Raw genomic sequence first — 57671 nt, 5'->3', positions numbered from 1 at the left:
TTTCTGCTATTAGGGATATAGCCTCTGGTGTAGATCAGCCGCCTCATTGGAGTGCTCTTGCTGCTGTAGTTGCTGGTATTATTGTGAAGGAGCTACTCTTGCCAGGCAAAGAACGAATGGTGAGCCTAATTGCCTCGCTAGCCGGCGTAGTAGGAGTTGGTGGAGCATTGGCAGGCCAGGTGCTGTCGGAGCCGCAACTGTATTATTTTGACCCGGCTGGTGCACTGGTCATCGCTATCATTGTCCTGTATAATGGCTATCGGATTATAATAGATGCTCTGCGTAAAGATCGGGCAAGGGAGTCTCGGAGTGAGGATGCTGAGGAGCTGATGCAGCTTATTCAGCGAGTCGAAGGTGTGATAACCGTAGAATCGCTCCAGGCTAAGGAACAAGGGCATTATGTCGTAGCAGAAATCGTGATCAGTGTTAATCCGCGTATTACTGTTCTTGAAGGCAATGAGATCGCTAAGCGGGTAAAGCAACTGCTGCTGAAGCGGTTCGGTCATGTGACAGAGGTTACGATTTATGTAGAACCGTATAATCCGGGCTATCCTTACAAATCAAATCATGATCCCAATCAAGAATATATGCCTACGATGCTGCAATAGGAGCATAGCGGCAACAATGAAACAATGATCATGCTTAATGAGTTCGGGAAGGGGTTGGAATCGGCGTGATACAAGCCAAGACACGCTGGACTTTAGCACCTTGGAGCAAGGAAGAGGAAGAACAGGCTAATGTCTTATCTATGGCATTAGCCTTGCCTCCTCTGGTGGCAAAGCTGTTGGTGCAGCGGGGATATAATGAGGTCGCGGCTGCAGAGGCTTTTCTGCGCGGCGGCACAGAGCTGCTGCACGATCCGCTGCTGCTCAAGGGAATGAAGGAAGCGGTTGCCCGAATTGAGGCTGCTGGAGCCGCAGGAGAAAAGATAAGAATCTATGGTGACTATGATGCCGATGGCGTGTCGAGCACCTCATTGCTTATTCATGTCTTCCGCGCGTTAGGCTATCAGTTCGATTATTATATCCCCCACCGTGCTTTAGAGGGGTACGGGCTGAATAAGAGAGCGATGGATTCAGCTGCTGCTGATGGCATTAAGCTTATCGTTACGGTTGATACGGGAATTAGCGCCTATGAAGAGGTAAGCTATGCGAAGCAGTTGGGCATTGATGTGGTCGTAACCGATCATCACGAGCCTCCTGAGCATTTGCCGGAAGCCTGCGCGATCGTTAATCCGAAGCAGTCGGCCTGTCCTTATCCTTTCAAAGGCCTAGCGGGAGTTGGAGTTGCCTTCAAGCTGGCTCATGCTCTAATGGGACGGCCGCCGATGGAATGGACGGATATTGTCTGTCTAGGTACGATTGCCGATTTAATGCCGCTGCACGGGGAGAATCGGATGCTCGTTCGCAGCGGCTTGGCGAGATTGCGGAACACCGATAATATTGGCTTTCGTGCATTGGCAGAAGCGGGTGGGTTCGAGCTTGAGCAGGTAACCGCATCGACGGTGGCCTTCGGTATGGCGCCTCGCATTAATGCAGCTGGCAGGCTGGACCATGCGAAGCGGGCTGTGGAATTGCTCACGACAGCCCATTATGATGATGCTATTCTTGCAGCTTCCTCTTTGGATGTATTGAACAAAGAACGGCAACGGATTGTAGAGGGAATCGTGAAGGATGCTGACCAACAGTGGCAGGACAAATGCAAGGCGGCAGAAGCTCTGTCGCAGCCTGCTCCGCCTGTCATTGTGCTCTCAGGAGAGGGCTGGAATGTCGGTGTTATCGGCATTGTGGCTTCCAAGCTATTAGAACGATACTACAAGCCGGTTGTTATTCTAGGCATTGATGCAGAGAATGGAATGTGCAAAGGCTCTGCGAGATCGATCGACGGGTATGACCTACATGCGGCATTGACCGAATGTGAAGCATTGCTGGAGCATTACGGCGGCCATCAGGCTGCCGCGGGAATGAGCATGCATCGGGAGCAGCTGCCTGCCTTCGAGCAAAAGCTTGGCATGCTGGCTATGGAATGGTTGACGGAGCAGGATTGGATTCCAAAAACACCAATAGATCTAGTCTGCTCGGTGAATGAAGCCAACGTGGATACCATTACCCAATTGTCCCAGCTTGAGCCTTTTGGAGCGGGAAATCCTTCCCCCCGGCTGCTGTTCGAGCGTACAGAGCTCGCAGACCGCCGTACAATGGGCAAAGAATCGAAGCATCTCAAGCTGTCCCTGCGAAGCGGGCGCACCTCGCTCGATGCCGTAGGGTTCGGCTGGGGAGAAATAGCCGAGAGGCTGCAGAGCGGCGTGTCGATTGATCTAATCGGTGAGCTGAACATCAATGAGTGGAATGGGCAGCGCAAGCCGCAATTGCATATTCATGATTTGTATTATGCCGGGGAACGCGCTTTATTCCCGGAACGAGAGCATTTCGGACAGGTGTACCAGTTACTTCGTCAATTGCAGCGTGTACAACGAGAGGGAGCAGCCGCACTCTTATCCGAGAAAAGCGGCTGGCCGGAAGCTACCATTCAAACGATGCTGCATGTATTTGGAGAGCTTGGCTTTATTCAGGAAGACGGCCCTCATATCGCGATTGTAGAATCGCCCCAGAAACGGGATCTCGGTTCCTCCGAGCATTATAGAATAGCGAAGCTTCAAGCTGAACAACAGCGTGGGCCGCATGTAATTTATGGACAATGAGCTTGCAGTATAGAGAGGATTGAAGAACAATGAGTGAAGCACAGCTAAATTTCAAAGACTATATTCGTATTATCCATGATTTCCCACAGCCAGGTATCCGCTTCAAGGATATTACGACTTTATTGAACAATGGGCCTGCCTACCGTGCAGCGATAGAGGAAATGCGCAAGCTGGTTCAGCATATGGAAATTGATGTTATCGCGGGACCTGAAGCACGCGGCTTCGTTATTGGAGCACCCCTTGCCCTTGCGCTTGGCGTAGGATTCGTGCCTATACGCAAGAGCGGCAAGCTGCCAGGAGAGACCATCCAGGCGAACTATGATCTGGAATATGGCAATGATAGCCTTGCGATGCATAAGGATGCGATTCTGCCTGGACAGAAAGTGCTGATTGCTGATGACCTTCTGGCAACGGGGGGCACGATTGCGACATCCATCGATCTTGTCAACCAGCTTGGCGGCAAGGTAGTGGGCGCTGCATTCCTAATTGAGCTTTCTTATTTGACAGGGCGTCAAAAGCTTGATGGCATTGATGTTGTATCTTTAATGACTTATTAATTCATGACTTTCTAAAAGCAGGCCCGGGACAATTCCGGGTCTGCTTTTTTGTGTGCAAGGGCTGATGAGACGCTATTAGCAGGAGTATTTACTCTATTTTTGGGGATGAGGAATAAATTACACGAGAAAACGACAGCCTTTGAGCAGAAAATTGAGGGTCTGTAGGTTGACGCAGTGACGTTCTTAAAGGCATAATATTAAGAAACTCGGAAAAAGCGTGAAGTTGAGTCGAACGGGGCTCTTTTCGGAAAGGGACGTTTCATGGGCATTGAGCAGTTACTCGAAAAGGCATCAGCTTATATGAAAGAACAAGACTTAGTTCGCATCAGGGAAGCCTATGATTTTGCGGAACAAGCTCATCATGGACAAGTACGCAAATCAGGAGAGCCTTACATTCTGCATCCTGTTGCGGTTGCCGATATATTGGTTGATATGCAAATGGACGTGCTGTCCATTATTACAGCACTGCTTCATGATGTTGTCGAAGATACGACTGTCGATCTAGAGGCGGTGCGTGCGAAATTCGGCGAAACATGCGCAATGCTTGTCGATGGATTAACGAAGCTGGAGAAAATCCAATTCCGATCAAAAGAAGAGCATCAGAATGAGAATTATCGAAAAATGTTCGTCGCTATGGCACAGGATATTCGTGTTATCCTCATTAAGCTGGCCGATCGACTTCATAATATAAGGACCTTGAAGTTTCAATCTGAGGAAGCGCAGCGAAGAATAGCGTATGAGACGCTTGAAATTTTTTGTCCTATTGCTCATCGACTTGGTATTTCTGCGATCAAGTGGGAGATGGAGGATATTGCGCTTAGGTATTTGAACCCGCAGCAATATTATCGGATTGCCAATCTCATGAAGAAAAAGCGGGCCGAGCGTGAGATGTTTATCTCGGATGTTGTTGACCGCATTAAGGAAAAGCTTGGGGAAATGGGCATTGAAGGCGATATTTCCGGACGTCCTAAGCATATATACAGCATCTACAAAAAGATGACCTCCAAGAATAAGCAATTTAATGAAATCTATGATTTGATGGCGATTCGAATCATCGTCGACAATATTAAGGACTGCTATGCGACGTTAGGCATCATTCATACGCTGTGGAAGCCGATGCCTGGTCGATTCAAGGATTATATTGCTATGCCTAAGGCCAATATGTACCAGTCTCTTCATACGACGGTTATTGGGCCAAATGGTGAGCCAACAGAAGTGCAGATCCGCACCTGGGATATGCACCGGACTTCGGAATACGGCATCGCGGCGCATTGGACGTACAAAGAAGGCTCCGTTGTGCCTAGCAATAATTTTGAGGACAAGATGTCCTGGTTCCGCGAAATATTGGAGCTTCAGAACGAAGCTCGTGATGCTTCCGAATTCATGGAATCCTTGAAGATGGACTTTTTCTCTGATCTCGTATTTGTGTTTACGCCAAGTGGTGAAGTGATTGAACTGCCAGCGGGATCCGTTCCTCTTGATTTTGCGTATCGAATTCATACCGAGGTAGGCAATCGGACGATTGGCGCGAAGGTAAACGGTCGTATTGTACCGCTTGATCATAAGCTGAAGACGGGCGATATCATCGAGATTCTAACCTCGAAGCATTCTTATGGGCCAAGCCAGGATTGGGTCAAAATTGCGCAATCCTCTCATGCCAGAAGCAAGATCAGGCAATGGTTCAAGAAAGAAATGCGGGAAGAAAACGTTGCGAAGGGCCGCGATTTGCTGGAGCGTGAGCTGAAGCGACTTGGATTGGAGCCTTCGGCTTGGCTGACAGAAGACAAGCTGCAGGAGGTAGCGGGTAAGTTCTCCTTCAACGATAGTGAGGACATGATGTCTGCTATTGGCTTCGGCGGTATAACGGCTGCCCAAATCTGCACGCGATTGACAGAGAAGCTGCGCAAGGAAGCGGAAAAGGCGAGCTTGATCGAGCTGACGAGCGAGCCTAAGGAGATCAAATCACCGAGTCACGGCAAGAATCGTCCAACCCATGGTGTGACGGTTCGCGGCATTGATAATCTGCTTGTTCGATTCGCTCGCTGCTGCAACCCCGTGCCTGGGGATATGATCATTGGCTACATTACCCGTGGTCGCGGTGTGTCCGTCCATCGGATGGACTGCCAGAACATTCCTTTCGGTGCGGATAGTGAAGAAGCGGAGCGCGTTATCGAGGTGGAGTGGGAATCCTCTGTTGAAGCCAATTATAGTGTGGATATCGAGATTACCGGACATGACCGTGGCGGGCTTCTGAATGAAGTGCTTCAAGCGGTATCGGAGAGCAAGACGAATATATCTGCCGTAACAGGCCGTTCGGTTAAAAATAAGATGGTTATGATTCATATGACGGTATTAATTCGTAATATCGAACATTTGTCATCGGTTGTAGAGAAAATTAAGCGGATCAGGGATATTTATTCCGTGCAGCGCTTGATGAATAGTTAAAGGAGTATAGGCTGTGAAGGTAGTCGTACAACGTAGCAAACAAGCACAAGTAACAGTAGATGGAGAAATAACAGGCTCTATCGAGCGCGGCTTGGTCCTGCTTGTTGGCTTAACGCATGAGGATTCAGCAGAGGATGTTCGCTGGATGGCGGATAAGATCGCTGGACTGCGAATTTTTGAAGACGAGAGCGAGAAGATGAATCTGTCGGTACGGGATATCGGGGGACAGATTCTCTCCGTCTCACAGTTCACGCTATATGGCGATTGCCGTAAAGGCAGACGTCCAAATTTCATGGCGGCGGCAAGACCCGAGCAAGCAGAGCCGCTCTATGATCAATTTAATGATAATCTGCGTTCGTTAGGGCTGACTGTAGGAACAGGCCGATTCGGTGAGATGATGGACGTATCGCTAGTCAATTGGGGTCCGGTGACGCTCATTCTGGATAGTAAAGCCTAGACGATTAGAATACGTGATCCGGGCAACAATAGGGATAGCTTGTCGTGAGCTTGCAGCCTGCTAATAGCTGTAAGCTTCGCTGCCGCAATCTGCTGTTGAAGGAGCATCGTATATGCATCAATCTCGCAAAGAGCAAGGTGTAGAGCAGGCCGTTAAGGGGCTGCTTCATACGGACCGCAGGGAAGCATTAGTCCTATCGTGGATAGAGGAAGATATGGAAGCTGCTGAAGAGTGGGCAGGCTTCCCGAACGCAGGCAGGCGAGATCAGCCGGAGCATTTCTAATGATAAAGCCAAGCCTTCCGAAGTTGCTCGGATGGCTTGGCTTTATTATTTATTCGGGAGCTTATAGAAATGAACCGCTTTCTATTTTGTAATCGGATTGTAATCAATCCATAACGTTTCCTTAATATCAATCGCCTATAATAAATCTCGACCCCCTTTTTAAACATATATTTTCTATTTGGACCTACAACGACTGACGTTTGTAGGTTTTTTTCTGTCTATAAGGCTTTTATATAAACAAAGAGACAAGCCAAGGGGCTGCACATAATGTAATGAATGCCGTTAGAAGCATAGCAATTCCAGCAGAAGAGCCGGTAATTGCGCCATATTCAAGCGCTTTGCTTATCCCTGCGGAGTGAGCACTAGTGCCAAACAAGACACCGCGGGCTATCGGATTGCTTATCCGGAAGCGCTTGACGATAAGCGGGCCGACAATCATGCCGAGCAATCCCGTTATCATGGTAGCTACTGCTGTAATAGTGGGCATCCCGCCAAGCATAGTCGAGATTGGTATGGCGATGGCAGTAGTCGCCGATCGCGGAGCGAGCGACTCCATCATTTGCTGATCGAGCCCGAATAGCCGAGCGAATCCGACCGATGTAATAATCGCTGCAACTGCACCACAGCATACGCTGGCGGCGATAAGCAATACGTTTTTTTTCAATACATCGAGATGCTTGTAGAGCATAACCGCTAGTGCAATTGTGGCGGGCTCAATCATGTCGGTCAAATAGCCAGCACCTTTATTGTATTCGGTGTACCTTGTCCCGCTGCCTTCAAGCAGAAGGATGACAATAATAGGCGAAACGAGCAGCGGCGTAAGCCATAATCGGGGATATAGGCGATAAATACGTTTGGCCACCCAGTAAATGATAACCGTGATGCATAACCAGAACCAGATGCTCATTCGTGCTCAGCCTCCTTATTAGCGGATGCCCGCTTTGACAATACTTCTGCGACTGTGCCTGAACAGAGCATGACGGTCACAGCGCTGCCGAGAATGACAATTAGAATCTGAAGGCCGCTGGACATTACCAAATCTTTATAATTAATAATTCCGACTGTTGAGGGAATGAAGAAAAGCAGCATTTCGGCGAGCAGCCACGCGGCTCCAATCTCCACCCACTCAATGCGAATAATGCGCGTCTTCAGAAGACTGAACAGAATAGCGATGCCTATTACACTGCTCGGAATTGGAATATGAAGAAATTCCACAATAGAGTCGGCTATTTTGGACAAAATAATAAAAAATAAAACCTGAAAAATCGTGCGCAGCAATGAAGTCATGTGTAAGTTAGGCCCCTTTCTTCCGCCTATTAGTGTACAGTACAAGTATCCATAGGTAAAATGAATATACAGAATGATTTACATTCCTTTTGGTTATGTACTGACGTGAAAGGTTGGCAGGGTACTATGGAAATACGCCATATGCAATACATTAATGAAATTGTTCGCCAGAACAGCTTCACCAAAGCGGCGGAAGCGCTGCATATTACTCAGCCAAGCATTAGCAAGATGATTAAAAACCTGGAAAGCGAGCTGGGTGTGGAATTGTTCAGCCGAGAGGGGAAGCAGGTGAAGCTGACAGATGCGGGGGAGACGGTATTGCGCTACGCTCAGCCGATTCTGCAGCTGTTCGACAGCTTGATGGAAGAGATGGATGATCTGTCTTATTTGTATCAAGGGAATGTACGGTTCGGACTCCCGCCAATGGCAGGCGCTAGCTTTTTCCCCGCTGTTATGAAGCAATTTCAGGAGCACTATCCAGGCATATCGGTAGAGATGGTGGAGAGCGGGGCCAAAAAAATCGAGGAGTGCGTAGGTAACGGAACGCTGGATGTGGGAGTGGTGTTGACACCCGTTAACCTGTCTGTCTTCGATACCTTTCCCATCATACAAGAGCGCTTGAATGTCATTATGCATCCTGAGCATCGACTTGCAAGGATGGACAGAATTGAGCTTGTGCAACTGTCGAGAGAGTCTTTTATTCTATTCAGCCAAGACTTTGCCCTTCATGATCGTATCATCAAGGATTGTGAGTCGAAGGGATTCTCGCCGCATATCGTCTATCAGAGCTCGCAGTGGGATTTCATTAAGGAGATGGTTGCTGCTGATCTAGGCATTGCGATGCTTCCGGAGACGATCTGCAAGTCGCTTGACCCGGGAAGGGTGCATGCAGTTCCGCTTGTAGACCCTATTATTCCATGGGAGCTTGCGATGGTATGGCGGAAGGATGGTTACCTGTCTCTGGCTGCAAAAACTTGGGTTGCATTTACGAAAGAAATGTTCAGCTCAGTTATTGACTTTAATGAACCAGACGAGTAAAATTAGTTCTCAGTATACAAAAAACGATTCATTGATGGAACAAAGTAATCCCGTACACGTACGCAGAGAGAGGCGCCTTAGGCTGCAAGCGTCTTTACGATGACAGGATGAAACAGACCTTCCGGAGAACAGACGGCGAACATATAGCGGATTGGTTCATTCAATCAGGCTCAGTAGTCGTACTGCGTGTAACGGGCGTTAACCGTTGTGAGCGGATTTTAGCAATCCGGAATTTGGGTGGCACCACGGGAGATATACTCTCGTCCCTGACGACGAATTTTATTGTCGTTAGGGACGGGAGTTTTTTGCGTTTAAGATGAGGATGACAAGGGTCCAGGAGGGATTAAGATGGCTTTTCAGAAACCGCCGGGTACGCAAGATATTTTGCCTGGAGCTGTAGAACGCTGGCAGTTCGTGGAACAGAAAGCGCGCGATATTTGTCGCCGGTTTAACTTCCGCGAAATTAGAACGCCGATTTTCGAATCGACAGAGCTTTTCCAGCGTGGGGTAGGCGAAACGACGGATATCGTAGAGAAAGAAATGTACACGTTCACTGATCGTGGAAACCGCAGCATTACACTTCGTCCAGAAGGCACGGCAGGCGTAATGAGATCGTATGTAGAAAATAAGCTGTACGGTGAGCCTGATGTGTCGAAGCTGTATTATATCGGCCCAATGTTCCGCTATGAGCGGCAGCAGGCGGGACGATATCGGCAGTTCCATCAATTCGGTGTAGAGGCGGTTGGTTCCGTTGATCCTGCTATTGATGCGGAAGTGATTGCACTGGGTTATTCTTTTTATACCGAAGTAGGGGTAAAAGGAGTAAGCATCGAGCTCAATTCAGTGGGTACGCCAGAGGTTCGGGCAGCGTTCCGCGAGCGGCTTCTAGGGTTCCTTGAGCCTAAGCGCGATCTGCTGTGCAAGGATTGCCAATCCCGGATGACACGCAATCCGCTTCGGGTACTGGATTGTAAAGTCGACCAGCAGCACTTCGAAGGGGCGCCTTCCATATTGGATAGCCTAGATGAAGAGTGCGAGACACACTTTGAGAAGGTGAAAACTTACCTTACCGATATGGGCATTCCTTTCGTTATCAATCCAAGATTGGTGCGCGGGCTCGATTATTATACGCATACCGCCTTCGAGTATAAAGCTGAAGGTATTGGGGCGATTGATACAATCGGAGGCGGAGGCCGCTATAACGGCTTGGTGTCGGAGCTTGGCGGACCGGATCAAGCAGGAATTGGCTTTGGCCTAGGGGTAGAGCGTACGATCATCCTGCTGGAGCAGCAGGAGACAGAAGAGGCGCATGCTCATCAAGTGGATGTCTATGTGGTTAGCTTGGGAGAAGCAGCGGAGCGGGAAGCGACGAAGCTCGTCTATGAGCTTCGAGTGGCAGGTATTCGGGCTGAACGTGATTATCTGGGACGCAAGCTGAAGGCGCAGATGAAATCTGCTGATCGTCTTCAAGCTCGTTATACAGCTATTCTTGGCGATGATGAACTGGCTCGTGGAGAAATCGCGCTTAAGGATATGACAACCGGGGAGCAGCGCATGGTCGCTCTTGCGCAGCTGGCTGTTGAAATAAACTAATTGAGAATAAGAAGAGGAGCTTGATTATTATGATGCTAAAAACACATCAATGCGGCACATTAACAAAAGCGGATATCGGACAGACGGTTACCTTGAATGGCTGGGTACAACGTCGTCGTGACCTTGGCGGCGTATTGTTCATCGATTTGCGTGACCGTACGGGTATCGTACAAACGGTTTTCAACCCGGATTTCTCGGGAGAAGCACTTGCGGTTGCTGACCGTGCACGTAATGAGTTCGTGCTTGCAGTACGCGGTACGGTAGTGGAGAGAGATTCAGAAACAGTTAACGCTAACCTGGCAACAGGTGAAATTGAAATTCAAGTAACGGAGATCGAAGTGATGAATGCGGCGAAAACGCCTCCGTTCCCTATCGAAGATGGCGTAGAAGTAGACGAATCCCTTCGTCTGAAATATCGCTACCTCGACCTTCGTCGTCCAGAAATGCAAAAAACATTGCTGCTTCGTTCAAAAGCGGCGAAAATATTCCGTGACTTTCTTGACGGAGAAGGCTTTATCGACGTAGAAACACCAATTCTGACGAAAAGCACTCCGGAAGGCGCCCGTGATTATTTGGTGCCAAGCCGCGTTCATGAAGGCGAGTTCTTCGCACTGCCGCAATCGCCTCAAATTTTCAAACAACTGTTGATGGTTGGCGGCATTGAGCGCTACTATCAAATCGCTCGCTGCTTCCGCGATGAGGATCTTCGTGCGGACCGTCAACCGGAATTTACGCAAGTCGACATTGAAACTTCTTTCTTGTCGCAGGATCAATTGCTCGGCATGATGGAGCAATTGGCAGCGAAGCTGTTCCGTGAGACAGTTGGCGTTGAGCTTGCAACACCATTCCAACGCATCACTTATGCAGATGCTATTAACAAATATGGCTCTGACAAACCAGATCTTCGCTTCGGCATGGAGATTGAAGATATTACGGATATTGTATCGACGAGCGAAGTGAAGGTATTCGCAAGTGTTGCAGCTAACGGCGGTGTCGTGAAGGCATTCAATGCTAAAGGCTGTGCACACTGGAGCCGCAAAGAGCTAGATGATCTGCAGCCATTCGCAGCTCGTTATGGCGGTAAAGGCCTAGCATGGATTACTGTTAAAGAAGGCGAATGGAAAGGGCCTATCGTGAAGTTCTTGAAGCCTGAAGAAATCGCTGCTCTGACAGAGCGTCTACAGGTTGAAGAGGGAGACTTGCTCACATTCTCCGCGGATAAGAAAAAAGTCGTTGCTGACGTGCTTGGCAACCTGCGACTTAAAGTCGGCCGTGAGCTTGGCTTGATCGATGAATCTAAATTCAAATTTGTATGGGTTGTAGACTTCCCGCTGCTTGGTTGGGATGAGGATGCAAAACGTTATGTGGCTGAACATCATCCGTTCACTCGTCCGAAGGATGAGGATCTGCACTTGTTCGAGACTGACCCAGGTCAAATCCGTGCACAAGCTTACGATATCGTATTGAACGGTTATGAAGTAGGCGGCGGCTCGATGCGGATCTACAAACGTGAAGTACAAGAGCAAATGTTCAAAGCGCTGGGCTTCTCAATGGAAGAAGCGCATGAGAAATTCGGCTTCTTGCTGGATGCCTTCGATTATGGAACGCCTCCGCATGGCGGTATTGCATTCGGCTTCGACCGTCTGGTTATGCTGCTCACTGGTCGTACGAACCTGCGCGAGACAATTGCATTCCCGAAAACGGCAAGCGCTACGGATCTGCTATGCGATGCGCCTTCAGAAGTAGAGCTGTCGCAGCTTGAGCAATTGCATATCCGTACCGTTCTGAAGCCGAAGCCAGAAGCGGCTGCAGTTGCATCTGCAAACAGCACGCCAGCGGAATAAGAAGGAGGCGGCTATTCTAAGATGCTGCATCAATTCTCAAGAACAGAGCTTGCTATTGGCCCGGAAGGTCTAGAGCTGATGAAAGGGAGTACGGTAGCTGTGCTTGGCATAGGCGGTGTCGGAGCTATTGCGGCAGAGGCGCTTGCCCGTACTGGCGTAGGCCGTATTATCCTGATTGACAAGGATGTTGTCGATATTACGAATGTGAATCGTCAGATTCATGCGCTCACCACAACAGTTGGACAGCCCAAGGCAGATTTAATGCGCGACCGGATTAAACTAATTAATCCGGATTGCGAAGCCATCTCGCTTCGGATGTTCTATACAGAAGAAACTTATGAACAGCTATTCGCTTATCCACTGGATTATGTAGTGGATGCGTCGGATACGATTTCTTACAAAATTCATTTGATTAAACAGTGTTTGGAGCGAAATATTCCGATCATCTCGAGCATGGGAGCTGCGAACAAGATGGACCCTACGAAATTTTCAGTAGTGGACATCTCTAAGACGCATACAGATCCAATCGCTCGTGTTGTACGGACGAAGCTGCGCAAGGATGGCATCAAGAAAGGCGTTAAGGTGGTCTTCTCTACGGAGCTGCCGAATAAGCCTCGTGAGGATGTTACTCAGCGAATCGTACCAGACAATGCGCCCGAAATTCGTAAAGCACAGCAGCCACCGGCGAGCAATGCTTTTGTACCACCGGTAGCAGGTCTAATTATGGTTAGTGTAGTTGTGAAGGATTTGCTTGCCAAAGGCGGCATAGTCGTCTAATACAAAAGAACGGGTTGGCCCTTTGAGGAGCCAACCCGTTCTTTTGTATTGCTGTGTTTAGGACTTCGTCGATGCCGAGGTCTGATGCTGCTCAACAAGCGCTTTGAGTTCAACAATCAGGTTATCCAGCTGTGAATAGCCTTTTACAAGGTGATTGATTTTTGTATCCTGCATTTCCATGCTCGCACATACTTCTTCGACAGAAGCCATATTCTCTTCTGTTATAGCTGCCATACTGGACATATCTTCAGCAATGGAGCCGTATTGATCATGGAGCTGACGGGATGAGTCTCCCACGGTATGGGATTGCTCCTTCACTTGCTCGGTATTGTTAGTGATGCTGACGATAATTTTCTCAACCTGCTTGGAGGCATCGAAGCTCAATGCAACTGCCTGTTGGCCAAGGTTGACTTGTTCGCTTACCGACTTGATTTGTGTATGGATCGTGCCAAGAATATTATTAATTTCACTTGCCGCTATGCTAGCATGGTCAGCCAGCTTGCGCACTTCACCGGCTACGACAGCAAAGCCTCGGCCGTGCTCGCCAGCTCTGGCAGCTTCAATGGCAGCATTAAGCGACAAGAGATTGGTCTGCTCCGAAATATCGCTAATCGAGCTGACAATCGAGCCAACCTGTTCATTCTGCTCTAACAGCTGCTTCATCATTCCAACTGTCTGCAGGATGATCGTCTGGACTCGTTCCACTTCTTCCGTCAGTGTATAAATGAGCCTGCTTCCATCTTCTGTGAGAAGGGCTGTGTCAGTAGAATAGGATTGCAGCTGGGTAGCGCCCTCCAGCAAGCGTGTTACCGCATCTTCAATCGTAAGCGCGGAATCACTGACGTTCAGAACCATGCTCGTTTGTTTTTCAATAGCAGCGGACATTTCGCCGAAGGTAGATGTTACCTCACGTGAGATTTTGCCTGTCGTTTCTACGGTGCTCTTCTGTTCATTGCTGAATTCCCCAAGCAGCAGAATGGAAGATTTAAGCTTGTCTACTAGCCGCTCAGCGAGCTCTTTGGAATGAATCGCTTCACGCCGCTCCGTCGTTACCTCTTTTTGAAGCTTCTGGCTGAATTTCGCCGAGAAGCTAAGCGCAGCGGTCGCGAAGCCTAAGTATAAGTACAAATACAATAAGGATTCACCTGGGAAGAGAATTTGCTGCAAAGTAGAATCCATAAATACATAAGTGCTGACAGCCATGCCTAATACGCCGGTAAAAATAATCGGCTTGTAGTCAGCATATAGGGTGATGATGGCGAGATTAACATAAACAAGGAAATAGGTACTGATGAGCGGCTTAGGATCGCCAACAATAAGAAGCAGTGCTAATAGAGTAAGAATGAAGGAGATGAGGTACATGATGTATGATACCCCGATTTCCTTATAGGTCATAAATGTAGCGGTACCGCAGCATACAATTCCCACACCAGCCAAAAGTAAAATGATGTCTGTGCTTAGTCCTGCTCCAATATCAACAATGATGCCAAGTGATAGCATAGCCCATAAAATCTTGACGAATAATCGATTGCGTTTATTCAGAATGTGTCGTTCTGTATTCATCTGCTCTCTACCTTCTTATTTAGTCTTTTGTTATGTTGCATAATGGTCTTAGCTAAACGGTAAGGAAGTAATTCCGGCGGCTTCGGGTACCTTCTGTTGCTCTTCAGGAAGAACAAGCCACTGGTATTTCGATTTGTTGTTGTAAATAAGCTCCATATCAAATAGGACTGGAATGACATAGTCACCTTTATAAAAGGTTTTTTCGCCGATCTTCTCCAGCTTGAGATGGAAAGTAACGCGCAACGCTCGAAACAATAAAGGCTCCATTAAGGATACAAGATACTTAATTTGGTGCTTTTCTGCACAATAAACTACTGCGGATAACAGATCAGACAGGGGTGAACCTCTGTATTCTCGCATTACCGCTATTTTGTCTATCTCCGCTACTCTAGTTGGATCAGCAGCTATCTTAGGATGTTGCGCGAAGGGTGCGACGGAATCAATCGTGCTAATACCTGGTTCATAAGGTTTAATCTCAGCTGTTCCTACATATTCTCCACTTGAAGAAATCGCTACGTACCTCCCAAGCACCTGTTCAGAGAATTCAAGCTCATAGCCTTTCTCTTGCCACACGGCTGTCCAGATGCTATCGAACATCGTTAACCCCCATTCATTCTCGATTGACTTAAACATAATGAATACACTCCTTTGTTTTTCCTCTCTCTTTCTTTGGATTGGTTTTTTTTTCTATATATGGCTCTCCCTCTCTATTTATAAATTACAGGAAAAAAATACCTAAGTAAATATATCGGCAAGTTGCATTCGTTTTTGAAGAGTCAATCCCAACTATTTAACTAGGGATTTGTTGTAAAATTGTAAATGTAAGCGTGTAGGTCAATCAAACTGGCGAACATCTGTACGAATATGCTATTATCGACATATCGCAAGCAGAAGGTAGTGAATGCATAATGGATTTATTCTCTTATCAAGAGGAAGAGATGCCGCAGGCGAGACTTCTTGCTGACCGTATGCGGCCGGAGACGCTGGAGGATTATATCGGGCAAGAAGCTATCATCGGTCCGGGCAAGCTGCTTCGCAGAGCAATTGAAGGCGATCAGCTGTCTTCTATTCTATTATATGGGCCGCCAGGCTGCGGAAAAACGACCTTGGCGCATATTATATCGAAGTGTACAGCGGGCAACTTCATTAAATTGAATGCTGTTGATGCATCAGTCAAAGATGTACGTGAGGTTATTGATCAGGCACGAACCAATAAATTGCTTTATGGCAAAAAGACGATTTTATTTCTGGATGAGGTTCATAGGTTCAATACTTCTCGTCAGGATGCGCTGCTGCCAGCCGTGGAGCAAGGCATTATTATTTTCATCGGGGCGACGACGGAGAATCCCTTTCATCATGTGAATGGGGCACTGCTCTCTCGTTCGACATTATTTCAACTAGAGCCGCTGACAGAAATACATGCTTTGGAAGCGATGAAGCGGGCGCTTCATAACAAGGAGCGCGGGCTTGGCTTCATGGAGCTTCATGCAGATGAAGAGGCATTATTGCACATTGCCGCAATGGCAGGCGGGGATATCCGCCGGGCGCTGAACGCCCTGGAGCTGGCAGCCGTAACGACGCCATCAGAGCCGGATGGCTCTGTGCGAATCACGCTGGAGGTCGCTCAGGAGTCGATACGCAAGCCTACGATACGAGCTGACCTATCTACGCAGTATGATGTACTGTCTGCCTTTCATAAGAGCGTGAGAGGGTCAAGCGACGCGGCGCTGTTCTGGTTTTTGCATGCGGTAGAGCGGCTTGGCATGGACCCTATGACCTTCCTTCGCCGCTTGATTGTTGCTTGCAGCGAGGATATTGGCTTAGCCAATCCGCAAGCGATGGTTCAGGCGGTTACAGCGATGGATGCGTACCATAAGATTGGCTGGCCAGAAGCCAAATATAATATTTCGCAGGCGATATTATTCGCTGTGGAGAGTCCCAAATCGAATGCTACTGCAATAGCAATTGGGAAGGCGACAGCAGCGATGGAAGCAGCGGGGGATGTAGAGGTTCCGCTCCATCTGCGGGATACACATTACAAGGGAGCTCAGCAGCTCGGTCATGAAGGCTACAAATATCCGCATGATTATCCGGGCCATTATGTTCAGCAGCAATACTTGCCCGATACGCTCAAGCGGGCTTCCTTCTATAAGGCGACCGAGCAAGGGATGGAGAATAAGATCAGCCAAAATCAACAGCTTCGGAAAAAGTCGAAATAACGCTGCGGATGACATTAGAATAGAAGGGGCATTCCTCCTCAGAAAATTTGACCTTTCACCCTAAGCGAAGTAGGTGCTTGTCCATCCGTTTTTCAGCAATAGAGGAACGACGTTCCTCTAATCTGCTGTGTTGGTTAGCATTGTAGTAAATAACGTACCTGTGATCCGTTATATTCAGGATTTAGGAGTTTTTTCTCTGGTTTTTCAGAAATAAAGGAACGGTGATCCGTTAATCTGCTATGTTTGCTAGTATTGCATTAAATAGCGGAACACCGTTCCGCTAGGCTCGTGATAACTAGCTGGTGTTTAATTCTGGTACTCCATTGTGGATCAAAGTGAAAGACATTTCTTAGATTATAGGGTTGAACCGTTTGATGAATGGATGCCAAAAAGTCTCAAAATAAAGAACCTCCCATCCAGTTTCAACTGGAATGAGAGGTTCTTTGTGCATTGGTTGCGGCATTAAATTTGTGCGGTTAATCCGAACATCAAGGCCAGATAGCCGAAGATTGGGGCTAGGAGAGCCATAGCGAAGGCCGGCTTCAATCTATCGCTTTTATACATAGTAATGAAGCCAACAATCATAATGCCCGTCGCAGCCAGCAGCAGAATGCTCTCGAAATTTATGGTGTACTGCAGGACCATATCCGGGCTGAAGCTGCCTTTATAAATTCCAGTAAATAGCGGTGAAGGCGATACGCTCTGCAACGTCTCTTGTACATTATGCGGAGGGGACTGCTGTCCCAATATGCCGGTAACGATAAATAAGAGCAGGGCAATCACGCCTTCGGCCTTCATCCATGGTGCGGGATTGAAGCCATCCTTCTTCACACTCATTTTTTTATAACCGAAGCCGTTGGTATAAGCGAATAACAGCAATGGGAGTAAGAGCAAATGCTTAATTAACAATAGCTGTCCATACGGCAGCATCCAGGCATTCACATAATGCGGTGTTGTAAAGCTCATGAGTATTAAGCCAGCAATTATCGTGATCAGTACACAGCCGATAGCAAGCGGAGAGAACCATTTGAGAAAAGGCTTCCAATTCTCCGCCTCCTTGCTGAACCAGCCTGCAATTAATAATACGCCGATCCATACCGTCACAGCTAAAAAGTGTGCAGAATGAACAATAATACCCTTGATACCGTAAAGGGAAGCGGCGTGGCTCGCAAAGCCGAGCCAAACGATCAGCAGAAAAGTAATGAATAATGCGACTTTAGGCATATGTTTGTCGTTTCGGAATGATCGCAGAGCAAGCAGGAGCACTAAACCAACCGAGCTGATTGCTGTCCATAGCCATGCTTTTCCCATCTTGAGATCGAATAGAATGCTTTTCACCATTTGGATGTAAGAAGTGTCGAAATCTTTGGCGAATAGCAGCGCAGTTTTGTGAATGGGTGCATAAGACAGCACAGGAATTGCAATCGCGCATGCTAATAGTAACGCATTAGGCACATGGATTTGCGGCCTTCTAGTTTCTGGAACAAGTCGAAGAAGAAAGGTTCCTGCAAGAACGGCGAAGCAGACATAGAGGAGAGCCTCGCTAATATAAATCATTTATTTACGCCTCCGTGCCAGAACGATAAAGGCAACAATAAGTACAGCTGCGATAATGGCATAAGCGTAAACGGGCAAACCATTATTGTCAGGAGATGAAGGTTGTACCGGAGCCTCAGGTGTTGGACTTGCTTCTGGCGTCGCTGTTGCTGCTGGTTCTTCCGAAGGAATCGGAGTTGGAGTTGGCGTCGCTGTTGGTGCAGCTTCCTCTGCCTCAACGGTAAAGGCATAGTCTCCTTTAATCGAATGCCCATCGGCCCCGATGATGGTCCATTTGACTGTATAAATGCCATTCGGTAATGGCTCAGCAATTAAACCGCTAAGCTGATTATCTTCGACTGTTGTTTCAGTAAGAGCTATTTCATTGCCTTGTTCATTCATAAGCTTGAAGTTGCTTAATTTCTCTAAGCCTGTATTAAAGTTCATGACGATTTGTTCAGGTGAAGCGGTTAGCTTCTCATCAGCGGATGGAGAAGATGTGTCAAGCTTGGAATGAGCCATAACAGAGCCTGGCAGTATCCAGAGTGCAATCAAGCAAATAAATAGAATTCGTTTCATTACTTGTTCCTCCTTGGAATAAATCTGATTGCATTATAACAGATATAAGGCTGGTCTGATGATAGGAAAGTATAAAATTGATTGCAGCTTTATGAACATACGCTATAAAGGCATGTCAGTGTTCTACAAAAAAAGACAAGAATGTTAAAAGAATGGCCGCATAAAGGACTTACCCGAATGAATAGACTGAACTACCATATCTATCGTTGGGAGAAGGGGGTGCACCTGCTGGGCACGCAACATTAGACTGCGCGCAGCGGGCAGGGAATCGTTGAACGATCCTTTACCTTTAGTTTTCATGCTGGCTTTCCTTGTTTTGTTTATAGGTATGACTATTTTTTTTCTTGCAGCGGAGCTTGCTCTTGTGAAGCTTCACGGGAGGAGCAAAGAGGCTGACGGGGTCTACAATCATAGAGCCTATCGCTCCGCCTGTCAGCTCGGCTCCGTTCTAGCTATTCTTGGACTAGGGTGGATTGGTCAGTCAGCGGTCACAGCAATCATTGAGCCTCTTTATCAATTGCTTAGTTGGAACATTCCGCTGTTCGTTTCAGTAATCTCCTTCCTAGTTGCTGTGTTCATCATTGCGCTTATACAGCAGGTGCTGGGGGAACTGCTATCCAGAATGATAACGATGCATAATAAAATGAAGGTGGTCAGACTCATTAAGACGCCCTTCCTCTTCTATTGCAAGAGTGTCTATCCGCTGCTTTATTTGATTCATAAGCTCGGGGACGGACTGCTGGGGCAGATGGGCATGAAGCCTAGAGCAGAGCATGAATCAGCACATACCGAGCAGGAAATACGCAGTCTCATTCAAGCGAGCCATAAAAGCGGACATATTGATAACACTGAGCTGACTCTTGTTGATAATATTTTTGATTTCACCGAGACCAATGCGAGGCAAATTATGATTCCCCGCACGGAGATGATCTGTCTCTATACGAATTTGTCCTTTGAAGAGAATGTAGCAATTGCTCTAGAACAGATGCGTACGCGTTATCCGGTATGTGAGAATGACAAAGACAACATTATCGGTTTCATTCATATCAAGGACCTGTTGCGGGATACAACGAACAGTTTGACTGAAATTAGACAAATCACACGCCTCGTTACCACTGTGCCGGAATCCATGCAGATCAGCTATTTGCTTAAGCTTATGCAGAAGAAAAAGACGCAGCTGGCCATTCTTATTGATGAATATGGCGGGACATCAGGGCTGGTAACGCTGGAGGACATTATGGAGGAAATTGTCGGGGAAATTCAAGATGAGTTCGATTATAAGCGTGCCGATATTGAGCGAATCGACGAGCTAACTTATTCCATTAACGGACTCCTGCTGATTGAAGAAGTGAACAGCTATTTCAACCTTTCGATTGAAACCGATGATTACGATACAATAGGCGGATGGATTTTTTCGCAAATCGATAGCTCTTCACCGGGCAATGGACGCATTGAATTTCGCAATCGTTTTGAATTTCTAATTGAGGAGATTGGACATATGCGTGTATCGCGCATTACGGTTCGCAAGCTCATCAATGAGGATCGATATGGCGTGAAGTGAACAATGAGGCTAATGACAGATGCATGCACGATAGCTGAATAGCAAATATCAATAAAACAAAAGACACATGCTTGCCAGATTGATTAGGCAGCCATGTGTCTTTTGTTATTTAATAATTAAGCCTGTAATTCTGCGTATACAGCGGCGTCGATTTTGTGGACCGTTTCGATTGTGCCGCCGCCAAGACATAGATCGCCATCGTAGAGGACGACGGCTTGGCCTGGCGTGATAGCCTTCTGCGGCTTATCGAATATAATTTCTGCCGAGCCATCCGCTTGGAAAGTAACAGTCACGCCTTGATCCGGTTGGCGGTATCTGAATTTCGCTGTGCAATGGAAAGCCTTGTTTGGCTTATCCGGTGCAATCCAGTTAAAGCCGCTTGCGGTAAGCCCAGTAGAATAAAGGCTTGGATGATTCTCGCCTTGAATGACGTAGAGAATGTTGCGTTCCAGATCTTTGTCTGCCACGAACCATGGCTCGCCATTTCCTGAACCGCCAATGCCCAGCCCCTGGCGCTGACCAAGGGTATAATACATTAGGCCGTCATGCTTGCCTTTCTTCTCACCCGTGCGAATATCGATCATATCACCTTGTTGTGCAGGGAGATAACCGCTTAAGAAGGTCTTGAAGTTGCGTTCGCCGATAAAGCACACGCCTGTGCTGTCTTTCTTCTTGGCCGTATAGAGGCCAGCTTCCTCGGCAATTCTTCTAACCTCTGGCTTCGGCAAATGGCCGATTGGGAACATCGCTTTGGCCAGCTGGCGTTGATCAAGTGCGCTTAAGAAGTAAGTCTGGTCTTTATTGCTGTCTACGCCGCGGAGCAGCCTTGTTTCGCCATCTGCTGTCCGTTCTACTTGGGCATAATGGCCGGTAGCCAGATAATCCGCACCGAGCTCATTGGCTTTTTTGAGAAAATCACCGAACTTAATCTCCCGATTGCACATCACATCAGGGTTCGGCGTCCGGCCGCGTCTATATTCATCTAGAAAATAAGTGAATACTTTATCGAAATATTGTTTCTCGAAATTCACGGTATAATAGGGAATTCCGATCTGGTCACATACGCGGCGGACATCCTCTGCGTCCTCCTCGGCTGTACACTGACCGAATTCGTCGGTATCATCCCAGTTTTTCATGAAGATGCCGATAACATCGTAGCCTTCCTGCTTGAGCAGCAGGGCGGTAACGGATGAGTCGACTCCGCCGGACATGCCGACGACAACACGCGTTTCTTGCTTCGTTTTTTCCATTATGCTGCACCACCTTGTATCTACCAACATTTCGATCTATTGTACCATAGAAGAAAAACTTTTTCATGAGGAGACGATCCTTTTCTCGCATGTTGGCTATCGTCTATGTTAACATAGATGTGAAATGGGAATACAATGATTTAACGACAAGTAGTGAAACCCAATATACGGTTATTTTTGAAAGAGAGGTGCCCCAATTGAAAATTTCAACGAAAGGCCGTTACGGTCTAACGATTATGATGGAGCTTGCGGCCAAATTTGGAGAAGGACCAATCTCGCTTAAAAGCATTGCGGAGCGCAATCAACTCTCCGAGCACTATCTGGAGCAATTAGTAGCCCCGCTGCGTAATGCAGGACTGGTGAAAAGTATCCGGGGTGCTTATGGCGGTTATATTTTGTCCAAGGAGCCCGAGACGATTACAGCAGGAGATATTATTCGAATTCTGGAAGGACCGATCTCCCCTGTAGACTTTACAGAAGAAGATGATCCAGCCAAGCGTGACCTGTGGCTGAGAATTCGCGATAGCATTGCAAGCGTTCTAGACTCTACTACGCTGGGTGATTTAGTCAACTTCCACGATGCTGGCAAGCCAGACAGCTATATGTTCTATATTTAAGGATAGAAAGCAAGAGGGAACGAAGGATGCAAAAGTATTATTTTGACCATGCAGCTACGACACCTATGCATGCTGAAGTTGTGGAGGCTATGCTTGCGATCATGCAAGGCCCAGGCGGCAATCCGTCGAGCATGCATGCATTCGGCCGAGCGGCGAAGCAGCAGGTGAACCAAGCCCGGGACTCTATTGCAGCAGCGATTGGCTGCAAGCCGTCAGAGCTTGTCTTCACTTCAGGCGGTACAGAAAGCGACAATGCCGCCATTATAGGCGCAGCGACAGCAATGAGGAAAAAAGGAAAGACCCATATTCTAACATCAGCGGCAGAGCATCATGCCGTTCTTCATACATGCGAATGGCTGAGCCAGCAAGGCTATACCGTCACGCTTTTGCCAGTAGACGACACAGGACGCGTCTCACCGGAGACGGTAGCAGCAGCGATAACGCCAGAAACGGCTTTAATTAGCATTATGCACGGCAATAATGAAGTGGGCACTCTACAGCCTATTAAAGAGATCGGGACAATTGCACATGCTCATGATGTGCTTTTTCACGTTGATGCTGTACAATCCTTTGATCTGACGCACTACCAATTGAAGGAGCTGCCCGTTGATCTGATGAGCTTTTCTGCCCATAAGATTAATGGTCCCCAAGGTGTCGGTGCATTGTATGTGGCGAGTGGTACGCCCTTTGAACCGATTGCTCATGGCGGCTCGCAAGAGCGCAAGCGAAGAGCTGGCACAGAAAACGTCGCAGGCATTGTTGGTTTCGCCAAGGCTGTTGACATTTGTGTGAACATGCGCGATAAAAAGCAACTTTTTTTGGACGAGCTTCGTAAAGAGTGGATAGAGCAGCTGCAGGCTCACATCAAGGGAACTCCCTTAGTTGTTAACGGGAATGACGAGCATTATCTACCGCATATCGTCAACATCAGCTTTATTGGTATTGATACAGAAACGATGCTGATGAATCTCGATATGGAGGGCATTGCGGCAGCAAGTGGTTCGGCATGTACTTCTGGTGCGCTCGAACGGTCGCATGTACTTAGGGCGATGGGGCTGCCCGAGGAACGATTGCATTCTGCTGTACGTTTTAGCTTCGGATTGGGCAATACTATGAAAGAACTGGAAGGCGCTGCACATAAAATAGCAACAATCGTGGAGCGTATCCGTACTAACGCATAGGAGGCCTCCGTCAACAGCATGATCAAGCTCCAACAACTTATCGGGCTTCCCGTTCATGTGATTCATTCCGGCAAGCAGATTGGCAATGTCAAGGATGCTTGGTTCGACGAACACTGGAAATTGATGGGTTTGGTACTGGAGAGTGTGAATTGGTATACCTCTTCAGTCAAGACCGTGCAATGGTCGAATGTACTGACATGCGGAGAGGACGCCGTTCTTATCTCTGATGAGGCTGCCGTACTCTCGGTGAAAGCTGCGGAAATTGGCCGTTCCTTCTACACGGGAATCGTGAAGCTGAAGGATTTGCCAATAGTAACTGTGCAAGGCGTACAACTTGGACGAGTATCAGATGTTTATTTCCACCCATTTCAGGGCACACAAATAGTAGGCTATGAGTTAACCGATGGTTTTATATCGGATCTGATGGAAGGGCGCAAGTGGTTGAGAGCCCCGAATGATTCAGAAGCCGTGTTGCTCGGGGAAGACGCGATTATCGTTCCTGCTGTCAGTGAAGCGGAATTGGAGCCTGTCGCAGCTTCCAATTCGACGAATAGGGAGAATGAAAGATGAGATGTCCTAATTGCAATTCCAGAGATATAGGTAAAATCGGTTCCCATCAGTTTTATTGCTGGGGCTGTTATATCGAATTGACGGTTAATGGTGAGAAAATGTCGGTCTATCAAGTAGAAGAGGACGGCACACTAAGCTCACTAGACGATTTATTTTTTGAAGAAGAAATACCACAAATTCACATTAACTGAGCTTAATGATGGAATAGAAATGGCGCTTCCTTATAAACTGTACCCCATATAGAGACTTTTTTAAAATGTCTACTCTATAGGGTACAGTTTATTATGGAGCGTTATTTTTTTTTGATTTTTTTATGGATGGATGAACCGCTCTGCTTGTACATATACTGAATCAGATGCCACAGGATAGGGGTGACAGGGTGGAACGATTCACGAAAAATCGTCTATTCGTTGGAATGGTATATGTGATATTGGGGCTGCTTGCTTTATATTTACTGATCCTTGTTAAGCCCATTATTGTGCAGCTATATGTCTTTTTCAAGGCTATTCTAGCTCCTTTTCTAATAGCAATGATCATTTCTTATGTGCTTAATCCGATCGTGACGATGCTTCACCAGCGGAAAGTGCCTCGGACGATTGCCGTGCTTCTTATTTACACCGTTTTTTGTGCGGCGCTTGCTGTCATTGTCGTGAATATCATTCCGATGTTTATGGAGCAGCTGGAGCAATTGAACCATCATGTGCCGGATCTGACGATGAGAGCACAAAGCTTGGTTACAGACTTGAATAATACGTCTATACTGCCGGAAAGCTTCCGCGAGGGGATTAATAAGTCGCTAGTACATATGGAGAAAAGGATATCCGAATCACTCGTTCATTTCATCAATAATATTGGTTCGGTAGTGAATGCGTTGTTCATCGCTTTTATTATTCCGTTCTTGGCTTTCTATATTTTGAAGGACTTTGATCTGTTCGAAAGAACGGTTGTTAACTACGTGCCGAGGTCGCACCGTAAAAATACAGTTCGACTGCTCAAGGATATTGATACAGCCCTGGGAAGCTATATTAGGGGACAGTTCGTTGTCTGTGTTATTGTCGGCGTGCTGGCTTATATCGGCTATATGATCATCCATATCCCATATCCGCTGCTATTGGCAGGCATTGTAGCCGTCACGAATATTATTCCCTATATGGGTCCATTCTTTGGAGCTGCTCCAGCTATCCTCGTTGCCTCTACGATCTCGCTGAAGATGGTTATTCTTGTAGCAGTTATCAATACACTATGCCAAATATTGGAGAGCAATATTATTTCACCGCAGGTGGTAGGCAGAACCTTGCATATTCATCCGTTGGCTATTATTTTCGCTTTGCTTGTAGGGGGAGAGATTGCAGGAATTGTGGGAATGATATTAGCGGTGCCGATCTTTGCCGCATTGAAAGTGATTGTCCAGCATATGTTCGCTTATTACGTGCGAAGAAAGATTATTTGACAAATATGAGTAGCTGTAGATATACTCTAGACAAGTGCAATAAATAGTTGAAAAACGATGATGGAATCAAGTACGCTGTAGCCCGTCGATCAGAGAGAGAGCTTCTTCGCCCATTCATTGGCGTTGGCTGGAATAGCTCTTATGGCGAAGGATAGCCGAAGCTAATTCTGGAGTGTGAATGAACTTCACCGGAAGGACCCGTTATAGTCCGTTTGAGGAGATTGCCGATCGACTTCTATCAGCTTCAAGCTGCAAGAGGGCGAAGTAAGGCAATAACCAGGGTGGTACCGCGATCGTTTATTCGTCCCTGTCTATGACAGGGGCTTTTTTATGTTCCAAAAGATGAATATACGGAGGTTGTTGACAATGAAAGCAAGTGAAATACGGGCAAAATGGCTCGCTTTTTTTGAAAGTAAAGGACATAAAATCGAACCGAGCGCGTCGCTCGTTCCTCATAACGATCCGTCGCTGCTATGGATTAATGCAGGGATGGCACCGCTCAAGGCTTACTTTGACGGGCGCATCATTCCAGACAACCCGCGTATTGCAAACTCGCAGAAGTGCATTCGAACCAATGATATCGAGAATGTCGGCAAAACACGCCGTCACCATACCTTTTTCGAGATGCTGGGCAATTTCTCGATCGGTGATTACTTTAAGGAAGAAGTGATCACATGGGCATGGGAGTTCTTGACGAGCAAGGAATGGATTGGCTTCGATCCTGAGCGCTTATCCGTAACGGTCTATACCGAGGATGAAGAGGCTCTAACGTTCTGGCATGAGAAAATCGGTGTGCCGCTGGAGCGGATTTACAAGCTGGAGGAAAACTTCTGGGATATCGGCGAAGGCCCATGCGGACCTTGTACGGAAATTTTCTATGATCGCGGCGACAAGTACGGCGATCTTAATGATCCGGAATGCTGGCCTGGCGGCGAGAATGAACGTTTCCTTGAAGTATGGAACTTGGTGTTCTCACAATTCAATCACAATAAGGATGGCAGCTATACGCCGCTTCCTAACAAAAATATTGATACAGGTGCAGGCTTGGAGCGTATGGCCTCCATTCTGCAAGATGTAGATTCCAATTTCGACACGGATCTATTCATCCCGATTATTGAACGTACCTGCGAGATCGCAGGCGTGAAATACCATGCGAATGAAGAGCATGACGTAGCGCTCAAGGTCATTGCCGATCACATTCGGACTGTAGCCTTCGCAGTGGGCGACGGCGTTATGCCTTCGAATGAAGGTCGCGGCTACATTATCCGCCGACTACTGCGCCGCGCCGTTCGCTACGGAAAAACAATCGGTATCGATCGTCCATTTTTGTTCGAGCTGATGCCGGTAGTGGGCGAGGTTATGGGCGGGTATTATCCAGAGGTCGTTGAAAAACGCGAGTTCATTGAGCGTGTTATTCGCACGGAGGAAGAGCGTTTCCATGAGACGTTGTCTGATGGCCTTGCGATGCTGTCTGAGCTGGTGAAGAATGCGACGGAAGCAGGCAAGACGGAGATTGGCGGGGAGGATGCTTTCCGTTTGTATGATACGTATGGCTTCCCGTTTGACCTTACCGAGGACTTTGCTTCAGAGAATGGCATGACGGTAGATCGTGAAGGATTTGATCAATCTATGGAAGCACAGCGTGAGCGCGCTCGTGCAGCTCGTCAAGATACAGGCGGCATGAATGTTCAAGGCGGACCGCTTGCTGACTTTACGGTTAAAAGTGAATTTGTTGGCTATAATGAATTGGTGATAGATGCGAAAATTACCGCAATCGTTCAAGATGACGCTATGGTTGATCTTGCTGGAGAAGGAAGCAAAATCGTTGTCCTGCTGGACCGTACGCCATTCTATGCGGAGAGCGGCGGCCAGATTGGTGACCGTGGAACGATAACGGGGCAAGGCTTTACTTTGCAAGTGGACGATGTAACGAAAGCGCCGCATGGTCAAAGCGTGCATCATGCCACTGTCACTAAAGGTACGGTTCGTATCGGCGACAAAGCAGAGGCAGCCGTAGCGCGTTCTGTACGTGAAGATATTATTAAAAACCATACAGCTACCCACTTGCTTCATAAGGCGCTAAAAGAAGTGCTCGGCGATCATGTCAACCAAGCGGGTTCACTAGTGGAGCCGGATCGTTTGCGATTTGACTTCTCCCACTTCGGCAGCATTACGCCTGAAGAGCTAACGGAAATCGAGCGCCGGGTGAATGAGCAAATCTGGCTCGGTACAGCTGTAGCCATTGAGAATAAGTCACTTGCTGAAGCGAAAGCAATGGGCGCAATGGCGCTATTCGGCGAGAAGTACGGCGATGTCGTTCGCGTTGTTCAGGTTGGCTCTTATAGCCTTGAGCTTTGCGGAGGCTGCCATGTATCCAATACAGCTCAGATCGGATTGTTCAAGCTGCTGAGCGAGAGCGGCATTGGCTCAGGCGTAAGACGGATCGAGGCGGTAACAGGTCGTCATGCTTACAGCTATATGGAAGGACAGCTTGATCTATTGAAGCAAGCTTCTGCATTGCTTAAGTCGAATCATGCCGATGTTCCTAAACGTATTGAGGCTTTATTTGCTCAAGTGAAGGAGCTGGGCCGTGATAATGAATCGCTGCAAGGCAAGCTAAGCCGTATCGAAGCGGGCTCTTTGGAGGATAATGCGAAGACTGTGGGCGATGTAACGGTGTTGAGCGCTCAAGTGAATGCTCCTTCAATGGATGCCCTGCGCGGTATCGCTGACGAATTGAAGGCGAAGCTGCCTTCCGCAGTTATCATTCTTGGCGCGGTACAAGAAGACAAGGTTAACCTTGTAGCAGCAGTATCTGCTGATCTTGTGAAGAAAGGCTTCCATGCCGGCAAGATTATCAAAGAAGCGGCAGTCCACTGCGGCGGCAGCGGCGGCGGACGCCCAGATATGGCTCAAGCGGGAGGCAAGGATGCGTCCAAGCTGGAAGAAGCATTGAAACTTGCGGAAGAACTGGTTCTCAACCAAGCAAATGTGATATGATACACATGTATATGTAAAGACAATTTCATTGAACTGCGGTTGGAAAGCGAGGTGACTGGCGATGAGCTCCATGGACAACACGATGAAGTTTGATGTTAAGGCGGAAGGCGTAGAAACTTCCTCGCAGGACATTTTGCTTGCGGTGCATGAAGCGCTCCTCGAAAAGGAGTACAATCCGATCAATCAGATTGTAGGATACTTGCTTTCTGGAGATCCCGCTTATATTCCACGGCATAACAACGCCAGAAGCTTAATTCGTAAAAAAGAACGCGATGAACTCATTGAGGAGCTTGTCCGGTTTTACTTGAACAATAAGAAATAAGAGGAGCCGGACAAGAAATGAGAACAATGGGTTTGGATTATGGTGATCGCAACATTGGTGTTGCGGTCAGTGACGCCTTCGGATGGACCGCGCAGGGAACGGGAGTTGTCCAGAAGCGGCGTGACGGAAGCGAGCTTGAGCGAATAGCCGAGCTCGTGAAAGAACATGAGGTTACGGAAATCGTTGTCGGGCTGCCGAAGAATATGAATAATACGATCGGTCCCCGCGGCGAGATAAGCATTGCATTCGCAGAGCTGTTGCAGCAGAAATTTAACTTGCCTGTTCACCTTTGGGATGAGCGGCTGACGACCGTGTCCGCCGAACGAACGTTGATTGAGGCTGACGTTAGCCGGAAAAAAAGAAAGCTGGTAGTGGACAAAATGGCGGCAACGCTTATTTTGCAAAATTATCTAGATTCTAAAACGAAAAGGTGAGGGTTGCTATGACAAAGGATGACATGCAGTTTGAAGAGCCGGAAATCATTTATATTCCGGATGAGGACGGTAACGAAGAAGAATTCGAGGTCATTATGAAATTCGAGGTTGATGACTCCGATCAGAAATATATGATGGTTGTACCGCTCGCTGGCGAGAATGACGAGGAAGATGAGGTTTACGCTTTCCGTTATGAAGAAGAGGGCGATGACCTGAAGCTGTATACGATTGAAGATGAAGAAGAATGGAATATGGTCGAAGAGACGTTCAATACGCTTCTTGGCGAGCTAGAGGAAGAGGGCAACTAATCATGGCAACTGATGATTCTATCGTTCCTGTGCGCCAGCATCTTCTCAAAGAAGCATTCGGCAATGATATAGAGCTCGTTGCAGAAGACGGCACTCAGGAAGTTTTCGAAATCAAGGCGGAATTCCAGCTTGGTGCGTATGTCTATGCTGCGCTTCAATCTCCTGCGATGAGCAAGGAAGATGAGGTTGAGCTGTTCAGAGTCGTTGTGACGGACAGCGGCGAGCCTCAGCTGGAAACGATTGAAGATGACGAAGAGTGGGAACTGGCTTCCGAAGCTTACGATGACTTGCTGTTCGCTAATGACGAGCGGCCATAAGCATAAAGAAGACAACTAGATAAGTAGTAGAAAAAGAGCGGTGCGAGCCGCTCTTTTTCACGACGTTCTAAAGGGAATAAGGCTTATTATCTGATTGTAGGAGGAGCACGAAGTTGGATAATTCTATGCGTTCGAGGCCGCCGGCAAGTCGTATTGCTATGTGGGTCGTACTAACTCTTTTAGGTCTTTTTATTCTGGTAGCCGGAAGCTTATATTTATATGTATGGAATGGCCTAAGGCCGACAGCATCGGGCGAGCCGAAGCGAATTGAAATCCCGAAGGGGTCTTCAGCCTTCGAAGTGTCTGACTTGCTGGAGAAGGAAGGGGTTATTAAGAACTCTTTCTTATTCAAATATTATTTGAAAGCGAAAGGCGAAGGCCCGCGTTTTCAAGCAGGAATCTATGATATTCGTCCAGGAACAAGCAATGAGGCCATTATTACGATGCTGAATAAGGGAGAGACCGCCCCGGAAGAGATGATTCGTTTCACCATTCCGGAAGGCTTCACCTTGCTTCAAATTGCCGATAAGCTGTCTGAAGAGAAGCTAATTGACAAAGAGAAATTTCTAGAGCTTGCTGAGTCCCATACGGACTGGGGCGATGCGGAAGCCGTGCGCTCAATTCCGGCAGATAACAAGCTTCATCATCGAATTGAGGGTTATTTATTCCCTGAGACGTATGAGATGAAGAAAGACAGCACAGAGGAAGATATTTTGCTGCGGATGCTGACAGAGCTCGATAGGAAGCTGGGACAATTGCCAGAGGATTGGCAGGATGTTATGGAAGCACGCGGCCTCACTCTGCATCAACTGCTTACGATCGCATCCCTTGTTGAGCGGGAGGTTGTCGTGGACGAGGAGAGACCTATTGTCTCGGGCATTATTCAGAATCGGATCACAGACGGTACGATGCCATTGCAGATCGATGCTACCGTTCAATATATGCTGGACAAGCCGAAGGCCAGATTAATGGAGAAGGATCTTTTAGTAGAGAGCCCTTATAATACCTATCGGAATAAAGGATTGCCTCCAGGGCCAATCGCAAGCCCAAGTCTGGCGTCTATTACGGCTGCGCTCTATCCGGAGGAATCAGAGTACTTCTTCTATGTAACTAAAAAAGATGGCACACAAACCCATCTGTTCGCCAAAACGTACAAAGAGCATTTAAGAAACATTGAGCAGAGTAACAAAACGGCTCAGCAAGGAGGATAAGGCATAATGGCAAGTAAGCCGGAATTGCTGACGACAGCTGCTTCAATTGAAGAGCTGGGTCGATTGATAGAGGCCGGAGCTGATGCATTCGTCATTGGCGAGGCACGTTATGGGATGAGGTTAGCGGGTGAATTTGATCTCCCGATGATTGCGGAGGCGGTGCTGCTCGCGGCGCCGCATGGTGTTAGAATTTATGCCTCGGTTAACAATTTGATGGACAATAAGACGGTTGAGACTCTCCCAGCTTATATTCGCGGTCTATCGGATGCTGGCGTAAACGGCATTATATTTGGTGACCCTGCGGTGCTGATGGCTGTACGCCAGGAAGCGCCGCATATTCCGCTTCATTGGAATGCGGAGATGACGTCAACAAATTATTCGACAGCAGCCTATTGGGGGCGGCGGGGAGCAACGCGCTTCGTGCTTGCTCGTGAGCTGAACATGGAACAGGTTATAGAGACGAAGCAGCTCTCAGAGATGGAGATTGAGGTTCAAGTTCATGGCATGACGAACATTTACCACTCAAAGCGGTCGCTTGTAGACAGCTATTTGGATCACCAACAGCAGACGGGTAGATTAGAGAGCAGGGGCCTAGATCGTGACTTGTATTTGATGGAAGCAGAAAGACCAGATGAGCGATTCCCGATCTATGAAGATGCGAATGGGACCCATATTATGAGCTCAGATGATCTATGTATGCTGGAGAATCTGCATGAGCTGCTTGAAATAGGGGTCGACTGCTTGAAGATCGAAGGTCTGCTCAAATCCACTTCATATAATGAAACGGTCGTTCAGGCGTACCGTACCGTTATAGATGCTTATTATGCTGATCCTGATCACTACCGATTTGATGACAAATGGCTGGAGCCGATTCAACAGATTCAAGATCCGAATCGTGAGCTAAGCTACGGCTTTTTCTATAAAGAACAGGTTTATTGATAGGTTCTAAAGGGGGGACGAAGATGATAACTTCGGAGAAAAAGGCACCGCGTTTCCAGGGGAAAAGACATAGGCTCGACAGGCCTGAGCTGCTCGCTCCTGCAGGGAATTTGGAAAAGCTGAAATTTGCTGTGCATTACGGAGCAGATGCTGTCTATATTGGAGGGCAAAAGTATGGTTTGCGTTCCAATGCCGACAATTTCAGCTTCGAGGAAATGAAGGAAGGCGTTGCATTCGCTGAGCGCTATGGTGCGAAAGTATTTGTTGCGACGAATATTTATGCTCATAACGAAGATATAAGCGGTCTCGAGGAATATTTGCGCGGCTTGCAGGATGCGGGAATAGCCGCAATCATCGCAGCTGATCCAACCATAATCGAAACGGCGCAGCGCGTTGCACCGAAGCTTGAAGTGCATCTCAGCACACAGCAATCAACGTTGAATTGGCAGGCCGTTAAGTTCTGGAAGGAAGAGGGACTACCTCGCGTTGTTCTTGCTAGGGAGACCAGCTTTGAAGAAATTGCGGAGATTAAACAGCATGTTGATATTGAGATTGAAGCATTCATCCATGGAGCGATGTGTTCTTCATTCTCTGGTCGCTGTGTTCTAAGCAATCATTTCACTGATCGCGACTCAAACCGTGGAGGATGCTGCCAATCCTGCCGCTGGAAGTATGATATGTTTGTAGATGATGCTCCAATGTATACAGATGGAGAAGATCCTTTTACGATGGGCTCGAAGGATTTGTGCATGATCGAATATATGCCCGAACTGATTGAGGTAGGCGTGGATAGCTTTAAGATCGAGGGACGGATGAAGAGCATTCATTATGTGGCCACGGTCGTGAATGCTTATCGCCAAGCGATTGATGCCTATTTCGATAACCCTGAGGAATATGTACTCAAGCAAGAATGGGTAGAAGAGATTAATAAAGCTGCCAATCGCCCGCTGAATACAGGGTTTTTCCTTGATACTCCGGGCTCGGAGTATCATATTTATGAGCCTGAGGATAAGCCGGCACCTTATGACTTCGCAGGCATTGTGCTGGAGTATGATGAACAGACAGGCATCGCTGTCGTTCAGCAGCGCAATCATGTCAAGCTTGGTCAAGAGATCGAGTTCGTTGGTCCGGGTGGCGTCTTTTTCAAACAGACGATTGAGTATTTGGCTAATGATAAAGGCGAGCAGCTGGATGCTGCCAAACATCCACTTGAACGTATTCATATCCGTACGCTCAAGCCAGTTAGACCGATGGATATGATGAGGAAAAAAATCCAAAAGTAAAACCATCATTTACAAGCAACGGAGAAGAAGCGGAATATAGGCTTTTTCTCCTTTTTTATTCCTTTCTTTTCAATTCTGTTATAATCAATTGACAGATTGCGGCCGATATAAAATAATAGGATTATACATAGAGGTAGAGCAAAGGAACTACTGCCAGGACTAGCCACAAGAAAAACAATCCTTCTTAATCGATCAAAGGCGGTGTTTTCTATTGAAAAAACTTAATACTTCGAAAAAATCAAATGAATCATCCAAAAACAAGCTGGAGGGGAAAGGTTTGTCAGCAACAGAGAAGACGAAAGCGGAACCAAACCCATCGGCCATGTCTAATAAGATGAAGGTAGCCTTGCAGGGACTGAAGGAGGGAAAGCTTGCGAATCCTATCCAATCAGTAGGAGCAAAGCTATTTATTATTATTTTCGTTAGTATTATTGCTTGCGTATTCGTAGTAGGACAAATGGCTTATTCCAAGTCAAAAGAGATTGTAGAGTCAAAAGTATCAGATGCTAGTTTTCAAACCGTGAATCAAATTGCAGACAAATTGGATATTGTATTTAAGACCTATGATGATTTAACGATGCAGATTATGCTGGATGCTGAATATAATCGGATGGTTAAAGAGCTGGTCGAAGCAACCGATCAATTCTCCACTTTCGAGAAAAGCAGAGCATTAACACAGCGGGTTCAGACTTATATCTTGACTAATAATTCGATTCTAGGTGCTTATTTACTGCCAGTAGATCCTAAGAATCCGATCATTACAGCAGGCACAGCGTCTCTTGAAGCTGGAGAGAAACTGGCAGGCACTGAATGGTTCGCTGAGGCTCAGAAAGGCATGGGTAAGTCAAGCTGGGTTGAGACGCAGCCTACTGGGTTTGGCACGGAGAGCGGACAAGCTTCAATTGGCATAACACGTCTAATGAAGGATACGCGACTGAACAGTGGCATTTATGTCATGCTGCTGGAGATCGATCTGGCGTTCATTCAAAAACAGTATAATGAAGTTGTATTGAGCGAAGGCAGCAACGTTGCCATTGTAGACAGCAGCAATAATTATATCGCGAATAAAGATAATGCATTAATAGGGAAGACAGCTAATCTTAGCTTGCCTGCCGACAAAGAGAGCGGAAGCGTTAAGCTAAAAACATCTGAAGGTCAAGCTGTGCTGGCTGCCTACAAACAGTTCACTACGATGGATTGGAGAGTAGTCGGTACGATTCCAGTAAATCAACTGGTGAAGGATGCAGAAGAAATCCGGACATTAACATGGATTACAGCAGGTGTGGCGGTATTAATCGCGATCGCCATCGGCTTCATGGTTATTCGGACCATTGCTGTTCCTCTTATGAATATTCGCAACCTGATGAAAGAAGGGGAGCAAGGCAATCTTACAGTTCGTTATACGACGAAGAACAGAAAAGACGAGATCGGCCAGCTTGGCGATAACTTCAATAAAATGATGACGCAGATTACAGCGCTTGCTAAGCAGACGACCCAGTCTGCTGATGATGTATTATTTACTGCAGGAGAGCTTTCTGAGGCATCCAAGAAAACGGCAGTCTCAGCAAGAGAGATATCTGTAGCAACGGAAGAGATCGCTACTGGAGCTTCCAGTCTGGCAGTTGAAGCAGAGAGAGGCAGCGATTTAACTGGCAATATGAATATGCAAATGCAGACGGTCATGGAAGCCACCAGTCAAATGGTTCTCTCTGCGGGTCAAGTAGAGAAAGCAAGTCAGCAGGGTACCGCTTATATGGGGACATTGATTGAAAAGACGAACATGACGGAAGAAATGACCCGTTCTATGGTGGATAAGGTTGATAGCTTGAAGGAGAGCACAGGCTCGATTGTTAAAATTCTAGATGTGCTCAATAATTTGACCAAGCAGACGAATATTCTATCCTTGAATGCTACGATTGAAGCTGCTCGTGCTGGAGCTGCCGGCAAAGGCTTCATGGTCGTGGCTGACGAGATTCGTAAGCTCGCAGATCAATCCCGTCAATCCATTGATGTCGTTGCCAAAATTACGGAGCAGATTCAGACCGAGATCGGTGAAACGGTTGATGTCCTTTCGGATGCATACCCACTCTTCCAAGAGCAGATTGGTTCGGTTAAAGAAGCTAACCAGATCTTCATAACCGTTCAAGCTCAAATGGGACAATTTGTAGAAAAGCTAGATTCTGTAACAGAGTCTATTGAAATGCTGGATCAATCGCAGACCGTATTATCTGAGGCAATGGGCAATGTGAGCGCGGTAGCCGAGGAATCCTCCGCAACCTCTGAGGAGGTAGCATCACTTAGCACCGAGCAGCTCAATGTGAGCAACGGTCTTGTCAGCCTTTCAGAGAAGCTGGATGCCGTATCTAGCGGCTTGAAGGATTCATTAGCAAGATTCAAAATATAAACAGCTTCAAACAAAACCGTTTGGCCGGATTGTCGGTCAGACGGTTTTTTTCTGTTTTTTTGAGGCGATACTGGAGGGGAAGCAACAACGCAGGTTACATACGGAGGTTATTGAAATGATTCGACGGGCAGCGGTAATCGCAGCACTATTTACTTTATTATTAATCGGATGTATTCTGCGTCTTGCTTGGCTGCAGTTAATTCCTGGCTCAGCGGTTCCGTCTTCACACCTGTATGCCAAAAACGGCGGTTGGAAACGAATGTCGGTGATTCAACGGCAGCGTAATCTTGTACTGGATACAGGAAGAGGGGATTTCACGGATCGCAAAGACAAGGCGATTACAGGCGAGACTTATTATACGCTGGCTTGGTTTCCGATAAGTCCAAAGGCACGAGGGACGCATGCTGAGCTCCAGCGGTTGGCTGGTCTGCTCGGAGTGACAGTCGAGGAGTTGATTAGGAAATGGGATGGGCTGCGTGAACCGGGCTTTTGGCATAATGGGGCGGAGGAGCTTCCTTATCGTCTCTCTTCTGGTCAAATAGAGCAGCTGTCCCATTTGCAGCTTAACGGCATACGAGTGCTTCCTTATCGCAGCCGCTATATCGCAGAGTTTCCAGCTAAACAGGCTATTGGATTCACGAGTCAGCATCCTGAATGGCTGGAGGCCGCCTATCCGAAGGAATTGGCGAAGGGGAAGAGAAAACGGACGGAACAGGTGGGCGGCTCAGGGCTGGAGAAATCATTGGACAAGCTTATTCATGGGATCGGTCCTACATCAGTATCCTATTATACGGATGGAGCTAACCAGCCTTTGCATGGTCTGGATATGCGCATATCATCTGCTCGCAGCCGCTATTATCCGTTGCAGGTGAAGACTACCCTTGATCTGAATCTGCAAAACCAGATTGAAAATTACGCAGATTCCCAAAAGCTGAAAGAAGGAGCAATCGTGGTGCTTGATATCCGCAATGGGGATATTATATCCATGGTATCGAGGCCGCAGATGAATCCTTATCAATTGGGCGAAGGCAATGGAGAGGCGTGGGCCAATCATGCTTTGAAGGCGATTGCTCCCGGCTCGGTATTCAAGCTCGTGACGGAAGCCGCGGCGCTAGAAGCCGGTGTTGTGAGTGAGAAGGAAACCTTTAGCTGCAACGGAGAGTATGGCCGCTATGGCCTCTCCTGCTGGAAGGAAGGCGGCCATGGGCACCTGAATCTGCATGAAGGGCTAGCTCAGTCCTGTAACATTGTATTCGCGACCCTTGCAGAACGACTGGAAGCGAAGCAATTACTGCAGACGGCTTCAGCTCTTGGTATTGGGAGGCAGGCAGGTTGGCATGCGGAGAAGCCCTTCGGTCCTTTCCATAAGCCGCTCCGCCTTCTGGGGGAGGAAGAAGCAGGTCAATTATTCGCTGCTGCTCAGGCAGGCGAAGCAGAAGCCGCCGCATCCTTGCTGCGGGTGGATGGCGGGGCGATGGTGCAGAGTGCTATAGGTCAACGTGATGTGTTAATGACCCCTCTGCAGGCTGCGAATTTGATCGTTACGATAGTGAACAGAGGGCGTGTTGTAGAGCCGCGTCTTGTCAGCGAGATCCATTATGCCAATGGACAGCTGATGACGAAGCTAGATGTGAAGCAAGCATCAAAAAACCGTGACCGAATTCATTCGGACACGGCTGGCAAGCTCCTTCGCGGGATGCAGGCGGTCGTTGATCACGGGACAGGACGCTCCATCCGAGATGGAATATGGAAGGTGGCAGGGAAATCTGGCACAGCTGAGATTAAGCAGGCAGGTCAGCCGCGTGTACATCAATGGTTCGCGGGCTATGGACCAGTAGAGGCCCCCCGTTATGCGGTTGCTGTCGTCTCGAAGCATCGCCTGCCCGGCACCCCAAATCAAGGAACAAGGCTGTTTCGAGGGGTCATGGATATTTTGGCTAAGGACGCTGATTCCTAGATTTCACTCGGGCTAGTCCTTCTCTTGCTCAAGCTCTGTGCTGCTTAAGTCGAATTCGCCTTGCGGCGTGCGAATCCAACGATGGAAGAACCCTTGGTCATACAGCGATTTTATTAAAATGATCAGGATTGGAGATAAGATAACGCCTGCGACACCGAACAGCTTGAGTGAAATGATCATAAATGCCAGCATCGTGAAAGCGGACACGCCAAGTGTATCTCCGGTAATTTTCGGTTCAAGAATTTGTCTGGTCAAGGTGACGACAAGAAATAGAATGGACAACCAGATTGCCAATGTCGTTTGTCCGACGATGAACAAATAGATAATCCAAGGGATGAAGATCGTCGCAACGCCCAGCAAAGGGAGAATGTCGAAGAATGCACTCAGCAGAGCAATCACGAACGCATTCTTTACTCCAAGCAGCAATAGAGCGACCAGGATGACGACAAACGTAATGCTGACCATTTTGGCTTGGGATTTCAGATAAGCGCCTATTCCTTTAAAGACATTATCACGAAGAAACTCAAAAGCTTTCTTAAAGGTATTCGGGGTTTTTTCATTAGCTGTTTTTTTCCAAATTTTAATTTCAATACTTAAAAAGTATGCTAGAATAACTCCTACTGCGAAGTTGAAGATAAAGGTAGAGAACGAAGATACATATCCAAGCAGGCTGGTGAATACGAGGTTGGCCAGCTTCGGTAAATATTCGGTTGCTCCATTAATGTAGGTAGTCAGCTGCTCGACCCATTCCGGGGGCAGTGCAAGCAGCTTTTCCTGTAATATTCCTGAATTGCTATTGAGCTGCTCCTTCAATATTTCTTGATATTGAGGAAGCTTATACGTGAAAAATTCTGTGCCTTGAATCGTCAATATGTAGCCGAGTCCCGAGAAGGCTCCGAGAATAATAATGGAGAAGACGAGTACGGATATGCCGGAGGCGATTGATTTCTTCAGTCCGAGCCGATTCAATCGACGCGCCAATGGTTCAATACATAGATAAATAATGAAAGAGAAGAATATTGGCGTTGCAATTTTATACAAATAACTAAAGACGACCATGGTGAGATAGACGGTAAGCGCAATGAGTGCAATATCAAAAGCAGTGCGCCAATATTTTTTATAAAACGGTAGCATAGTGGACGGATCCCCTTTTTGGAATAATATTCATATCTCTAATAGGATTGTACTATAATAATTAATTGGATGCCTATTTTTAAGTCCATTATGGTACAATTAATGCTGTCGTGTATTGGACATTACAAGTGTTCATCTAAAATTTTATATAATGGTGGGGAAACAAAATGGAAAATTTGCTGCTTTGGGCACTTTACATCTTGTCCTTCTATGCCTTCATCCCTGCATTTATTAGTCGTACGTTCGGTTTTCGAGTGTTCAAGAAGGGAAAAGTGGATAAGGAGATCGCGCTAACCTTTGATGATGGTCCGGACCCGGACTATACGCCGAAGCTGCTCGAGCTGCTCAAGCGTTACAATGCGAAAGGAACCTTTTTTGTAGTGGGCTCGCATGCAGAGAAACAACCTGAATTGCTCCGGCAAATGCAAGCGGAAGGGCATATTATTGGGATTCATAATTATGTTCACAAAAGCAATTGGCTGATGAGACCGAAGTCAGTAAGGAAGCAAATTGCCATTACCTCTGACGTTATACGAGAGGCGACGGGAACAAGTTCCGTTTATTATCGTCCGCCATGGGGAATTATTAATATTTTTGATTATTCAAATTTGGGTCACTTGCAGCTTGTACTCTGGTCAGCCATGTTCGGTGATTGGAAACTAAAGCTGGGAGCCGATCGTCTTAAGAGGCGGATGTTGAGGAAACTTCGTCCGGGTGAAGTACTGCTGCTGCATGATTGCGGTCGTACGCCGGGTGCAGATATAGATGCTCCTGCTAATATGCTTCAGGCTTTGGAGGCTTATTTGGAGGAAGGAACGAAACGCGGCTACCGCTTTGTAGGGATCGCTGAGCTGATCAAGCTTACAGAGGCAGCCAAGGCGAAGAAGCAATCCTGGATGAAAAAAGGAATGATTGCCGCATGGCTTCTCTACGAAAAAGCTTTCCATGCCTTATTCCGATTGAAGCAGGTGGGCACAGAAGCTCCCGCTTTTCATTATCGGGTGACCTCTTACAACGGACAGACCGTCGATTTCTCGAATAACGAGGGTCTGATCAAGGGCGATAAGATTGTTGAATTGCATTTCGATAATCGGATGCTGTCCAGTATTGCAGCTAACTCAAGCTCGCCAGTTGCGACGGGTATCAAAATGCTGCGCGAAGTGGAGCATGCTCTGCCAATACTTGCTGATCAAGTGATCCAAGACCCAGAAGCCCAAGGCGTAAAGGCTGTCTATGGAGTGACGATGATCCATCGTGGAGCGGATAGGCTAGGATTCCACACGTATCGGTTGCCAGATGGTTTATTCGCTAGAACAACAAAAATTTATTTGCGCATACTTATGAAGGTACTAACGAACAAACAGCGCAATGCAAGAGGGCGCGAGAGAAGAAATGCGATCGATCCACATATGCTGTTAATGCCCGTTAGCACGATGCTGTCCTATGCAACGCTCAGTCAGAGCTTTGCGCATGAGGAAGCGAAGCCCTTGCTAGAGAAGGCAGATAGAAGCAATCATTCGATTGCTGAAGAAGCAGCACATGTTGGCGGAAGTACCTCTGCTGTATAACATAATCTACAACAAATTGCTTTCATTTGAATTGTATATAAATAGCGAGGACGTAGCCAAGCAATAGCTGGTGCGTCCTTTTTTTCAAAGAATAATAGAGTAATGCTGATAATTGGGCAGGAGTGATCTATATTATGTTTGAGATTAAGTATGAAATTTTTGAAGATGATATCCATGATCTTCGTACAATTGATTTAGAGACAATTATTACTGCAAATTGTTTTACCAAGATTAGTGCATTTAGCGGCGTTTAGGGAAATTGAGTCCTAGATTGCCGCTTTTTTGTTAGTGGTACGATTTGAAGCTTGTTTGAAAATAATGACCAATTACATAATAAAAAAAGTGCACAGCCGTATGGCTATGCACTCGAAGATAAATTTATAATTACATTTTCATTACGCCGCCAGTGCTGGCGTTCGTAACAAGGTGAGAATAGCGAGCAAGGTAGCCGCGTTTGATCTTCGGCTCAAAGCCAGGCCATGCAGCACGGCGTTTCTCGAATTCTTCGTCGCTGATCAATACGTTCATGGAACGATTGTTCATATCCAGCTCAACGATATCGCCATCATTAACGAAAGCGATAGGGCCGCCTTCTGCTGCTTCTGGGGATACGTGGCCGATACTGATACCGCGGGATGCGCCAGAGAAGCGTCCGTCAGTTACGAGACCAACCTTAGCTCCAAGACCCATACCAACGATTTGGGAGGTTGGTGCAAGCATCTCAGGCATGCCTGGGCCGCCTTTTGGACCTTCGTAGCGGATAATAACGACATGTCCTTCTTTAACTTTACCATTAGCGATGCCAGCGAGTGCGTCATCTTGCGAATCGAAGCAGATCGCAGGGCCTTTGTGGTAGCCGTTAACGGATTTGTCAACCGCTCCGACTTTGATAATAGCGCCGCGTGGAGCCAGGTTGCCGAACAATACGGCAAGACCGCCGCGCTCGCTGTGCGGATTATCAATTGTATGGATAACGTCAGTATTTTGAATTTCTTGACCGATAACATTCTCACGAAGCGTTTTGCCAGTTACCGTGATTTGGTCGCCATTCAGGGCGCCTTCTTTTTTGAATAGCTCATTAAGCACAGCGCTTACGCCGCCTGCATTATGGACATCCTCAATATGATAATCCGATGCAGGAGCAATCTTCGCCAAGTGAGGAACACGCTCAGCCACTTCGTTAATGCGCTCAATTGGATATTCGATACCCGCTTCATGAGCAATTGCCAAAGTGTGAAGAACGGTGTTCGTGGAGCCGCCCATTGCCATATCAAGCGCAAAAGCATTATCAATCGTTTCTTTCGTTACGATATCACGCGGCTTGATGCCCTGCTCAATAATTTTCATTAGTTGACGAGCTGATTCTTTAACGAATTCTTTACGTTCAGGGGATACAGCAAGAATGGTACCATTGCCCGGTAGAGCAAGGCCAAGGCCTTCTGCCAAGCAGTTCATCGAATTGGCTGTGAACATGCCTGAGCAAGAGCCGCAAGTCGGGCAACCGAATTGTTCAAGCTCCATAAGCTCATCATCATTGATCTTGCCAGCTTGGTGAGCGCCTACGCCCTCGAATACGCTGGATAGAGAGATGGAGCGGCCGTCTGAAGTTTTACCAGCCTTCATAGGTCCACCGCTTACCATGATTGTTGGAATGTTAACGCGAAGTGCTCCCATAATCATGCCGGGTGTAATTTTATCACAGTTCGGAATACATACCATGCCGTCGAACCAGTGGGCATTAACAACTGTCTCCACTGAATCTGCGATAATCTCGCGGCTTGCCAGCGAGTAACGCATGCCGATATGACCCATAGCGATACCATCATCAACGCCAATGGTGTTGAACTCAAACGGTACGCCGCCTGCTTCTCTAATTGCTTCTTTAACCAGTTTACCGAATTCTTGCAAGTGGACGTGGCCAGGAATAATATCAATATAAGAGTTGCAAACCGCGATAAACGGTTTGTCGAAATCTTCTTCCTTAACGCCTGCCGCACGCAGAAGGCTGCGATGTGGAGCGCGGTCAAATCCTTTTTTGATCATGTCAGAGCGCATTCTTTTTGCCGCCATGTAAGTCCCTCCCATGTGATTGTCGATACGTTTGAGTGTATCACATTGGACAACCATTGGCTATATACTTACCTCTGCCAGAATGAAAGCCAAAGCTTAAGAAAGCTTAAATAAAGCCTTAAAAATTCTGAATATTGTCTTGTATACGGGACTTTTTGCAATGTCATCCTGTATATTGAAAGCAGTCCGAGCAAGCTGAAGAAGGGGCGAAGGAAATGAACCGACGTATATTGATTGTGGATGATGAACGAGAAATTGCCGAGCTAATTGAGATTTATTTGAAGAATGAAGGTTTTTTGACAACGATCGCTTTTGACGGGGAGCAGGCACTCCTCGCGTATGAGGAGCAGACCTTTGATTTAGTGATTCTTGATATTATGATGCCAAAGATGGATGGGCTGGAGGTATGCCGAAGGCTGCGCCGCGATCAGTCTGTGCCGATCTTAATGGTAAGCGCAAAGGTTGAAGATATGGATAAAATAATGGGCCTAATGACCGGAGCCGACGATTATATGAGCAAGCCCTTCAATCCGCTGGAGCTGCTTGCACGCGTGCGTTCCTTGCTCAGGCGTTCTTATCAATATAATCCGAGCAGCGCTGCGGCGGATGGAGGGAATGAGCAGGGGCTAAGGCTGGGCTCTCTTCGGATTGATAAGAGCAGTCATACTGTAGAGGTAGAGGGACGGCCCCTCAATCTGACCTCAACGGAATTTGGCATCCTGTATTTGCTTGCCAGCAATCCGGGCAGGGTGTTTAGCGCAGAGGAGATTTTCCAGCAGGTATGGAAGGAAAAATATTTTGAATCGAACAATACTGTTATGGTTCATATCAGTAAACTGAGGGACAAGCTTGAGCAGGAGCTCGGTGACAAGCTGATCGTAACCGTGTGGGGGGTAGGGTATAAAATTGAAGGGTAATTTGGCGCTTCGCATTGTTGGAAGATCAATCTCCCACTTGCTGTTCAGTATTGTGTTAGCTGTCTTTTCGCTGTATGTCGTTTATATTGGCATTGATATCTTGTCGAGGCCTTATTATGACATAAGAATGTTTCTAAAAAGAGGACTTAATTTGTTCGGGGATGACATTACTTTAACGATACTCGGAATCCTGCTCTTCCTCTTTTATTTTGTTGTGCTGCAATGGCGCTACTTTCATTATGCAGGGGAGATAGGGAAGGCTACGCGCTACATCGCAGAGGGGAATTTTGATTATTTGATCGAGGTCAAGAAGAAGAATGTATTCGGGGAGCTTGCCAAGGATACGAATTATTTGGTGGAGCGCTTGAAAAATTCATTAGATGAGGAAAGAAAGGCCGAGCAGACGAAAAATGAGCTGGTAACCAATGTTTCACATGATTTGCGGACCCCGCTTACTTCTGTGTTAGGTTATCTGGGCCTAATTGAACAGGATCGCTACCGTGATGAAGTAGAGCTTCGTCACTATGTTCAGATCGCCTATGACAAATCGCTGAGATTGAATGATCTCATCAACGATTTATTCGAATATACAAGGATGCGCCATGATGCGATTCCTCTCCATCGCGTAAACTTTAATCTCAAGGAGATGCTTGGGCAGCTGCTGGTGCAATTCCATGTAGAGCTGGAGCAAGCAGGAATGAAGGGCAGCTTGAATAGCGAGAATGAAGAGAAGGGGCTAATGATCACTGGAGACCCATCAAAGCTTGTCCGCGTGTTTGAGAATTTAATGGCCAATGGCATCAATTATGGGCGGGATGGGAAGAAGCTTGATCTTCATCTTCGAAGAGAGGGACATACGGCAATCGTTGAAGTGATCAATTATGGAGAGCCGATTCCGAGCGGAGATCTTCCGAATATATTTGATCGCTTCTACCGTGTAGATAAGTCCAGAACAGAGAAGTCAGGCGGATCAGGACTTGGACTTGCTATCGCTAAGGGAATCGTCGAGAAGCATGGGGGTACGATTACGGCATCAAGCAGCTCCTACATGACTTCCTTTATGGTTAAGCTTCCCATTAGCCCCAAAGCTTAAGAGTTTTTTAAGACTATTTTATGATTGCGTTACAGTCCTCTTTAACTTCTGCTCCTAGAATGAGAGCTATAGAAGTTGAAAGGGGATTTTTTATAATGAGAAGCACGAGAAGTGACGGAGGAAAATATGCCAGACTGCTGTTGCTCCTAGGGGTTATTATGCTTGTCTGTATCGTTATATCGGCAATGGGGCGTATGACTTCTAGCAGAGAACCTGCTATTGAAGCAGAATCAGCGATTATAATAGATGCGGAGACAGGGAAAGTTCTCTATGAGAAAAATGCCAATAAGCCTCTCCCGCCTGCGAGCATGTCCAAGATGATGACGGAAATTATCGTTCTGGAGCACATTAATAAAGAAAAGCTGGGATGGCAGGACAAGGTCATAACGAGTAGGTATGCGGCAGAAGTGATGGGGGCACAGATTGGCTTTGCACAAGGGGAGGAGTGGACGGTGAAGGAGTTATTCGATGCGATGACAATACATTCCGCTAACGATGCCGCCGTTGCGCTAGCCGAGCATATTGGGGGATCTGAGCAAGGCTTTCTTAAGCTAATGAATGAACGGGGACAGAAGATTGGATTATCCGATCAAGCCATATTCGGCAATGCAACGGGCCTTAGCCGCTCGGATTTAGCCCAGTTTGAAGCTGCCGCTAATGCAAAAGATACGGAGCTGTCGGCTAAGGATACGGCAATATTAGCGCGCTATTTGATCAAAAAGTATCCGCAGGTGCTTGATATTACGACAAGAGGCAGTGTACTGCTGGAGCGCTCGGACATGAAGCTTGCGACAACGAATATGATGCTGTCAGGGAAGCCCTATGCTTATCCTGGCAGTGATGGCTTAAAAACCGGCTATACAGAAAGAGCGGGCTACTGCTTCACAGGAACGGCGAAGCAGGATGGCAAGCGCTTGATTACGGTCGTTATGGGATCAAGCACCGCTGAGTCCAGATTCGAAGAGACAGCTGAGCTGTTGCAGTATGGTTTTCAAGCAAAAGGCATGAAAGGCTAGCATAGTGCAAAATTTAATTGGTCTATCAGGTTGGCTGAATGTTGAAAAAACGTTATAGTATAGGAAATGCATATCCTATAACGGTGAGGTTGAAGATGGATTTGAATGAGATGAAATTGGAAAAGATGCGAGAGATGGATGATCGCTTTCGTATGCTGCGACGGCTTATAACCAATGAATATAATCGCTTTAACGTTAATGGGATTGGAATGACGGAAGGGAAGATGATCCTTCTGCTCTCTGAGCTTGGGCCTCAAAAGGCTACTGCAATGGCAGAGCTTCTGCGAATTACAAGCGGTGCGGTAACTGGAATCGCGGATAGGCTTATCGAGCATGGCTTTATTGATCGCACACGAAGCAATCAAGATCGTCGAATTGTGCTGCTGGAAATTACCGAGGAAGGAAGAAAGGTCGTCGGTCAGATTCTGGAGGTAAGAGAGAGAATTATGATTAGCCTGTTTGACGATTTCGAGCTTGAAGAAATGGATGCAGCGATTAGTCTGTTCGAGAAGATGACTCGCAATGTACAGGCGATGCAAGATGGCTACAGGTGATTAATGAAAAAGAAGTGTCCAGCCCGTATGCATGACGGATTGGACACTTCTTTTTATTTGAAGAATGGGCTTGCTTACTGAGATTCGCCGTTCAGATAATTGAAGAATGGTTTGTCGACCCAGAACTTATAGGAAGTTACATCCCAATCTTTGCCGAGTTTTTTGAAGCCTTCTACGATGGAGGCGGAGTTCTCATTCAATGAGAAGGATTGTGCATAGTAATGGCCCTTACCGACGATTTTGTTGTTTGTAATTTGTTCGTATTCAGGAAGCTCTGTCAAGGAATAGTACAACGGCTGCCACCATGAGCTTGCAATAAGACCAGCTTGTTCTGCGCTATCCTTCTTGGCATACTGCAATACGACCGGCTGGAAGCGGGCTTTGTCCCCTGCATTATCGAACTCGAACTTCAAGTCGTATTCCTTGGCATAAGCGATGTAGTTGCCGTTTTCGATTTGTACGACTTTATAGTTATCGGTCTGTACTGGCTCTCCCCATTCTTTCAGATAAATGAAGGCGGAAGTTTTTGGCTCCAGCTGTATCTTTGCATTCAGCCCTTCGCTGCGCAGAAGACCAATTAATTGAATGGCATGCTTCAGATTGTCATGACCATAAGTAATCGACAGCGATTCTACAAAGTTAGCGTCAAAACGGGCATCCTTAAGGTTATAGCCTGTCACCAGATTCTGCTTCAATGCAGTATCTACAACTTGCTGAAGCTCAGCGGATTGAATAAGGTCGGCAGTGGAATAGGCGTTCGTAAGCTTCGCATAAATATCTGAATCTGCTGCTTCGCCAATGTAATGCTTATATTCACCTTTGATGGACAAGATATGGACTAGCAGAGTCTCAGCCAATGCAGGAGAGAGCTTTTTGCCTTTAATTTCGGAATAGAAGGACTTTGGCAGCAGGCCGGAGTCAACAGCTGTCGCCAGCTCTTGTGCCGCTGCAGTGCTCAATGAAGCAGCAGACAGATTCAGCTTTTTTAAAGAAAAGGCTGTTTTCTCCGCCCCGTATGTAGACGCGAGCTCTTTCAAATCCGCTGCTTTAACAGCAATATACAAAGAAGCTGCTGCAGTTAGTGGCTGATCGGCTTGAACTGTAGTTGAAGTTATGATGCCATGCTCATAAAGTGCGGCAGCTGCGGCATAATAAGGACTGGTTGCGGCTAAATCAGCAAAGACAGGTGCAGCCTCTGTAGGCTCCAGATCAAGTATGCGGGCAATATGCTGAATAAATTCTCCTCGGGTAATGGAGCTGCTCGCAAAAGCGATATTGTATTTGTCTTGCAGAAACACTTTGAATTCGTTAGTAGAGCTTGCTTGTGTGGCAGATAAAGGTGCAGCAGCTTGCACAGCCGGGATGGGTGCAGCAGCTTGAAGCGGTACAGCGGTCGACAAAGCGAGAGTAAGCGCTACGGCAGTAGAGACAAGTGGTTTTTTCCATGTAAGATGCTTATTTCTCATAATAATTTCCTCCAATATGTATAAAATGTTAACCTTACTAAACTAATAGGAATAGTGTGATAATGGTATCATTGTTACAAATTCGTGTCAATACGTGATTTAGGGAACAAAGGATGTACATAATAGTGTAGAATAAACAAGAAATTTGTCGAAATACAGGATTGACAAATTCCTATTAACCCACTAGGATAAATAGGAATGAGAGAGAAAACTAATAAGGTTAAGGGGAGAACTTACGAATGAAAAAGACAGTTTCCTTAGTAGTTTCACTATTTGTTATCGTTGCGATGCTCGCTGCTTGCGGTTCTAACGGCAAGAACGAGAACGGAGCTAACAAAGGCGAGAATGGAGCAGGCAATGCAGGTGGAGAGAAAAAACGTATTGCATTAGTGCTTCCAGAAAAAATGGGTGTTAATCCTTTCTTCGTATCCATGGATGAAGGCTTCAAACGTGCAGGTGAAGAATTCAATGCAGAAGTGAAAACGATCGAATCGACAGACCCGGCAGCATTCGAGCAAAATCTGCGTGCTACTGTGGCTGAGAAATATGATCTGATTATAACAGCAACTTTCCAAGCTGAAGATGCATTAAGGAAAGTCGCACAAGAAAATCCGGACAAGTCCTTTGCGATTATCGACACAGAGGTTGATCTTCCGAACGTACGCAGCGTAGTGTTCCGTGAGCAAGAAGCGGCTTATCTGCTTGGCGCACTGGCTGGCTTGTCTACAAAGACGAATACAGTTGGCGCTGTAGTAGCAATGGATACACCGCTATTGAAGAAATACACTTACGGATTCGAGCAAGGGCTTAAGAAAACGAATCCAGAAGCAAAATATTTGATTAACTATGTAGGTAACTTCACGGATTCCGCTAAAGGCAAGGAATTGGCATTGCTGCAATATAATCAAGGCGCGGACTTCGTAGCAGGCATGGCAGCAGTAGGCGACCTTGGCGTGTTCGAAGCAGCGAAGGAAAAGAATCTTTATACTTCTGGTCAAGACGTTGACCGCACAGAGCTTGATGCGGAGCATATCGTATTGTCCCAGCTTAAAGGAACGGATGCCGTTGCTTATGAGACAGTGAAAGCATTCACTTCCGGAACATTCGAATTTGATTCTGTTGATTATGGTCTGAAGGAAAGCGGCGTAGGCGTAACTTTCGTAACGCATGACAGCAAATCACCGCTTAGCCCATTCATTGGTCAAGAAAATATTGACAAGGTCAAAGCTATTGCTGACGACATTATTTCTGGTAAGATTGTTGTAGAAAAAGCTTAATAGTAATATTCACCGGCTGCGGACAAAGCAGCCGGTTTCCTTGTTGCTGGCTTATTAGGGAGGAGAGCTCGCATGCTGTTGCGAATGGACAAAATAACGAAATCTTATGGTGCCGTAACGGCTAACCGAGCAGTTGATTTTACGTTGCAGGAAGGGGAGGTTCATGCCCTCGTAGGAGAGAATGGAGCCGGTAAAACGACGTTAATGCGTATTTTGTATGGAATGGAAACGCCAACGTCAGGATCTATATCTATTCGTGGGAATGAAGTAGCCTTCTCAAGCCCGGTAGATGCAATTCGCAGTAAAATTGGCATGGTGCATCAGCACTTCATGCTTTTTCCTTCGTTTACGGTAGCAGAGAATATTGTGATCGGCCGCGAACCAGGCAAAATAGTCGGGTTTGACCGTAAAGAAGCTGCGGCACAGACCGAAGAGTTGTCGCGTCAATATGGGATAGCGGTAGACCCTTGGAAAAAGGTTGAGGAATGCTCACTTGGCATGCAGCAGCGTGTCGAGATTCTGAAGGTTCTCCATCAGGGCGCTGAAGTCATCATATTAGATGAGCCGACAGCCGTGCTTACTCCGCTTGAAGTGAGTGAATTGCTCGTTACGATTAAGGCTTTGGCACGTCAAGGCAAGAGCTTCATACTGATTAGCCATAAGCTCCAGGAAATAATGGAGGTAGCTGACCGAATTACAGTATTAAGAGACGGTCAGGTAACGGGAACGATTGCGGCATCGGATACGAATGTGGAGCAGCTATCCCGATTAATGGTTGGTCGCGATTTGGTGGATCTGAAGAAACACTCGCCAGAACCAGGGAAAGCGGTGCTGGAGGTTCGTAATTTGACAGTGAACGGCAAGAAGGCAAAGCCTTTGTTAGATCAGGTAAGCCTGAGTGTTCATGAGGGAGAAATTGTAGGGATAGCCGGGATTTCGGGTAATGGCCAGTCGGAATTGCTCCAGACGATCTCTGGTTTGATGCAGCCCGATGAAGGCGAGGTTCGATTGCTGGGCACCAATATTGTCGGAAGCACCGTTCGTTCCATTCGCGATCAAGGCTTGGCTCATATTCCTGAGGACCGCTACCAATGGGGAGTGGCTAAAGGGGCGACGGTTGAGGAAAACGGGCTTATGGGACATGCCCGCAAAAACAATCGCTTCGGTATTCTTCGCCATTCTGGCATTCGTCATATGGTGAAGGATTGGGTAACGCAATTCGGTATTAAGACGGGATCGATACATACGAAGGCTCAGAATTTGTCAGGCGGCAATCTTCAGAAGCTAATCGTTGCCCGGGAGCTTGCCCAGCGTACCCCATTCCTCATAGCGGCAGAACCAACACGTGGAGTAGATGTTGGAGCGATGGAAATTATACATGGTGAATTATTGAAGAAACGATCGGATCGCGGTGCAATTTTGCTAGTGTCCTCGGAGCTTACGGAAATATTGAAGCTGTCTGATCGTATTCTCGTTATGAATGAAGGCCGAATTGTCGGTGAACTGCCGTCCGAGACGGCTACTGAGGAACAAATTAGTCTTTTGATGGCGGGAGGGGAACAGGTTGGATTTGCTTAAAAGCACGGGACGTGCGCTGTTACAGCCTCTTCTCGCTATTATTGTAGGTTTGGCGGCAGGAGCTATAGCAATAGCCATCGTTGGTGGCTCAGTGCTGGAGACTTATGCGCAAATGTGGAACGGTGCCTTCGGCAGCTTTTATTTTCTAACGAATACGCTAAGCCGTGCTACACCGATTATTCTAATTGGTTTAGGGGTAGCACTAGCCTTCCGGGCTGGATTTTTCAATATGGGCTCAGAGGGGCAAATGGTGCTTGGTGCACTTAGTGCTGCTTTGACCGCTATTTATTTGCCTGGTCCGGGAGCATTGAAGCTGGTGGCAGCACTGTTCGCAGGCATTATCGCAGGCGGGCTCTGGTCGGCTTTTGCAGGCTGGCTCGATGCCAAATTCCGAATGAATCTTCTTATTACAACTTTATTGCTTAATTATATTGCCACTCTATTCGCAGGCTACATCGTTTCTTATCCATTGATGGATCGAAGCGGCTCAGCTGCAATGGCACAGACGGTTATGATTGAGCAGAGCGCGTGGCTGCCGAAGCTTTTCTCAGGGATGAGCGTTCATGCCGGTTTCTTATTCGCTTTGTTCGGTACGATTCTTCTTGCCCTGTTCATGAAGCATACGGTGAGCGGTTATGAGATACGCATGATGGGCGGCAATCCATTGTTCGCCAGCTACGGCGGCGTGAAGCGTGGACAGCTGATGCTGTACAGCATGTTCGCCAGCGGCGGCTTCGCGGGTCTGGCTGGTGCAGCAGAGGTGCTCGGAACACAATATCGTTATTTGGACGGAGCCTTGACTGCTCCTAGCTACGCATGGTCAGGCATTATGGCTACTCTGCTAGCTGGCTCGAATCCGATTGGCACTGCGGTTGCTGCTATTATATTGGCAGCTTTGCAGACAGGCGGCATGGGCGTCGAGAGAAATACGGACGTTCCGCTAGAGGTGTCGAGTATTATTCAGGCGGTGCTGATCTTGTTTATTTCGGCGAAATTCACCTATTCGTTCATTAAAAAGAAGAAAGCGGGGGCTTCCAATGGATCAGCTGTTTGATGTATCGTTGTTTGCTTCCACCTTGCGGATGGTGACGCCGATTCTGCTGGCAGCCTTAGGAGGAGCATTATGTTCTCGCGTCGGCTTGTTCAACGTGGGTCTTGAGGGGCTTATTCTTATTGGTGCTTTCGCAGCAATTGTAGGCAATCATCTGACGGGAAATGTCTGGCTGGCCGTATTATTTGCAATTGTTTGTGTCATGTTCTTTTCTTTATTGCTGGCTTATATGAGCATTAATCTTAGGGCCAATGTGATTGTCGTCGGTATTTCATTGAACTTTTTGGCGATAGGACTTACGACCTTTTCCCTTCGTGCCATTTTTGATGTGAAGGGCGCTTATTACGATAAGGATATGGTAGGGTTGCCTAAGTGGGATATTCCTCTAGTGAAGGATATTCCTTGGGTAGGGGATGTATTGTCTGGCCATTCTCCGCTTGTCTACTTATCATTGGTGCTCGTTATCGCGCTTCAATATTATTTGTTCCGGACGGTATCCGGGTTCAGGCTGCTTGCTGCGGGCGAGAATCCGACAGCTGCCAGAAGTCTGGGGATCAAGGTAACACAAATTCAGTATGGCGCAATTCTAATGTGCGGTGTACTGTGCGGTCTTGCTGGTGCTCAGCTGTCCCTTGGTCAAGTGACGATGTTCACGGAAGGCATGACAGCTGGCCGCGGATTTATTGCTTTGGTTGCGACTATGCTCGGCCAATCCAATCCGCTTGGCGTTGCTGGCTCCAGCCTGCTGTTTGGTTTCATGGATGCATTGAGCACAAGGCTTCAAAGCTTTACGATACCTGTTCATTTCACTATGATGCTTCCGTACGTCGTAACGATTATTGCGATGCTCTTCTTCAAGGATAAGAGCTACATGCAGGAAGCCCGCAAAGCGAATGAAAGCTCGCGTTAATCCTTGCTTATTACGTCTTAGGAGGAACTGGACATCATGAATTCGATGCACAAGAAAGCGGAGCGGCTAAAAAAAGCGCCCATTCGGCAAGTCGAGATAGCGCCTGAGCTTGCTCATAGGCTGCCTCCTGGGCAGACGGTAACAGAGCGCTTCCCGATTCTTCACGAGGGCGAAGTGCCAACTTATGATCTTGCTGACTGGACACTCCGCATATTCGGAGAAGTAGAGCAAGAGAAGATCTTCACCTTCGACCAATTGATGGATTTGCCTCAATCGAAGCAGGTTCATGATATACACTGTGTTACTCGTTGGTCGAAATTCGATACGGAGTGGGAAGGAATACGATTCATAGATTTGCTTCCTCTGCTTGGGGTAAAGCCCGAGGCGAAATATGTGATGATTCACGCGGATCAAGACTACGATACGAATCTACCGCTTGCGGATATGCTGCATACGAATGTGATGCTTGCCCATCGCTTCGACGGTGAACCGTTAACCGACAAGCATGGCTGGCCGCTGAGACTCGTAGTGCCGCACTTATATTTCTGGAAGAGTGCGAAGTGGATTCGCGGTATTGAATTCATGGCAGAGGATCGCCCTGGCTTCTGGGAACGGAACGGCTTCCATAATTATGCCGACCCGTTCAAGGAGCAGCGCTTCTCTGGCGAAAAAATAGACATACCCGAGGATGAGTGGGTTCATAAGGAGTTTGATTAGAATGTTATTGTCTATCTTGCAAGTAAATAGTGAAGATTTGCCCGAACTGGCCATTGTATGCGGTGACCCGGGACGTGCGGAGAAAATAGCAGCTAAGCTGACTGGTGCCCGCGAGCTGGCGTTCAGTCGTGAATACCGTACCTTTGTTGGCGAATACAAGGGTGTGCAATTGGCTGTTGTCAGCCATGGGGTGGGCTCGCCAGGGGCAGCCGTATGCTTCGAAGAGCTGATTCGCGGCGGCGTGAAGACGCTTATCCGTGTGGGTACAGCTGGTTCTTATTCGGCAGATCATCCTGCTGGCAGCTTGATCATAAGTACAGCAGCTGTTCGCGCTGAGGGCTTGACTCGTCAATTGGTACCAGACGGCTTCCCTGCTGTTGCAGACTCTGATGTAACGAATGCTTTGTATGCTTCTGCCTTGGAAGCAGGCGGGATCGTCAAGAAGGGGATCACCGTTACGCTGGATGTGTTCTTCAACGGTGTGGTTGAAATTCCGCACAAGCAATACAAAGCGGCTGGTGTATTGGCTGTAGAGATGGAGATTGCTGCGCTGTACGTAGTGGCTGCATTGCGCGGAGCTCGTGCTGGAGCGATTTTAGCGCTTGATGGCTATGCTGATTCCGATCTTGCAGCGGAATATGATCCGCATACTGATGTCGTAGGGCAAGCGGTAGAGCGGGAGATAGAAGCCGCATTGAATGCGATGGTCAAGCTGGCTAAATAACCAAATCTCAATTAAACCATTCGATAAGAGACTAAATGTGCGGTTAATCCGCCAGCTTAGTCTCTTTTTTTATTGTAGGATATGATTTCAGAACGAGCGAGGGGGGAGGCTATTAGTTAATTGTAGGGTGGTAACATTTACCGCAAGAAGTAATCTGTGTTTCATAGGTGGAAAACTTGTTGCCAAATGTTCACCTGTGCTATAGTACGGAAGGTAACAGCTTAATAACAAGTCTGAGCCAGACTAGAGGTCTGCTTCAGGAGAGGTTCGCGAACTCCCTCTATAAAAAACTAAGGAAGAAGTGAAGCCTCCTTAGGGTTTCCTTTTTTTGTTTTATGGGTATGAATAGGTTGGGTTCGAAGGACTTCTCTCTAATTGAAAGGGAGGAGAATTGTAATGAAGCAAGGTAAAGCAGTCGTCGTATTCAGTGGAGGGCAAGACAGTACGACCTGTCTGTTCTGGGCTATGCAGCGATATGAGGAAGTAGAGGCCGTTACGTTCAACTATGGACAGAGGCATGCGCTGGAGCTGGAATGTGCGGCTCAAATTGCTGACGAGCTTGGGGTAAAGCATCATGTCCTTGATATGTCACTATTAAATCAGCTTGCGCCTAATGCATTGACAAGGGATGATATTGCCATTGAGCAGCAAGAGGGGGAATTGCCTTCGACCGCTGTTGATGGAAGGAACTTATTATTTCTCTCTTTTGCTGCAGTGCTTGCCAAGCAGATAGGAGCGCGGACAATAATCACGGGTGTCTGTGAGACTGATTTTAGCGGTTATCCGGATTGCCGTGATATTTTTGTGAAGTCGCTTAACGTTACGCTCAATTTATCTATGGATTATCCATTCCTGATTGAGACACCATTAATGTGGCTGAGCAAGGCTGAGACATGGGAGCTAGCGGATCAGCTTGGCGCTTTTGAATTTGTCAGGAACAAAACATTAACCTGTTATAACGGAATAATAGCGGAGGGCTGTGGTGAGTGCCCGGCTTGCCAGCTGAGGAACCAAGGATTATCACAGTATTTGTCTGTAAAAGAGGTGAAGGCTCTCTCATGATACAGCAGATTTATCCTGTTACTCAGCATCCTTATAGCTATGAATTGAATAAAGATATGCAGTTCGCAGCAGCCCATTCCATTCCGAGCGAGGAAGCGGGTAAATGTGCGTTCGTCCATGGGCATACTTATTTTGCTAATGTGACTATTGCTGGAGATGAATTGGACTCCTCAGGCTTTCTCGTTAATTTCTCCCTGTTGAAGCAATTGATTCATGATCGCTTCGACCACACCTACCTGAATGATCATCAGGAATGGTTTGATGCCCATAATCCTGAGCGATTTCCTACAACAGAAGTAGTAGCTCGGACCATATATGAGATTGTTCAAGCTTTTTTGGACAGCACGGTGAACAAGCCGCAATGTATTCAAATCTTTCTAAGAGAAACGCCAACGAGCTATTGCCTATATCGGCCGAAGCGGGGATCTGCCCATGAATGAGAAGCGGCTTCCGGTTATGGAGATATTCGGACCGACTGTACAAGGCGAAGGAATGGTTATCGGGCAAAAAACGATGTTCGTGCGGACAGCGGGCTGTGATTATTCTTGCTCTTGGTGCGATTCGGCTTTTACATGGGATGGTACAGGCAAAGACGATATTCAGATGCTGACCGCTGAGCAGATTATAGCCGAGCTTCGTGTGCTAGGCGGTCATTCTTTTTCCCATGTTACCTTGTCTGGCGGCAATCCTGCCTTGCTCAAGCATATGGGGGTATTGGTGAATGAACTGCATCGCGAAGGCATTCGTGTAGCTGTTGAAACGCAGGGAAGCCGCTGGCAGGATTGGCTGCTCGATATCAACGAGCTGACTCTTTCCCCCAAGCCCCCAAGCTCTGGCATGGCGACCGATTGGCAAGTGCTTGATCAGATGGTCAGCAGATTGCGGGATAATCGGAGCGAGTTCAGCTTGAAAATCGTTATTTTCGATAAAGAAGATTTGAAGTATGCTGCTGGTGTGCATCGCCGGTATCCAGATACGCCGTTCTTCGTCCAAGCGGGCAATGATGATTTGGCAGAAGGGGATACGGCGAAGCTCCTTGGCAAGCTTGTCAGCCGATATGAATGGTTAATTGAACAAGTCATGCACAGGGAAGATATGACCGATGTCCGGATTTTGCCGCAGCTTCATGCATGGGTGTGGGGAAATAAACGAGGCGTATAGACGAGAGGGGACAACAAGTATGACTACAGGAAGACCAAATAATGAACTGCAAGATTTAAGCTTGCTAGGCAATCAAGGGACACAATATCCGTTTCACTATTCGCCTTCTATATTGGAGGCCTTTGATAATAAGCATCCCTATCGAGATTATTTCGTGAAATTTAACTGTCCGGAATTTACCAGTCTATGCCCTATGACGGGACAGCCTGATTTCGCGACAATTTATATATCCTATATTCCAGATGTGAAAATGGTAGAAAGCAAATCGCTCAAATTATATTTATTCAGCTTCCGCAATCATGGCGATTTTCACGAGGATTGCATCAACATTATTATGAATGATCTAATCGAGCTGATGCAGCCTCGTTATATAGAAGTATGGGGGAAATTCACGCCTCGAGGCGGAATTTCAATAGATCCTTATAGCAACTATGGAAAGCCAGGTACGAAGTACGAGCAAATGGCAGACTATCGCTTAACGAATCATGACCTGTACCCGGAGAAAATTGATAACCGATAACGGACAAATGATAGAACGGAACGAATGACATGCAGTGGCATTAACACAAGCAAAGCATGACCTATCCTCGTATATTATAGTAGAACATGAGGAAAGGAGTTGCCTGATATGTCTTGCAGACCAATTTGCCCGACAATCCGTGTATATGATCCGCCTGTTACCGTCGTCAATGACGTCTTTCATCCGCAGATTGTGGAAGTTGTGCATCAAGTGAATGTTGTTACTCGCCACCACTGTTGTCCTGTAGAAAAGCATCTCTATCAATATTGTCATGAGGATGTAGATTGCACGCAATCCAACAATGACCATCACAGAAGTGATTGCAAAAAAGATCACAAGAAGGATCACAGAAGTGGTCATAGAAGTGATCGCAGAAGCAGAACTGGCGGGAATTCTTATATTTCTAGAACTAAATCAAAGTCTAAAGCGAATAAAAAGAAATAATAAGTAGGATAGAAAGAAGCGAATGGGAGAACAAAGTCCGCCGCCGCTCAAATGAGCGACCGGCGGATTTTGTTGTGTAAGCTTTGGTGAAGGAGATTAGTGATTGTTGCCTGAAGCATTTCCTTTTTTGTCGGAGGATTTTGTTGTTGTGTTTTTATTGCCATGTCCTTGTTGTTTTGCCATGGATGTCACCTCCTCCAAAGTTTTGCGAAGCAAAACTTACTTCGAAAGCAAGAGCTTCGTTTTGCGAAGCAAAACTTACTTCGAAAGCAAGAGCTTCGTTTTGCGAAGCAAAACTTACTTCGAAAGCAAGAGCTTCGTTTTGCGAAGTAAAACTTACTTCGAAAGCAAGAGCTTCGTTTTGCGAAGCAAAACTTACTTCAAAACATGAGCTTTGCTCTGGAATATTACTTTTTGAGCGAAAGCTAGGCTTATTTTGCACGACTTTCGTTTGTTTTAAAAGTTTTTCAAGAAAAAGCTTGCAATGATATATGCGCCCATGGTATATTCTAATTCCGGCCGAGAGAGATGGACGGAAACGAACAAAACAAACAAGCGATGATCACTTTCCTACATACCAATAAGTTTTGCAGGAAAGAAAAAAGAGCTTGACACAACAAACGCTGACATGATAAGATAATAGGCGTTGTTGAAAAAGTAATTGTTCTTTGAAAACTGAACAACGAGCGAAACTGCCCCATTGATCCTCGGATTGATGGAGAAGCA

At 47.0% G+C, this 57671-nt stretch carries 54 protein-coding genes and 1 riboswitch (1 of these 55 running past the window's edge); of the genes, 43 read left to right on the top strand and 11 right to left on the bottom strand.

All coding sequences use genetic code 11. The annotated features are described in order from the left end of the window. The 6 genes from AC50YO_RS20605 to AC50YO_RS20580 form a co-directional block, all read left to right on the top strand. Positions 1–608 carry the 3' portion of a cation diffusion facilitator family transporter gene (locus AC50YO_RS20605; protein WP_494850058.1) on the top strand. 304 nt of this gene lie to the left of the window's left edge, so the window shows 608 of its 912 coding nt (coding positions 305–912); its start codon lies off the left edge, out of view; the stop codon is at positions 606–608. A 65-nt stretch (positions 609–673) separates the two neighbouring features. Further along, positions 674–2701 (top strand): single-stranded-DNA-specific exonuclease RecJ, encoded by a 2028-nt coding sequence (gene recJ / locus AC50YO_RS20600; protein ID WP_494850057.1) that lies wholly within the window; start codon positions 674–676, stop codon positions 2699–2701. A gap of 29 nt (positions 2702–2730) precedes the next feature. Continuing rightward, positions 2731–3258 carry an adenine phosphoribosyltransferase gene (locus tag AC50YO_RS20595; protein ID WP_494850056.1) on the top strand — a complete coding sequence of 176 codons (528 nt, stop codon included), beginning with the start codon at positions 2731–2733 and terminating at the stop codon, positions 3256–3258. A gap of 261 nt (positions 3259–3519) precedes the next feature. Beyond that, complete coding sequence (locus AC50YO_RS20590) at positions 3520–5703, top strand: RelA/SpoT family protein (protein ID WP_494850055.1); 2184 nt, start codon at positions 3520–3522, stop codon at positions 5701–5703. Positions 5704–5716: 13 nt separating this feature from the next. Then, complete coding sequence (gene dtd / locus AC50YO_RS20585) at positions 5717–6160, top strand: D-aminoacyl-tRNA deacylase (RefSeq protein WP_494850054.1); 444 nt, start codon at positions 5717–5719, stop codon at positions 6158–6160. 112 nt (positions 6161–6272) lie between these two features. Then, positions 6273–6443, top strand: a complete 171-nt coding sequence (locus AC50YO_RS20580) for a hypothetical protein (protein WP_494850053.1) — start codon at positions 6273–6275, stop codon at positions 6441–6443. Positions 6444–6672: 229 nt separating this feature from the next. Here the strand turns inward: AC50YO_RS20580 and AC50YO_RS20575 are convergent, their stop codons facing one another. Both AC50YO_RS20575 and AC50YO_RS20570 read right to left on the bottom strand, forming a co-directional pair. Beyond that, positions 6673–7350, bottom strand: coding sequence for an LrgB family protein (locus AC50YO_RS20575; RefSeq protein ID WP_494850052.1), 678 nt, complete (start codon positions 7348–7350; stop codon positions 6673–6675). Beyond that, positions 7347–7730 carry a CidA/LrgA family holin-like protein gene (locus AC50YO_RS20570; RefSeq protein WP_494850051.1) on the bottom strand — a complete coding sequence of 128 codons (384 nt, stop codon included), beginning with the start codon at positions 7728–7730 and terminating at the stop codon, positions 7347–7349. The genes AC50YO_RS20575 and AC50YO_RS20570 overlap by 4 nt, the downstream gene beginning before the upstream one ends. Before the next feature lie 126 nt (positions 7731–7856). Between AC50YO_RS20570 and AC50YO_RS20565 the strand changes: the two genes are divergently transcribed. The 5 genes from AC50YO_RS20565 (at position 7857) to AC50YO_RS20545 (ending at position 12982) form a co-directional block, all read left to right on the top strand. Further along, the gene (locus AC50YO_RS20565; RefSeq protein ID WP_494850050.1) at positions 7857–8768 is read left to right on the top strand and encodes a LysR family transcriptional regulator; all 912 of its coding nucleotides are present in this window, start codon (positions 7857–7859) and stop codon (positions 8766–8768) included. A 107-nt stretch (positions 8769–8875) separates the two neighbouring features. Then, entirely contained in the window at positions 8876–9088 is a 213-nt protein-coding gene (locus tag AC50YO_RS20560; protein ID WP_494850049.1) for a hypothetical protein, read from the top strand. Between the two features lie 28 nt (positions 9089–9116). Beyond that, entirely contained in the window at positions 9117–10361 is a 1245-nt protein-coding gene (gene hisS / locus AC50YO_RS20555; protein WP_494850048.1) for a histidine--tRNA ligase, read from the top strand. Positions 10362–10390: 29 nt separating this feature from the next. Beyond that, positions 10391–12205, top strand: a complete 1815-nt coding sequence (gene aspS, locus AC50YO_RS20550; protein ID WP_494850047.1) for an aspartate--tRNA ligase — start codon at positions 10391–10393, stop codon at positions 12203–12205. A gap of 21 nt (positions 12206–12226) precedes the next feature. After that, positions 12227–12982, top strand: a complete 756-nt coding sequence (locus tag AC50YO_RS20545) for a tRNA threonylcarbamoyladenosine dehydratase (protein ID WP_494850046.1) — start codon at positions 12227–12229, stop codon at positions 12980–12982. Positions 12983–13039: 57 nt separating this feature from the next. Here AC50YO_RS20545 and AC50YO_RS20540 read toward each other — a convergent pair whose 3' ends face one another. Next, positions 13040–14545 (bottom strand): methyl-accepting chemotaxis protein, encoded by a 1506-nt coding sequence (locus AC50YO_RS20540; RefSeq protein WP_494850045.1) that lies wholly within the window; start codon positions 14543–14545, stop codon positions 13040–13042. A 48-nt stretch (positions 14546–14593) separates the two neighbouring features. Beyond that, on the bottom strand, positions 14594–15178 hold the full coding sequence (locus AC50YO_RS20535) for a GNAT family N-acetyltransferase (protein ID WP_494850044.1): 585 nt from the start codon (positions 15176–15178) through the stop codon (positions 14594–14596). Between the two features lie 275 nt (positions 15179–15453). Here AC50YO_RS20535 and AC50YO_RS20530 point away from each other — a divergent pair, with 275 nt between their 5' ends. Then, positions 15454–16764: a replication-associated recombination protein A gene (locus AC50YO_RS20530; RefSeq protein WP_494850043.1), complete on the top strand. Its 1311-nt coding sequence runs from the start codon at positions 15454–15456 to the stop codon at positions 16762–16764. A 462-nt stretch (positions 16765–17226) separates the two neighbouring features. Here the strand turns inward: AC50YO_RS20530 and AC50YO_RS20525 are convergent, their stop codons facing one another. Together AC50YO_RS20525 and AC50YO_RS20520 are read right to left on the bottom strand one after the other, a co-directional pair. Beyond that, the gene (locus AC50YO_RS20525; RefSeq protein WP_494850042.1) at positions 17227–18321 is read right to left on the bottom strand and encodes a copper resistance D family protein; all 1095 of its coding nucleotides are present in this window, start codon (positions 18319–18321) and stop codon (positions 17227–17229) included. Next, a complete protein-coding gene (locus AC50YO_RS20520) occupies positions 18322–18879 on the bottom strand; it encodes a copper resistance CopC family protein (RefSeq protein ID WP_494850041.1) in 558 nt (185 codons plus the stop codon). Positions 18880–19177: 298 nt separating this feature from the next. On the opposite strand from AC50YO_RS20520, the gene AC50YO_RS20515 reads away from it, so the two are divergent. Then, entirely contained in the window at positions 19178–20440 is a 1263-nt protein-coding gene (locus AC50YO_RS20515) for a hemolysin family protein (protein ID WP_494850040.1), read from the top strand. 116 nt (positions 20441–20556) lie between these two features. On the opposite strand, the gene mnmA is transcribed toward AC50YO_RS20515, so the two are convergent. Next, positions 20557–21690 carry a tRNA 2-thiouridine(34) synthase MnmA gene (gene mnmA / locus AC50YO_RS20510; protein WP_494850039.1) on the bottom strand — a complete coding sequence of 378 codons (1134 nt, stop codon included), beginning with the start codon at positions 21688–21690 and terminating at the stop codon, positions 20557–20559. A gap of 197 nt (positions 21691–21887) precedes the next feature. Here mnmA and cymR point away from each other — a divergent pair, with 197 nt between their 5' ends. The 15 genes from cymR (at position 21888) to AC50YO_RS20435 (ending at position 37683) form a co-directional block, all read left to right on the top strand. Further along, entirely contained in the window at positions 21888–22307 is a 420-nt protein-coding gene (cymR, locus tag AC50YO_RS20505; RefSeq protein WP_494850136.1) for a cysteine metabolism transcriptional regulator CymR, read from the top strand. Positions 22308–22333: 26 nt separating this feature from the next. Then, the gene (locus AC50YO_RS20500; RefSeq protein ID WP_494850038.1) at positions 22334–23488 is read left to right on the top strand and encodes a cysteine desulfurase family protein; all 1155 of its coding nucleotides are present in this window, start codon (positions 22334–22336) and stop codon (positions 23486–23488) included. Positions 23489–23506: 18 nt separating this feature from the next. Beyond that, positions 23507–24058, top strand: coding sequence for a PRC-barrel domain-containing protein (locus AC50YO_RS20495; RefSeq protein ID WP_494850037.1), 552 nt, complete (start codon positions 23507–23509; stop codon positions 24056–24058). Beyond that, positions 24055–24249 carry a YrzR-like zinc ribbon domain gene (locus tag AC50YO_RS20490; protein WP_494850036.1) on the top strand — a complete coding sequence of 65 codons (195 nt, stop codon included), beginning with the start codon at positions 24055–24057 and terminating at the stop codon, positions 24247–24249. The genes AC50YO_RS20495 and AC50YO_RS20490 overlap by 4 nt, the downstream gene beginning before the upstream one ends. Positions 24250–24437: 188 nt before the next feature. Then, positions 24438–25508: an AI-2E family transporter gene (locus AC50YO_RS20485; RefSeq protein ID WP_494850035.1), complete on the top strand. Its 1071-nt coding sequence runs from the start codon at positions 24438–24440 to the stop codon at positions 25506–25508. A 366-nt stretch (positions 25509–25874) separates the two neighbouring features. Further along, the gene (gene alaS / locus AC50YO_RS20480; RefSeq protein WP_494850034.1) at positions 25875–28508 is read left to right on the top strand and encodes an alanine--tRNA ligase; all 2634 of its coding nucleotides are present in this window, start codon (positions 25875–25877) and stop codon (positions 28506–28508) included. 61 nt (positions 28509–28569) lie between these two features. Beyond that, positions 28570–28830 (top strand): IreB family regulatory phosphoprotein, encoded by a 261-nt coding sequence (locus AC50YO_RS20475; RefSeq protein WP_494850033.1) that lies wholly within the window; start codon positions 28570–28572, stop codon positions 28828–28830. A gap of 17 nt (positions 28831–28847) precedes the next feature. Next, positions 28848–29264 carry a Holliday junction resolvase RuvX gene (ruvX, locus tag AC50YO_RS20470; RefSeq protein WP_494850032.1) on the top strand — a complete coding sequence of 139 codons (417 nt, stop codon included), beginning with the start codon at positions 28848–28850 and terminating at the stop codon, positions 29262–29264. Between the two features lie 8 nt (positions 29265–29272). Continuing rightward, positions 29273–29572 carry a DUF1292 domain-containing protein gene (locus AC50YO_RS20465; RefSeq protein WP_494850031.1) on the top strand — a complete coding sequence of 100 codons (300 nt, stop codon included), beginning with the start codon at positions 29273–29275 and terminating at the stop codon, positions 29570–29572. Positions 29573–29574: 2 nt separating this feature from the next. After that, positions 29575–29889 carry a DUF1292 domain-containing protein gene (locus AC50YO_RS20460; RefSeq protein ID WP_494850030.1) on the top strand — a complete coding sequence of 105 codons (315 nt, stop codon included), beginning with the start codon at positions 29575–29577 and terminating at the stop codon, positions 29887–29889. 158 nt (positions 29890–30047) lie between these two features. Next, on the top strand, positions 30048–31100 hold the full coding sequence (gene mltG, locus AC50YO_RS20455; protein ID WP_494850135.1) for an endolytic transglycosylase MltG: 1053 nt from the start codon (positions 30048–30050) through the stop codon (positions 31098–31100). Between the two features lie 6 nt (positions 31101–31106). Beyond that, positions 31107–32039 carry a peptidase U32 family protein gene (locus AC50YO_RS20450; RefSeq protein ID WP_494850029.1) on the top strand — a complete coding sequence of 311 codons (933 nt, stop codon included), beginning with the start codon at positions 31107–31109 and terminating at the stop codon, positions 32037–32039. 23 nt (positions 32040–32062) lie between these two features. After that, positions 32063–33322, top strand: a complete 1260-nt coding sequence (locus tag AC50YO_RS20445) for a peptidase U32 family protein (RefSeq protein ID WP_494850028.1) — start codon at positions 32063–32065, stop codon at positions 33320–33322. 334 nt (positions 33323–33656) lie between these two features. Then, positions 33657–35726, top strand: a complete 2070-nt coding sequence (locus AC50YO_RS20440; protein WP_494850134.1) for a methyl-accepting chemotaxis protein — start codon at positions 33657–33659, stop codon at positions 35724–35726. A gap of 115 nt (positions 35727–35841) precedes the next feature. Then, positions 35842–37683, top strand: coding sequence for a peptidoglycan D,D-transpeptidase FtsI family protein (locus AC50YO_RS20435; protein WP_494850027.1), 1842 nt, complete (start codon positions 35842–35844; stop codon positions 37681–37683). Between the two features lie 12 nt (positions 37684–37695). Here AC50YO_RS20435 and AC50YO_RS20430 read toward each other — a convergent pair whose 3' ends face one another. After that, positions 37696–38817 carry an AI-2E family transporter gene (locus AC50YO_RS20430; RefSeq protein ID WP_494850026.1) on the bottom strand — a complete coding sequence of 374 codons (1122 nt, stop codon included), beginning with the start codon at positions 38815–38817 and terminating at the stop codon, positions 37696–37698. Positions 38818–38984: 167 nt separating this feature from the next. Between AC50YO_RS20430 and AC50YO_RS20425 the strand changes: the two genes are divergently transcribed. Continuing rightward, positions 38985–40385: a polysaccharide deacetylase family protein gene (locus AC50YO_RS20425; protein WP_494850025.1), complete on the top strand. Its 1401-nt coding sequence runs from the start codon at positions 38985–38987 to the stop codon at positions 40383–40385. Between the two features lie 384 nt (positions 40386–40769). On the opposite strand, the gene ilvD is transcribed toward AC50YO_RS20425, so the two are convergent. After that, complete coding sequence (ilvD, locus tag AC50YO_RS20420) at positions 40770–42455, bottom strand: dihydroxy-acid dehydratase (protein WP_494850024.1); 1686 nt, start codon at positions 42453–42455, stop codon at positions 40770–40772. A gap of 215 nt (positions 42456–42670) precedes the next feature. On the opposite strand from ilvD, the gene AC50YO_RS20415 reads away from it, so the two are divergent. The 4 genes from AC50YO_RS20415 to AC50YO_RS20400 all read left to right on the top strand — a co-directional run bounded on the left by AC50YO_RS20415 (position 42671) and on the right by AC50YO_RS20400 (position 46035). Then, positions 42671–43372 (top strand): response regulator transcription factor, encoded by a 702-nt coding sequence (locus AC50YO_RS20415; protein WP_494850023.1) that lies wholly within the window; start codon positions 42671–42673, stop codon positions 43370–43372. Next, entirely contained in the window at positions 43362–44465 is a 1104-nt protein-coding gene (locus tag AC50YO_RS20410; RefSeq protein WP_494850022.1) for a sensor histidine kinase, read from the top strand. The genes AC50YO_RS20415 and AC50YO_RS20410 overlap by 11 nt, the downstream gene beginning before the upstream one ends. A 95-nt stretch (positions 44466–44560) precedes the next feature. Next, positions 44561–45481 (top strand): D-alanyl-D-alanine carboxypeptidase family protein, encoded by a 921-nt coding sequence (locus tag AC50YO_RS20405; protein ID WP_494850021.1) that lies wholly within the window; start codon positions 44561–44563, stop codon positions 45479–45481. A 38-nt stretch (positions 45482–45519) separates the two neighbouring features. Next, on the top strand, positions 45520–46035 hold the full coding sequence (locus AC50YO_RS20400) for a MarR family winged helix-turn-helix transcriptional regulator (RefSeq protein WP_494850020.1): 516 nt from the start codon (positions 45520–45522) through the stop codon (positions 46033–46035). A gap of 74 nt (positions 46036–46109) precedes the next feature. On the opposite strand, the gene AC50YO_RS20395 is transcribed toward AC50YO_RS20400, so the two are convergent. Beyond that, the gene (locus AC50YO_RS20395; RefSeq protein WP_494850019.1) at positions 46110–47501 is read right to left on the bottom strand and encodes a hypothetical protein; all 1392 of its coding nucleotides are present in this window, start codon (positions 47499–47501) and stop codon (positions 46110–46112) included. Positions 47502–47740: 239 nt separating this feature from the next. On the opposite strand from AC50YO_RS20395, the gene AC50YO_RS20390 reads away from it, so the two are divergent. From AC50YO_RS20390 to queF, 10 genes are all read left to right on the top strand, one after another. Beyond that, positions 47741–48778, top strand: a complete 1038-nt coding sequence (locus AC50YO_RS20390) for a BMP family lipoprotein (RefSeq protein WP_494850018.1) — start codon at positions 47741–47743, stop codon at positions 48776–48778. A 72-nt stretch (positions 48779–48850) separates the two neighbouring features. Beyond that, positions 48851–50356 (top strand): ABC transporter ATP-binding protein, encoded by a 1506-nt coding sequence (locus AC50YO_RS20385; protein ID WP_494850017.1) that lies wholly within the window; start codon positions 48851–48853, stop codon positions 50354–50356. Then, a complete protein-coding gene (locus AC50YO_RS20380; RefSeq protein WP_494850016.1) occupies positions 50343–51410 on the top strand; it encodes an ABC transporter permease in 1068 nt (355 codons plus the stop codon). Before AC50YO_RS20385 ends, AC50YO_RS20380 begins: the two co-directional genes overlap by 14 nt. Beyond that, positions 51394–52317: an ABC transporter permease gene (locus AC50YO_RS20375; RefSeq protein WP_494850015.1), complete on the top strand. Its 924-nt coding sequence runs from the start codon at positions 51394–51396 to the stop codon at positions 52315–52317. The genes AC50YO_RS20380 and AC50YO_RS20375 overlap by 17 nt, the downstream gene beginning before the upstream one ends. A gap of 45 nt (positions 52318–52362) precedes the next feature. After that, positions 52363–53034 (top strand): sulfite oxidase-like oxidoreductase, encoded by a 672-nt coding sequence (locus AC50YO_RS20370; RefSeq protein ID WP_494850133.1) that lies wholly within the window; start codon positions 52363–52365, stop codon positions 53032–53034. A 1-nt stretch (position 53035) separates the two neighbouring features. After that, complete coding sequence (locus AC50YO_RS20365) at positions 53036–53758, top strand: nucleoside phosphorylase (RefSeq protein ID WP_494850014.1); 723 nt, start codon at positions 53036–53038, stop codon at positions 53756–53758. Positions 53759–54014: 256 nt separating this feature from the next. Continuing rightward, a riboswitch (PreQ1 riboswitch) is annotated at positions 54015–54058 on the top strand. Positions 54059–54154: 96 nt separating this feature from the next. Continuing rightward, entirely contained in the window at positions 54155–54820 is a 666-nt protein-coding gene (queC, locus tag AC50YO_RS20360; protein ID WP_494850013.1) for a 7-cyano-7-deazaguanine synthase QueC, read from the top strand. After that, positions 54817–55260, top strand: coding sequence for a 6-carboxytetrahydropterin synthase QueD (queD, locus tag AC50YO_RS20355; RefSeq protein ID WP_494850012.1), 444 nt, complete (start codon positions 54817–54819; stop codon positions 55258–55260). Before queC ends, queD begins: the two co-directional genes overlap by 4 nt. Further along, complete coding sequence (queE, locus tag AC50YO_RS20350) at positions 55253–55981, top strand: 7-carboxy-7-deazaguanine synthase QueE (protein WP_494850011.1); 729 nt, start codon at positions 55253–55255, stop codon at positions 55979–55981. The genes queD and queE overlap by 8 nt, the downstream gene beginning before the upstream one ends. A 19-nt stretch (positions 55982–56000) precedes the next feature. Beyond that, complete coding sequence (gene queF, locus AC50YO_RS20345; protein WP_494850010.1) at positions 56001–56501, top strand: preQ(1) synthase; 501 nt, start codon at positions 56001–56003, stop codon at positions 56499–56501. 598 nt (positions 56502–57099) lie between these two features. Here the strand turns inward: queF and AC50YO_RS20340 are convergent. Further along, positions 57100–57387 carry a hypothetical protein gene (locus tag AC50YO_RS20340; RefSeq protein ID WP_494850009.1) on the bottom strand — a complete coding sequence of 96 codons (288 nt, stop codon included), beginning with the start codon at positions 57385–57387 and terminating at the stop codon, positions 57100–57102. Positions 57388–57671: the final 284 nt, after the last annotated feature.

The organism is Paenibacillus sp. J22P59, from assembly GCF_059383895.1.
Note: the sequence above shows the minus strand (reverse complement) of the source record. Positions and strands in the feature narration are given on the sequence as shown.

Coding starts and splice junctions, on each gene's coding strand:
- AC50YO_RS20595 (WP_494850056.1), top strand. CDS start 2,731: ATGAGTGAAGCACAGCTAAATTTCAAAGACTATATTCGTATTATCCAT.
- AC50YO_RS20590 (WP_494850055.1), top strand. CDS start 3,520: ATGGGCATTGAGCAGTTACTCGAAAAGGCATCAGCTTATATGAAAGAA.
- AC50YO_RS20580 (WP_494850053.1), top strand. CDS start 6,273: ATGCATCAATCTCGCAAAGAGCAAGGTGTAGAGCAGGCCGTTAAGGGG.
- AC50YO_RS20575 (WP_494850052.1), bottom strand. CDS start 7,350: ATGAGCATCTGGTTCTGGTTATGCATCACGGTTATCATTTACTGGGTG.
- AC50YO_RS20570 (WP_494850051.1), bottom strand. CDS start 7,730: ATGACTTCATTGCTGCGCACGATTTTTCAGGTTTTATTTTTTATTATT.
- AC50YO_RS20565 (WP_494850050.1), top strand. CDS start 7,857: ATGGAAATACGCCATATGCAATACATTAATGAAATTGTTCGCCAGAAC.
- AC50YO_RS20560 (WP_494850049.1), top strand. CDS start 8,876: ATGAAACAGACCTTCCGGAGAACAGACGGCGAACATATAGCGGATTGG.
- hisS (WP_494850048.1), top strand. CDS start 9,117: ATGGCTTTTCAGAAACCGCCGGGTACGCAAGATATTTTGCCTGGAGCT.
- aspS (WP_494850047.1), top strand. CDS start 10,391: ATGATGCTAAAAACACATCAATGCGGCACATTAACAAAAGCGGATATC.
- AC50YO_RS20545 (WP_494850046.1), top strand. CDS start 12,227: ATGCTGCATCAATTCTCAAGAACAGAGCTTGCTATTGGCCCGGAAGGT.
- AC50YO_RS20540 (WP_494850045.1), bottom strand. CDS start 14,545: ATGAATACAGAACGACACATTCTGAATAAACGCAATCGATTATTCGTC.
- AC50YO_RS20535 (WP_494850044.1), bottom strand. CDS start 15,178: ATGTTTAAGTCAATCGAGAATGAATGGGGGTTAACGATGTTCGATAGC.
- AC50YO_RS20530 (WP_494850043.1), top strand. CDS start 15,454: ATGGATTTATTCTCTTATCAAGAGGAAGAGATGCCGCAGGCGAGACTT.
- AC50YO_RS20525 (WP_494850042.1), bottom strand. CDS start 18,321: ATGATTTATATTAGCGAGGCTCTCCTCTATGTCTGCTTCGCCGTTCTT.
- AC50YO_RS20520 (WP_494850041.1), bottom strand. CDS start 18,879: ATGAAACGAATTCTATTTATTTGCTTGATTGCACTCTGGATACTGCCA.
- AC50YO_RS20515 (WP_494850040.1), top strand. CDS start 19,178: ATGCTGGCTTTCCTTGTTTTGTTTATAGGTATGACTATTTTTTTTCTT.
- mnmA (WP_494850039.1), bottom strand. CDS start 21,690: ATGGAAAAAACGAAGCAAGAAACGCGTGTTGTCGTCGGCATGTCCGGC.
- AC50YO_RS20500 (WP_494850038.1), top strand. CDS start 22,334: ATGCAAAAGTATTATTTTGACCATGCAGCTACGACACCTATGCATGCT.
- AC50YO_RS20495 (WP_494850037.1), top strand. CDS start 23,507: ATGATCAAGCTCCAACAACTTATCGGGCTTCCCGTTCATGTGATTCAT.
- AC50YO_RS20490 (WP_494850036.1), top strand. CDS start 24,055: ATGAGATGTCCTAATTGCAATTCCAGAGATATAGGTAAAATCGGTTCC.
- alaS (WP_494850034.1), top strand. CDS start 25,875: ATGAAAGCAAGTGAAATACGGGCAAAATGGCTCGCTTTTTTTGAAAGT.
- AC50YO_RS20475 (WP_494850033.1), top strand. CDS start 28,570: ATGAGCTCCATGGACAACACGATGAAGTTTGATGTTAAGGCGGAAGGC.
- ruvX (WP_494850032.1), top strand. CDS start 28,848: ATGAGAACAATGGGTTTGGATTATGGTGATCGCAACATTGGTGTTGCG.
- AC50YO_RS20465 (WP_494850031.1), top strand. CDS start 29,273: ATGACAAAGGATGACATGCAGTTTGAAGAGCCGGAAATCATTTATATT.
- AC50YO_RS20460 (WP_494850030.1), top strand. CDS start 29,575: ATGGCAACTGATGATTCTATCGTTCCTGTGCGCCAGCATCTTCTCAAA.
- mltG (WP_494850135.1), top strand. CDS start 30,048: ATGTGGGTCGTACTAACTCTTTTAGGTCTTTTTATTCTGGTAGCCGGA.
- AC50YO_RS20450 (WP_494850029.1), top strand. CDS start 31,107: ATGGCAAGTAAGCCGGAATTGCTGACGACAGCTGCTTCAATTGAAGAG.
- AC50YO_RS20445 (WP_494850028.1), top strand. CDS start 32,063: ATGATAACTTCGGAGAAAAAGGCACCGCGTTTCCAGGGGAAAAGACAT.
- AC50YO_RS20440 (WP_494850134.1), top strand. CDS start 33,657: ATGAAGGTAGCCTTGCAGGGACTGAAGGAGGGAAAGCTTGCGAATCCT.
- AC50YO_RS20435 (WP_494850027.1), top strand. CDS start 35,842: ATGATTCGACGGGCAGCGGTAATCGCAGCACTATTTACTTTATTATTA.
- AC50YO_RS20430 (WP_494850026.1), bottom strand. CDS start 38,817: ATGCTACCGTTTTATAAAAAATATTGGCGCACTGCTTTTGATATTGCA.
- AC50YO_RS20425 (WP_494850025.1), top strand. CDS start 38,985: ATGGAAAATTTGCTGCTTTGGGCACTTTACATCTTGTCCTTCTATGCC.
- ilvD (WP_494850024.1), bottom strand. CDS start 42,455: ATGGCGGCAAAAAGAATGCGCTCTGACATGATCAAAAAAGGATTTGAC.
- AC50YO_RS20415 (WP_494850023.1), top strand. CDS start 42,671: ATGAACCGACGTATATTGATTGTGGATGATGAACGAGAAATTGCCGAG.
- AC50YO_RS20405 (WP_494850021.1), top strand. CDS start 44,561: ATGAGAAGCACGAGAAGTGACGGAGGAAAATATGCCAGACTGCTGTTG.
- AC50YO_RS20400 (WP_494850020.1), top strand. CDS start 45,520: ATGTTGAAAAAACGTTATAGTATAGGAAATGCATATCCTATAACGGTG.
- AC50YO_RS20395 (WP_494850019.1), bottom strand. CDS start 47,501: ATGAGAAATAAGCATCTTACATGGAAAAAACCACTTGTCTCTACTGCC.
- AC50YO_RS20390 (WP_494850018.1), top strand. CDS start 47,741: ATGAAAAAGACAGTTTCCTTAGTAGTTTCACTATTTGTTATCGTTGCG.
- AC50YO_RS20385 (WP_494850017.1), top strand. CDS start 48,851: ATGCTGTTGCGAATGGACAAAATAACGAAATCTTATGGTGCCGTAACG.
- AC50YO_RS20375 (WP_494850015.1), top strand. CDS start 51,394: ATGGATCAGCTGTTTGATGTATCGTTGTTTGCTTCCACCTTGCGGATG.
- AC50YO_RS20370 (WP_494850133.1), top strand. CDS start 52,363: ATGCACAAGAAAGCGGAGCGGCTAAAAAAAGCGCCCATTCGGCAAGTC.
- AC50YO_RS20365 (WP_494850014.1), top strand. CDS start 53,036: ATGTTATTGTCTATCTTGCAAGTAAATAGTGAAGATTTGCCCGAACTG.
- queC (WP_494850013.1), top strand. CDS start 54,155: ATGAAGCAAGGTAAAGCAGTCGTCGTATTCAGTGGAGGGCAAGACAGT.
- queD (WP_494850012.1), top strand. CDS start 54,817: ATGATACAGCAGATTTATCCTGTTACTCAGCATCCTTATAGCTATGAA.
- queE (WP_494850011.1), top strand. CDS start 55,253: ATGAATGAGAAGCGGCTTCCGGTTATGGAGATATTCGGACCGACTGTA.
- queF (WP_494850010.1), top strand. CDS start 56,001: ATGACTACAGGAAGACCAAATAATGAACTGCAAGATTTAAGCTTGCTA.